The organism is Rhodoferax sp. (genome assembly GCF_011391645.1).
In the GTDB taxonomy this organism is placed as follows: Bacteria; Pseudomonadota; Gammaproteobacteria; order Burkholderiales; family Burkholderiaceae_C; genus Rhodoferax.
In genome coordinates this window covers 1-45,291 of sequence record NZ_JAABQC010000007.1, presented here as the reverse complement: position 1 = coordinate 45,291, position 45,291 = coordinate 1, and the positions used below count along the sequence as shown (strand labels likewise).

Annotated in this window: 44 protein-coding genes and 1 pseudogene; 27 read left to right on the top strand and 18 right to left on the bottom strand. The window is 60.9% G+C overall.

Annotated elements, in window-relative coordinates:
• The 8 genes and pseudogenes from GPS82_RS02060 to GPS82_RS02025 all read left to right on the top strand — a co-directional run.
• Window positions 1–180, top strand: a pseudogene (locus tag GPS82_RS02060) (cytochrome c5 family protein); the annotation flags it as partial.
• 144 nt (window positions 181–324) lie between these two features.
• The gene (locus tag GPS82_RS02055; protein ID WP_296490529.1) at window positions 325–987 is read left to right on the top strand and encodes a c-type cytochrome; all 663 of its coding nucleotides are present in this window, start codon (window positions 325–327) and stop codon (window positions 985–987) included.
• A 145-nt stretch (window positions 988–1,132) separates the two neighbouring features.
• Window positions 1,133–2,326, top strand: a complete 1,194-nt coding sequence (coxB, locus tag GPS82_RS02050) for a cytochrome c oxidase subunit II (protein WP_296490528.1) — start codon at window positions 1,133–1,135, stop codon at window positions 2,324–2,326.
• 41 nt (window positions 2,327–2,367) lie between these two features.
• A complete protein-coding gene (gene ctaD, locus GPS82_RS02045; RefSeq protein WP_296490526.1) occupies window positions 2,368–3,999 on the top strand; it encodes a cytochrome c oxidase subunit I in 1,632 nt (543 codons plus the stop codon).
• Window positions 4,000–4,014: 15 nt separating this feature from the next.
• Window positions 4,015–4,140 carry a cytochrome oxidase small assembly protein gene (locus GPS82_RS02040; RefSeq protein WP_363716858.1) on the top strand — a complete coding sequence of 42 codons (126 nt, stop codon included), beginning with the start codon at window positions 4,015–4,017 and terminating at the stop codon, window positions 4,138–4,140.
• Between the two features lie 3 nt (window positions 4,141–4,143).
• Entirely contained in the window at window positions 4,144–4,743 is a 600-nt protein-coding gene (locus GPS82_RS02035) for a cytochrome c oxidase assembly protein (RefSeq protein ID WP_296490525.1), read from the top strand.
• A complete protein-coding gene (locus GPS82_RS02030) occupies window positions 4,743–4,964 on the top strand; it encodes a DUF2970 domain-containing protein (protein WP_296490523.1) in 222 nt (73 codons plus the stop codon). The genes GPS82_RS02035 and GPS82_RS02030 overlap by 1 nt, the downstream gene beginning before the upstream one ends.
• Window positions 4,965–5,017: 53 nt before the next feature.
• Window positions 5,018–5,899: a cytochrome c oxidase subunit 3 gene (locus GPS82_RS02025; RefSeq protein WP_296490522.1), complete on the top strand. Its 882-nt coding sequence runs from the start codon at window positions 5,018–5,020 to the stop codon at window positions 5,897–5,899.
• 68 nt (window positions 5,900–5,967) lie between these two features.
• On the opposite strand, the gene GPS82_RS02020 is transcribed toward GPS82_RS02025, so the two are convergent.
• Window positions 5,968–6,180 carry a twin transmembrane helix small protein gene (locus tag GPS82_RS02020; protein WP_296490521.1) on the bottom strand — a complete coding sequence of 71 codons (213 nt, stop codon included), beginning with the start codon at window positions 6,178–6,180 and terminating at the stop codon, window positions 5,968–5,970.
• 15 nt (window positions 6,181–6,195) lie between these two features.
• Between GPS82_RS02020 and GPS82_RS02015 the strand changes: the two genes are divergently transcribed.
• The 7 genes from GPS82_RS02015 to GPS82_RS01985 all read left to right on the top strand — a co-directional run bounded on the left by GPS82_RS02015 (window position 6,196) and on the right by GPS82_RS01985 (window position 12,294).
• The gene (locus GPS82_RS02015) at window positions 6,196–6,915 is read left to right on the top strand and encodes an SURF1 family protein (RefSeq protein WP_296490519.1); all 720 of its coding nucleotides are present in this window, start codon (window positions 6,196–6,198) and stop codon (window positions 6,913–6,915) included.
• Window positions 6,884–7,600: a hypothetical protein gene (locus GPS82_RS02010; RefSeq protein WP_296490517.1), complete on the top strand. Its 717-nt coding sequence runs from the start codon at window positions 6,884–6,886 to the stop codon at window positions 7,598–7,600. The genes GPS82_RS02015 and GPS82_RS02010 overlap by 32 nt, the downstream gene beginning before the upstream one ends.
• Before the next feature lie 43 nt (window positions 7,601–7,643).
• A complete protein-coding gene (locus GPS82_RS02005; protein WP_296490531.1) occupies window positions 7,644–8,765 on the top strand; it encodes a COX15/CtaA family protein in 1,122 nt (373 codons plus the stop codon).
• The gene (gene cyoE / locus GPS82_RS02000; protein ID WP_296490514.1) at window positions 8,762–9,655 is read left to right on the top strand and encodes a heme o synthase; all 894 of its coding nucleotides are present in this window, start codon (window positions 8,762–8,764) and stop codon (window positions 9,653–9,655) included. Before GPS82_RS02005 ends, cyoE begins: the two co-directional genes overlap by 4 nt.
• Window positions 9,656–9,695: 40 nt before the next feature.
• On the top strand, window positions 9,696–10,307 hold the full coding sequence (locus GPS82_RS01995; RefSeq protein ID WP_296490511.1) for an SCO family protein: 612 nt from the start codon (window positions 9,696–9,698) through the stop codon (window positions 10,305–10,307).
• A 32-nt stretch (window positions 10,308–10,339) separates the two neighbouring features.
• Window positions 10,340–11,800 (top strand): phospholipase D-like domain-containing protein, encoded by a 1,461-nt coding sequence (locus GPS82_RS01990; RefSeq protein WP_296490509.1) that lies wholly within the window; start codon window positions 10,340–10,342, stop codon window positions 11,798–11,800.
• Between the two features lie 143 nt (window positions 11,801–11,943).
• Window positions 11,944–12,294 carry an HPF/RaiA family ribosome-associated protein gene (locus GPS82_RS01985; protein WP_296490507.1) on the top strand — a complete coding sequence of 117 codons (351 nt, stop codon included), beginning with the start codon at window positions 11,944–11,946 and terminating at the stop codon, window positions 12,292–12,294.
• Between the two features lie 53 nt (window positions 12,295–12,347).
• Here GPS82_RS01985 and rpoH read toward each other — a convergent pair whose 3' ends face one another.
• On the bottom strand, window positions 12,348–13,280 hold the full coding sequence (gene rpoH / locus GPS82_RS01980) for an RNA polymerase sigma factor RpoH (protein WP_296490506.1): 933 nt from the start codon (window positions 13,278–13,280) through the stop codon (window positions 12,348–12,350).
• A 286-nt stretch (window positions 13,281–13,566) separates the two neighbouring features.
• On the opposite strand from rpoH, the gene GPS82_RS01975 reads away from it, so the two are divergent.
• The 3 genes from GPS82_RS01975 (at window position 13,567) to GPS82_RS01965 (ending at window position 16,349) form a co-directional block, all read left to right on the top strand.
• The gene (locus tag GPS82_RS01975; RefSeq protein ID WP_296490504.1) at window positions 13,567–14,379 is read left to right on the top strand and encodes a class II glutamine amidotransferase; all 813 of its coding nucleotides are present in this window, start codon (window positions 13,567–13,569) and stop codon (window positions 14,377–14,379) included.
• A gap of 66 nt (window positions 14,380–14,445) precedes the next feature.
• Entirely contained in the window at window positions 14,446–15,411 is a 966-nt protein-coding gene (locus GPS82_RS01970) for an AEC family transporter (RefSeq protein WP_296490502.1), read from the top strand.
• Window positions 15,412–15,551: 140 nt separating this feature from the next.
• Window positions 15,552–16,349, top strand: a complete 798-nt coding sequence (locus GPS82_RS01965) for a class I SAM-dependent methyltransferase (protein ID WP_296490499.1) — start codon at window positions 15,552–15,554, stop codon at window positions 16,347–16,349.
• A 24-nt stretch (window positions 16,350–16,373) separates the two neighbouring features.
• On the opposite strand, the gene priA is transcribed toward GPS82_RS01965, so the two are convergent.
• From priA to GPS82_RS01945, 4 genes are all read right to left on the bottom strand, one after another.
• Complete coding sequence (gene priA, locus GPS82_RS01960; RefSeq protein WP_296490497.1) at window positions 16,374–18,524, bottom strand: primosomal protein N'; 2,151 nt, start codon at window positions 18,522–18,524, stop codon at window positions 16,374–16,376.
• A gap of 355 nt (window positions 18,525–18,879) precedes the next feature.
• Window positions 18,880–19,995, bottom strand: coding sequence for a uroporphyrinogen decarboxylase (gene hemE, locus GPS82_RS01955; RefSeq protein WP_296490496.1), 1,116 nt, complete (start codon window positions 19,993–19,995; stop codon window positions 18,880–18,882).
• Between the two features lie 57 nt (window positions 19,996–20,052).
• A complete protein-coding gene (locus GPS82_RS01950; RefSeq protein ID WP_296490494.1) occupies window positions 20,053–22,182 on the bottom strand; it encodes a thioredoxin family protein in 2,130 nt (709 codons plus the stop codon).
• A 77-nt stretch (window positions 22,183–22,259) separates the two neighbouring features.
• Window positions 22,260–22,619, bottom strand: a complete 360-nt coding sequence (locus GPS82_RS01945) for a DUF167 family protein (RefSeq protein WP_296490493.1) — start codon at window positions 22,617–22,619, stop codon at window positions 22,260–22,262.
• 50 nt (window positions 22,620–22,669) lie between these two features.
• Between GPS82_RS01945 and GPS82_RS01940 the strand changes: the two genes are divergently transcribed.
• The 5 genes from GPS82_RS01940 (at window position 22,670) to GPS82_RS01920 (ending at window position 28,642) form a co-directional block, all read left to right on the top strand.
• Complete coding sequence (locus GPS82_RS01940; RefSeq protein ID WP_296490492.1) at window positions 22,670–23,017, top strand: zinc ribbon domain-containing protein YjdM; 348 nt, start codon at window positions 22,670–22,672, stop codon at window positions 23,015–23,017.
• Window positions 23,018–23,024: 7 nt separating this feature from the next.
• A complete protein-coding gene (locus GPS82_RS01935; RefSeq protein WP_296490490.1) occupies window positions 23,025–23,870 on the top strand; it encodes a creatininase family protein in 846 nt (281 codons plus the stop codon).
• Window positions 23,870–24,763, top strand: a complete 894-nt coding sequence (locus tag GPS82_RS01930) for a DMT family transporter (protein WP_296490489.1) — start codon at window positions 23,870–23,872, stop codon at window positions 24,761–24,763. The genes GPS82_RS01935 and GPS82_RS01930 overlap by 1 nt, the downstream gene beginning before the upstream one ends.
• A gap of 173 nt (window positions 24,764–24,936) precedes the next feature.
• Complete coding sequence (phaP, locus tag GPS82_RS01925) at window positions 24,937–25,482, top strand: TIGR01841 family phasin (protein WP_296490488.1); 546 nt, start codon at window positions 24,937–24,939, stop codon at window positions 25,480–25,482.
• A 103-nt stretch (window positions 25,483–25,585) separates the two neighbouring features.
• Window positions 25,586–28,642: an EAL domain-containing protein gene (locus GPS82_RS01920; protein WP_296490485.1), complete on the top strand. Its 3,057-nt coding sequence runs from the start codon at window positions 25,586–25,588 to the stop codon at window positions 28,640–28,642.
• A gap of 7 nt (window positions 28,643–28,649) precedes the next feature.
• Here the strand turns inward: GPS82_RS01920 and GPS82_RS01915 are convergent, their stop codons facing one another.
• From GPS82_RS01915 to GPS82_RS01865, 11 genes are all read right to left on the bottom strand, one after another.
• Window positions 28,650–29,318, bottom strand: a complete 669-nt coding sequence (locus GPS82_RS01915) for a histidine phosphatase family protein (RefSeq protein ID WP_296490483.1) — start codon at window positions 29,316–29,318, stop codon at window positions 28,650–28,652.
• A gap of 72 nt (window positions 29,319–29,390) precedes the next feature.
• Window positions 29,391–30,596, bottom strand: a complete 1,206-nt coding sequence (locus GPS82_RS01910) for a PLP-dependent aminotransferase family protein (RefSeq protein WP_296490482.1) — start codon at window positions 30,594–30,596, stop codon at window positions 29,391–29,393.
• Window positions 30,593–31,528 (bottom strand): DMT family transporter, encoded by a 936-nt coding sequence (locus tag GPS82_RS01905; protein ID WP_296490481.1) that lies wholly within the window; start codon window positions 31,526–31,528, stop codon window positions 30,593–30,595. The genes GPS82_RS01910 and GPS82_RS01905 overlap by 4 nt, the downstream gene beginning before the upstream one ends.
• Window positions 31,525–32,241 carry an aspartate/glutamate racemase family protein gene (locus GPS82_RS01900; RefSeq protein WP_296490480.1) on the bottom strand — a complete coding sequence of 239 codons (717 nt, stop codon included), beginning with the start codon at window positions 32,239–32,241 and terminating at the stop codon, window positions 31,525–31,527. Before GPS82_RS01900 ends, GPS82_RS01905 begins: the two co-directional genes overlap by 4 nt.
• A gap of 30 nt (window positions 32,242–32,271) precedes the next feature.
• Window positions 32,272–32,883 (bottom strand): LysE family translocator, encoded by a 612-nt coding sequence (locus GPS82_RS01895; protein WP_296490479.1) that lies wholly within the window; start codon window positions 32,881–32,883, stop codon window positions 32,272–32,274.
• Between the two features lie 92 nt (window positions 32,884–32,975).
• Window positions 32,976–33,284: a DUF3567 domain-containing protein gene (locus tag GPS82_RS01890; RefSeq protein WP_296490477.1), complete on the bottom strand. Its 309-nt coding sequence runs from the start codon at window positions 33,282–33,284 to the stop codon at window positions 32,976–32,978.
• 57 nt (window positions 33,285–33,341) lie between these two features.
• The gene (locus tag GPS82_RS01885) at window positions 33,342–34,445 is read right to left on the bottom strand and encodes a DUF3108 domain-containing protein (RefSeq protein ID WP_296490476.1); all 1,104 of its coding nucleotides are present in this window, start codon (window positions 34,443–34,445) and stop codon (window positions 33,342–33,344) included.
• Window positions 34,446–34,480: 35 nt separating this feature from the next.
• Window positions 34,481–35,077, bottom strand: coding sequence for a MarC family protein (locus GPS82_RS01880; RefSeq protein ID WP_296490475.1), 597 nt, complete (start codon window positions 35,075–35,077; stop codon window positions 34,481–34,483).
• 128 nt (window positions 35,078–35,205) lie between these two features.
• A complete protein-coding gene (locus GPS82_RS01875; protein ID WP_296490474.1) occupies window positions 35,206–35,664 on the bottom strand; it encodes a universal stress protein in 459 nt (152 codons plus the stop codon).
• Between the two features lie 27 nt (window positions 35,665–35,691).
• Window positions 35,692–37,401 (bottom strand): L-lactate permease, encoded by a 1,710-nt coding sequence (locus GPS82_RS01870; protein WP_296490473.1) that lies wholly within the window; start codon window positions 37,399–37,401, stop codon window positions 35,692–35,694.
• 112 nt (window positions 37,402–37,513) lie between these two features.
• A complete protein-coding gene (locus GPS82_RS01865) occupies window positions 37,514–40,297 on the bottom strand; it encodes an FAD-binding and (Fe-S)-binding domain-containing protein (RefSeq protein WP_296490472.1) in 2,784 nt (927 codons plus the stop codon).
• Window positions 40,298–40,458: 161 nt separating this feature from the next.
• Here GPS82_RS01865 and GPS82_RS01860 point away from each other — a divergent pair, with 161 nt between their 5' ends.
• A complete protein-coding gene (locus tag GPS82_RS01860) occupies window positions 40,459–41,226 on the top strand; it encodes an FCD domain-containing protein (RefSeq protein ID WP_296490471.1) in 768 nt (255 codons plus the stop codon).
• On the opposite strand, the gene GPS82_RS01855 is transcribed toward GPS82_RS01860, so the two are convergent.
• Window positions 41,227–41,640 (bottom strand): VOC family protein, encoded by a 414-nt coding sequence (locus GPS82_RS01855; RefSeq protein ID WP_296490470.1) that lies wholly within the window; start codon window positions 41,638–41,640, stop codon window positions 41,227–41,229.
• Between the two features lie 54 nt (window positions 41,641–41,694).
• Between GPS82_RS01855 and GPS82_RS01850 the strand changes: the two genes are divergently transcribed.
• From GPS82_RS01850 to GPS82_RS01840, 3 genes are all read left to right on the top strand, one after another.
• Window positions 41,695–42,066 carry a DUF2946 family protein gene (locus GPS82_RS01850; RefSeq protein WP_296490468.1) on the top strand — a complete coding sequence of 124 codons (372 nt, stop codon included), beginning with the start codon at window positions 41,695–41,697 and terminating at the stop codon, window positions 42,064–42,066.
• A 240-nt stretch (window positions 42,067–42,306) separates the two neighbouring features.
• A complete protein-coding gene (locus tag GPS82_RS01845; protein ID WP_296490466.1) occupies window positions 42,307–42,828 on the top strand; it encodes a copper chaperone PCu(A)C in 522 nt (173 codons plus the stop codon).
• A 177-nt stretch (window positions 42,829–43,005) separates the two neighbouring features.
• A partial coding sequence (locus GPS82_RS01840; RefSeq protein WP_296490464.1) for a TonB-dependent receptor occupies window positions 43,006–45,291 on the top strand: 2,286 nt, incomplete at its 3' end.

Sequence of the window (45,291 nt, the reverse complement as noted above, 5' to 3'; positions counted from 1 at the left end):
AATGCTGCCCTGAAAGGCAAGAATGCCATGCCGGCTCAGGGTGGCGCAGATTACAGCGATGTTGAAGTGGGTCGTGCCCTGGTTTACATGGCTAACGCTTCGGGCGCCAGTTTTGCTGAACCCGAGGCTGGGTCTGCGGACGCAGCGACCGCACCGGTCGCCAACAATGCCAAGCCCTGAAGTGATGTTGAGCGCCATCGGGTTCAAGCGCGCGCCGGCGGGTGAATGCCTGGCCGGTGCGCGCGTGGTTCAACTGCTTTGCATGGGTGGGCGCGGTCCATCAGAAGAATCAGGTCTTTATTTAAATTTTTTGGCAGACTACAGATGAAAAAACTGGTTCTTGCTCAATCCGCTTTGCTCATTGCTTTTGCGTTGGCGCAGCCTTCGATGGCACAGACCGTGCAAGGCAATGCGGCCGATGGCCGCCAGAAAGTGACCCAGTGCATCGGTTGCCACGGTCTTGGCGGCTATCACGCCAGTTTCCCTGAGGTCTATCGTGTGCCCAAGATTGCCGGTCAAAGCGACAAGTACATTGCTTCGGCATTGATCGCCTACCAAAAGGGCGAGCGCCGGCATCCGACCATGCGCGGTGCCACCAGCAACTTGAGCGAACAAGACATCGCCGATATGGCTGCTCATTACGCCACTTTGGGCTCGACTTCAATGAAGCTTGGCAGCGGGGCCGGCAAGGCCAGCGCTGGCGCTTTGGCCCTGATCGAAAAGGGCGGCTGCAAATCCTGCCATGGCGACAACTTGAGCAAACCAATCGACCCAAGCTATCCCAAAATCGCTGGTCAGCACGCTGACTACCTTTTTGTAGCGCTCAAATCCTACAAAACAGACCCGAATGCTGTGGTGGGCCGCAGTAACGCGGTGATGGGGAGCATCGCCAAGCAATTCAGTTTTGCAGAACTCAAAACGATGGCTGACTATGTGGGTTCGCTGCCAAGCGAGCTCACGGTGGTGCAGGAGTCCAAGTTTCGTTGAAAGGCGCGGGTCATTTTTGCGCGTTGGTTAGATCCGGGTGAGGGCTTGCGCAGACGCAGTGCACGCTTTCAACCAAGTGTCATTGGTTGGTTTTGTTGTGTGGCATTTGGCCTGAATGTGTCAATTAAGAATGGAATGAGTGTTCATGATCAGAATATTTAGCAAATCTCTCCAGTGGCGCCCGGCTGCGCTGCTCGCCTTGGGGCTGTCCGGCGTGGCCAATGTTGCGCATGCTGCCACCGACTTGGCCGGCGGTCCGTCGGTCAATCAGTTGAATCTGCACCCGCCCGCGTCCGGCATTGCGGCAGCCCAATCGGAATTGCACTGGATGATGTTGGTGATTTGCGCCGTCATTTTTGTTGCCGTTTTTTCCGTGATGTTTTATTCGATCTGGAAACATCGCAAGTCAGTGGGACACAAGCCAGCCGACTTTCATGAGTCACTCACCGTGGAGGTGATTTGGACGGTCGTCCCCTTTTTGATCGTGATCGGCATGGCGCTTCCGGCCACCAAAGTGGTGATCGCCATGAAAGACACAACCAATGCCGACCTGACGGTCAAGATCACAGGCATGCAGTGGCGCTGGGGATATGACTACCTGCGTGGCGAGGGCGAGGGCATTGGCTTCATCTCGGCGCTCGACCGCAGTCAGCGCATCTTGTCGGATGAAGGCGGACCAAAGGCGGGTTATGCCGTCAATGATTACCTGTTGAAAGTGGACCATCCCATGGTGGTTCCCGTGGGGAAAAAAGTGCGTCTGATCTTGACTGCCAACGACGTGATTCACTCTTGGGCTGTGCCGTCTTTTGGGGTGCACCAGGACGCGATTCCGGGTTTTGTGCGTGACACCTGGTTCCGTGCTGACGCGGTGGGTGACTACTATGGTCAGTGTGCCAAGATTTGTGGCAAGGAGCATGCTTACATGCCGATTCATGTGAAGGTGCTTTCCGCCGCCGATTACACGCAATGGGTTGCGGCTGAGCAGAAAAAAATAGCTGCTCTGGCTGAAGACCCAAGCAAAGTATGGGATGTGGCTGAGCTGACCAAGCGTGGTGAAGCGGTCTACGCGGCCAATTGTGTCGCCTGCCATCAAGCCAATGGCAAGAGCCTGGGCCCGATCAAAGCCTTGGATGGCTCTGCGGTGGTGCTCGATGCCGACAAGACGAGCCAGATCATGGTGCTTTTGAATGGCCGCACGGGTGGCGCTGCCGCCATGCCGTCGTGGAAGCAACTTAGCGACACCGATATAGCCGCCGTCATCACCTATACCAAAAACAGTTGGTCCAACAAGTCAGGTCAGCTGGTTCAGCCCGCTGAGGTTGCACTGGCTCGCAACTGAGCCGTGGTGAACAAGTCAGACAAATCGCCAAGGAGAATTCAATGAGCGCCGTTTTAGATCATCCAGCCCACGGGCACGTTGGGCACGCAGATCACCACGACCACCACGCCCCGTCGGGCTGGCGTCGCTGGGTGTATGCCACCAACCACAAAGACATCGGCACGATGTACATGTTGTTCAGCTTGACCATGCTGCTGATTGGCGGGGTCATGGCGCTGTTGATCCGTGCCGAGTTGTTTCAGCCGGGACTACAGTTCGTCAACCCGGAGTTCTTCAACCAGCTGACCACCATGCACGGCATCATCATGGTGTTCGGGGCCATCATGCCGGGTTTTGTGGGTTTTGCCAACTGGATGATCCCATTGCAGATTGGTGCCAGCGACATGGCATTTGCACGCATGAACAACTTCAGCTTCTGGCTGCTGATTCCTGCGGCGCTGCTTTTGGTGTCCGGATTTTTCCTGCCTGGTGGTGCGCCCTCTGGCGGCTGGACGCTGTATGCGCCCCTGACCCTGCAAATGGGACCGGCCATGGACACCGCTATTTTTGCGCTGCACATTCTGGGCGCAAGTTCGATCATGGGTGCGATCAACATCATCGTGACCATCCTGAACATGCGCGCGCCCGACATGCCGCTGATGAAGATGCCATTGTTCCCCTGGACCTGGTTGATCACGGCGTTTCTCTTGATCGCTGTGATGCCGGTACTGGCCGGTGCGATCACCATGACCTTGACGGACCGCCATTTCGGCACCAACTTCTTCAATGCCGCCGGTGGTGGTGATCCGGTGCTGTTTCAGCATATCTTCTGGTTCTTTGGCCACCCTGAGGTCTACATCATGATCTTGCCGGCCTTCGGCATCATCAGCCAGATCGTGCCGGCGTTTTCGCGCAAGAAGCTGTTTGGCTACACCTCCATGGTGTACGCAACTTCCAGCATCGCCATTCTGTCGTTCATCGTCTGGGGCCACCACATGTTCTCGACCGGCTTCCCGGTCGCAGCCCAGTTGTTCTTCATGTACGCGACCATGCTGATTGCGGTGCCCACGGCGGTGAAGATATTCAACTGGATTGCCACCATGTGGCGCGGTTCCATGACCTTTGAGACCCCGATGCTGTTTGCGGTCGGCTTCATCTTCGTGTTCACCATGGGGGGCTTCACCGGTCTGATTTTGGCCATGGCCCCGATCGACATCCAGGTGCAGGACACCTATTACGTGGTGGCGCACTTCCATTACGTGTTGGTGGCGGGCTCGCTGTTTGCCATGTTTGCGGGCTACTATTACTGGTCGCCCCGTTGGACTGGTGTGGTGTACAGCGAAACCCGCGGAAAGATCCATTTCTGGTGGTCACTGATTTCATTCAACGTGACTTTCTTCCCGATGCATTTCTTGGGTCTGGCTGGCATGCCCCGCCGTTACGCCGACTACCCGATGCAGTTTACTGATTTCAATGCCATCGCTTCGGTGGGTTCCTTCTTCTTTGGGTTTGCCCAGGTGTATTTCCTGCTGTTCATTGTGCTGCCAGCCATGCGCGGCCAGGGTCAGCCGGCACCCCAGCGTCCCTGGGATGGCGCTGAGGGCCTCGAGTGGGAATTGCCCGCACCGCTGCCCTTCCATACCTTTGAAAACCCGCCCAAGCTCGACGCCACGGCGACCAAGGTCATTGGTTGATCCAGGATAAACGCCATGGAACAAAACAAAGTCGACCCAGGGAGAGCGATGAGCAACCGCAAATTGGGCCTGACGCTGGCCTTGATCGCCGTCGTTTTTTTTCTTGGCGTCATGCTGCGCATGAGTCTGTTTGCTCGTTGAGCCATGAAGTTCTGGTCTGAAAACAACTCGTTGAAGTTCAAACTGGCTCTGGTGGCGCTGGCGATGTTCGGCTTCGGCTATGCCATCGTGCCCTTGTACAGGGTGTTCTGTGAGGTGACCGGCATCAATGTGCTGGCGCTGGGTGATCGATTCATCGAAAGCGCAGGCAGCGCCAAACCCCTGAACACGCAGGTCGACTACGCCCGTACCGTGACGGTGGAGTTTGATGCCAATGTGCGCGGACTGTGGCGTTTCAAGCCTGAGAAGAACAGCCTGCGTGTTCACCCGGGGGAGATCGCCACGATCATGTATGAGTTCCAAAACATGCAGGGCCGCAGCATTACCGCACAGGCGATTCCCAGCTACGCGCCGGAACAGGCTGGCCCCAACTTTCACAAGATCGAGTGTTTCTGCTTCAAGGAACACACCTTGGCGCCGGGCGAGAAGAAGTCATGGCCTGTGGTTTTTGTGGTCGATAGCGCCCTGCCCAACGATGTGAAGAACATCACGCTTTCTTACACCTTCTTTGAAGTTGGCGGCAAGACGCCGTCAGCGCCAGTTGCGAGTCACCAGGCCAATACCCTGACAGTGAATGGTTCCTGATGGCAGAGCCGTTGCCTGAGGACAAAAACTCTGGCAAGGTGTCATTTTGGCGCGCTGTCCGGATCGTGGCCTGGGCCTTTGTGGGCTTGCGTGATCGCAGCGGCCACCAGCAGGACATGGCGCAGGTCAAGCCGGTGCATGTGATCGTCGTTGGCGTGCTGGCAGCATTGTTATTGGTGTTGTCTTTGGTTTGGTTGGTCAATACCGTGCTGTCAGCGTAAACCGGCTGGCGAACCGGATTGGTGAAAATTTAAGTGTTAAAGGTGAAAACAGAATGAGTACTACTGCACACGAGAAAACGCCCTACTACTATGTGCCGGCGCCTTCCAGGCATCCTGCCCTGGGCGCCGTGGGGCTTTTCTTTATGCTTTTGGGGGCCGGCAACTGGATGAACGGCATCACCTGGGGCAAGTACTCTTTTGTGTTTGGTTTGCTGTGGTTCCTCGTGGTTTTGTTCCAGTGGTTCAAGGAGGCCATTGGTGAAAGCGAAAGTGGCAAGTACGGCCGGCGCATCGACATCTCCTTCCGTTGGAGCATGGGCTGGTTTATCTTCTCTGAAGTGATGTTCTTCGGCGGTTTCTTCGCGGCACTTTGGTGGCTGCGCGTGCACTCGGTGCCCAGTTTGGCCAATGCAGAAAACGCTTTGCTGTGGCCCGAATTCAAGGCGCTGTGGCCCAGCGTTGTGGCCGGTGTGACGGCTGCTCCCGCCGGCATCATTGAGCCGTTCAAGGCCATGACACCGTTCTGGCTGCCCACTATCAACACGGCCTTGCTGCTGACGTCCGGGGTGACATTGACTGTGGCTCACCATGCGCTGCTTGCGGGCAACCGCAGCAAGACCATCAACTTCATGTGGCTGACGGTGATTCTGGGTTTGGTCTTCCTGTGCGTGCAAGGCTACGAATACTTCCACGCCTACAGCGATCTGAACCTGACGCTGGCTTCAGGGGTCTATGGTTCCACCTTCTACTTGCTGACCGGTTTTCATGGTTTTCACGTCTTCATTGGCATGTTGATGCTGCTGTTCATCACCCTGCGCCTGCGCAAAGGCCATTTCACGCCCGAGCACCATTTTGGCTTTGAAGGTGCCGCGTGGTACTGGCACTTTGTGGACGTGGTGTGGCTGGGTCTTTACATCGTGGTCTATTGGCTTTGACCTTGGCGGCCCTATCGGGCACCGCATGCCGCGGTGCTTGCCAAAAACGCCCGATAGGCGTTGGTTCTTCAGGGCGTTCCGGTGGGTGAAATCAGCCCCAGCCACCAAGCCATCAAAATGCTTGCGAACAGCAAAATGGAGAGGCTGACCCTGATCGCCAGTGACCTGGCCATGTGTCTGGCGCGGTCCTTGTCGCTGCCGTCTTTTTTCATCATAAAGACGAGCGCAGCCGCCAAGCTGCCCAAAATACCAACGAAGGCCACAATGACGATGTATTTCATGAACGGGATTATCACTTGAGTGCGCGCGGGCGTTTCTGGATCGCGAGTTGTTTCTCGCTGCTGTTGTTTGTGCTGGGTCTGGCGCTGGGGCAATGGCAACTGGGCCGCGCTGCTCAAAAACTTGCGCTGCGTGACGCGATCGCTGCAAACCAGGTAAAACCGCAACTGGGCAACGAGGAGTTTCTGGCCATGCTCAGCGCTGGCGAACTGCTTTACCGGCGCGTGAGATTGACTGGCCGCTGGTTGCCCGACGCCACGGTGTTTCTGGACAACAGGAGCATGAGTGGACGCGTGGGTCTTGTGGTGGTGACGCCTTTGAAACTCGAACCTGCAGGGCCGGTGATTCTGGTGCAAAGGGGTTGGGTGGCACGCAATTTTGTGGATCGCCAGGCGTTGCCCAATGTTGCAACCCCGTCAACGCTGGTTCAGATTGAGGGAATGGTATCCCCACCACCGTCCCGTCATTTTGATTTGGGCGGCAAAGATGACGCACGCATCAGGCAAAATCTCGACCCGAAGACCTATGGCGACGCTTTGGGTTTGAGTCTGGCGCCCGTGTCCATGCAGGAGACCGGCAACGAGCGCGACGGGTTGTCCAGAAATTGGCCGCAGCCGAATACCGGTGTTGACACCCATTACGGTTATGCATTTCAGTGGTTCACGCTGAGCGGGTTGGTCGCTCTCTATTACTTGTGGTTTCAAATTGTTAAACGTTCCCGACGCACCCAAGCCTGATAACTGGAACTCGCCGTTGACCATGGTGGTCAACACCGTGCCAAGTGCGCAGGAGGCTCTGCGCGATCCGCCGGGGCGCACGCGCCGGGGGCGAACCTGGCTGCTGCTGATCTGGCTGGTGTGTGCTGCGCCGGTTATCGCGTCGTACCTGACGTTTTACTTTTTGAGGCCGGATCGGATCAAGAGTTTTGGCGAACTGATTGAGCCGCAGAAGGAGATGCCGGTTTTGTTGACCAGCGGCCTTGATGGCAGGCAAAACCAGCTTGCCTCGCTCAGGGGCCAATGGCTGCTGATCAGCGTTGCGGGCGGCGCCTGTAACACCCAGTGTCAACAGCACTTGTATTTGCAGCGCCAACTGCGAGAGACCATGGGCCGCGACAAAGACCGGATCGATTGGGTCTGGCTGGTGGATGACCAGGCCGAGGTGCCGCAAGCTCTTTTGCCGGCCCTGAGCAGCGCGCTGGTGTTGCGGGTGGATGCCGCGGCCCTGGCGCAATGGTTGCAGCCTGGCAAGGGCATGAAGCTGTCGGATCATCTCTATGTGGTTGACCCTTTGGGCAAATGGATGATGCGCTTCCCGGCCGATCTGGACGTCGAGAACGCGGCCCAGGCCAAACGCGATCTGAGGCGCTTGCTGACCGCTTCGGTGTCCTGGGACAAGCCCGGGCGAGACGACAAGCCCTGAACTCGCCGTGAACTCCTTGTACGATCTATCACCTTTGGCGCAGATGCTGCTGATCGTGGCCGGCGTGGCGGTGCTGCCGGTTGCCTGGATCTGGCGCCGCCATCCCACGTTGCCGGCAAGACGCCATGCTTTGGCGATATTGGTCTTGTTTTTGACCTTTGACCTGGTGGTCTTTGGTGCCTTCACGCGGTTGAGCGACTCGGGTCTGGGTTGCCCGGATTGGCCAGGTTGCTACGGCCATGGTTCGCCGCTGGGGGCGCGACACGTCATTGCCGCCGAGCAAGCTGCCATGCCCACCGGGCCGGTGACGCAGGCCAAAGCCTGGATCGAGATGCTGCACCGTTACCTGGCCACGGCGGTTGGCGCCCTGATTGTGGCCATGACGGTCATCAGTTGGCTGAGCTGGCGCGCCGGGTTGGCGCCGCGTGTGCCCGAATTATCGCCCTGGTGGGCCACTTTTACCCTGTTCTGGGTGTGCCTGCAGGGCGCTTTTGGGGCGCTGACGGTCACCATGAAGCTGTTCCCCGCCATTGTCACACTGCATCTGGCTGGCGGCCTGGTGCTGTTGGCGCTGCTGGCGCTGCAGGTGGTGCGCGGCGGCGCGGCAACGCAGCGGCTGGCCATGCCGGCCGGACTGCGCCGCTGGGTTGCGCTGGGCTTTGCTTTGTTGGCGTTGCAAATTCTTCTGGGTGGCTGGGTCAGCACCAACTACGCGGTACTGGCCTGTACCGACTTTCCCCAGTGCCAGAACCGCTGGTGGCCCGAGATGAATTTCAGCCAGGGTTTTGAGTTGTGGCGCCACCTCGGCGTGACCGGAGCGGGTGAACCCATCGATTTTTCTGCCTTGACCGCCATCCACTACATGCACCGGCTGATGGCTTATGTGGTGCTGATCCTGCTGGCGCTGCTGGCCTGGCAACTCAATCGCCATGCAGTGTGGCGACCCCATAGCCGGGCGCTGGCCGCCCTCGTCGGGTTGCAACTGGCCACTGGTTTGAGCAATGTGCTGATGGAATGGCCGCTCTTGTCGGCGTTACTTCACACCGGCGGGGCCGCCGCGCTGGTGCTGGTGCTGACCTGGATTACTGCCAGCGCAGCACCCCAATCGTCCACCAGGAGGCCGGTCGGGCAGGGCGCCTTCGCTCAAGCCGGGAGCCTGCCATGAGCGCCATGGCCCAGCCTGCCACGAGGTCGGTTTTTGCCCAGTACTACGCGCTCACCAAGCCGCGCGTGATCCAACTGATTGTTTTTTGTGCCCTGATTGGCATGGTGCTGGCAGTGCCCGGCGTGCCATCCTGGCGCGAGGCGGGCGTGGCGGCCATAGCCTGTGTCGGGATATGGCTGGTTGCGGGTGCTGCGGCCGCCTTCAATTGCATCATCGAAAAAAACATTGATGCCAAGATGAAGCGCACGGCCTGGCGTCCAACGGCCAAGGGTGAACTGGGTGACACGCAAACGCTGCTGTTTTCAGCCACCTTGTGCGCGGCGGGATCTGCGCTGCTGTACTTTGCCGTGAACCCGCTCACCATGTGGCTGACGTTTGCCACCTTTATCGGCTACGCCGTGATTTACACCGTGATTCTGAAGCCCCTGACACCGCAAAACATTGTGATCGGTGGCGCCTCCGGGGCCATGCCGCCGGTGTTGGGCTGGACCGCCATGGCGGACAACGTGGGACCGGAGGCGCTGATCTTGTTTTTGATTATTTTCCTCTGGACGCCCCCCCACTTTTGGGCGCTGGCGCTGTACCGCGTGGAAGACTACCGCAAGTCCGGCCTGCCGATGCTGCCTGTGACCCACGGCCATGAATTCACCCGGTTGATGGTGTTGCTCTACACCTTCATCCTGTTGGCGGCGTGTTTGCTGCCCTTCATTTACGGCATGAGTTCCTGGCTGTATCTGGCGGTTGCGGTGGTGCTGAACGCCGGGTTCATACTGCATGCCTGGTGGTTGTGGCGCGACTATTCCGACCTGCTGGCGCGAAAAACCTTCCGCTTTTCACTGATCCACCTGAGCCTGCTGTTTGCCGCGCTGCTGGTCGATCACTATATTTGACTGCCGTGGGCGCAGGCGGTGCCGGTTTATGATCGATGGCATGAACAAACGAAACGCGCTTAAATCAATCGCAGCTTGCGTGCTGCTGGTGGGGGGCGCCGGCAGCATCACCGCCTGCTCGCCCAATGCCCCGAAATTCACGGCCATCGACATCACCGGCGCAGATTACGCCAAAGACTTTGCCCTGACCGACCACAACGGACAGAGCCGAACGCTCAAAGACTTCCACGGCAAGATTGTCATGATGTTCTTTGGGTTCACCCAGTGTCCCGACGTCTGCCCGACCTCCATGGTCGAGATGGCCCAGATCAAGCAATTGCTTGGCAAGGATGGTGATCGCCTGCAGGGGCTGTTTGTCACCATCGACCCCGAGCGCGACACGCCCGAGATGCTCAAGGAATACATGTCTGCGTTCGACCCGACGTTTCTGGCGCTGGTGCCCACGCAAGAGCAACTGGTTGTGCTGGCCAAAGACTTCAAGGTGTATTACAAAAAGGTGGATGGCCCAACCCCCACCAGCTACACCATGGACCACACGGCGGGCAGCTATGTGTATGACACCAACGGCCGTTTGCGCCTGTTCACACGCTATGGCACCAAGCCCGAGTTGACGGCGGCCGACCTCAGACAGTTACTTCTGCCCGCCGCCTAGCAGCCAGGGTTTGCCACGGCCGACATGCAGACATGATCTCCATCTCACCGGACTTCATGCTGTCACTGGCGCAACACCTTTGGCCACTGCTGGTGTCACTGTTTCACCTGACATGCGCCAGCGCTGTCACGGTGCATGCCTTGCTCAACAAGCGGGACGTGCACACGGCCATCGGCTGGATCGCCCTGGCCTGGCTAACGCCTCTTTTGGGCACCTTGCTGTACCTGATGCTCGGCGTGAACCGCATCCAACGCGCCGGTGTGGCGCTGGGGCTGAGTAATACCTGGCGCGGTGAACGGCGCAGCGCAAACGCTGCCAGAGAAGTTGATGCGCCTTGCCTGCCCGAGTTGGCAGGTATCAACCAACTCTCGCGTGAGGTCACGGAGCGCGCCCTGCTGGCCGACAACGCGGTGACGCCGCTGGTTCATGGCGATGAAGCCTTTCCCGCCATGCTCGCCACCATCGACGGCGCGCGCCAATCGGTGACACTTTTGAGTTACATCTTCAACGACGATGCGGCCGGGCGCCCGTTTCTGGACGCGCTGGTGCGGGCGATGGGGCGCGGGGTGCAGGTGCGGGTGCTCATCGATGCGGTGGGCGCGCGCTACAGCCGCGTCAACATGGTCAGGCGCCTGCGCCAGGCGGGTGTTCCGGTGGCGGCATTTCTGCCGCCGCGCCTGACCCGCTTGCTGGCCCAGGCCAATTTGCGCAACCATCGCAAAATCATGGTGGTCGATGGCGCGCATGGCTTTACCGGCGGCATGAACATCAGCGCCAGCCATTGGCTGTCCAAGCAGCCGCCAAAGGCCTTTCAGTGCCTCCATTTTGCCGTGCGCGGCCCGGTGGTGGCCGACCTGCAGCGCACCTTTGCCATCGACTGGGGTTTTACCACCGGTGAGACGCTGCAGGGAAGTCCGTGGTTTGCCGACAACCCGCCGTGCGGACCGGTGCTGGCGCGCGGTGTCTCGGATGGCCCGGATGCCGACATCGACCACATGCGGCTGGTCATTCTGGGGGCGCTTGCCACGGCGCGCCAGCGCGTGCGCATTGTCACGCCGTACTTTTTACCAGACAGCGTGCTGCTGACCACGCTGCAGGTGACGGCTTTGCGCGGTGTCGTGGTGGACATTGTGCTGCCCGGGCGCAGCAACTTGCCGCTGTTTGACTGGGCCATGCGGCCGCAGTTTGCCGATCTGGTTGCCAGCGGCTGCCGGGTGCACTTGACCGGCCCCGCGTTCGACCACACCAAACTCTTTCTGGTGGATGACGCTTGGTCGCTGATTGGCTCCGCCAACTGGGACGCGCGCAGCCTGCGCCTGAACTTCGAGTACAACCTTGAGTGCCACGATGCCCTGCTGGTGCGGCAACTCGACGTGCTCGTCGATGCGCGCGTGCAGCGTGCGCACCGGCTCACGGGGGCTGAACTGGCCGGTCAGTCCATGACCGGGCGATTGCGCGACCGCCTGGTGTGGCTGCTATCGCCTTACCTCTGAATCCCCGCGAAATGGACGCAGTCCCCGGGCATCTTGGGTGAACAGACCAGTCCGTCAAGCCAGCATGGCCTGAGGTGATGTAAAGTGACGGTATTCGATTGCCTGTTCCAGCTTGGACGCTGGACATAACTTAGGAGAAAAACATGCAAATTCAAGTCAACACCGACGATCACATCCAGGGCGGCGAGTCCCTTGCCCAGTGGGTGCAGGACGAAGCCGGCAGCCGGCTCAACCGTTTGAAGGAACACGTCACCCGCCTTGAGGTCTTCCTGACCGATGTGGATGGCGCCAAATCGGGCCATAAAGACAAACGCTGTCGCCTGGAAGCTCGCGTAACCGGCCGCAAGCCGGTCACAGTGACGGCCGAGGCCGAAAAAATGGGAGCTGCTTTGATTGATGCCGTTGAAAAACTGGCCCGCGCTCTGGACACCGATCTGGGTCGTGTCAAAGACCGCAACGGCCGCGACACGATTCGCGCTGCAGCACAAGAGTAGGGAGCGGGCGCCCCGGGTTACCCAGGGGCTGTTGCCACTGCTTGGCCAGCCCTTCAGGCAAATTCAACCAACGCCTTTTTCATCTTTTTCATGGCAGCGACCTCGATCTGGCGAATACGCTCGGCGCTGACACCGTAAACCGCTGCCAAGTCGTGCAGCGTCATGCCACCCGAGTTGTCGTCGTTCACTTTCAGCCAGCGTTCTTCCACAATGTGGCGGCTGCGCTCGTCGAGCGTGTTGAGCGCCAGCGCAATGCCGTCGCTGGCCAGCACGTCGCGGTGGTGCGCTTCCAGCATCGCGGTGGGTTCGTGCGCGACATCGGTCAGATAGGCAATCGGGCCAAAGGCGTCCTCGCCGTCGTCTGAGGGGCTGGGGTCCAGCAGCACGTCGCCGCCGGCCAGACGCGCTTCCATTTCGATCACTTCTTCGCGTTTGACGTGCAACTCGGCGGCCATGGCATCGATCTGACTCTGGCTCAGCGAATTGCGATGCGTGTCCAGATCAGCGGCGGCATCATCGCCCTGGTAGCGTTGCTTCATGGAACGCAGGTTGAAAAACAGCTTGCGCTGGGCTTTGGTGGTGGCCACTTTGACCATGCGCCAGTTTTTCAGGATGTACTCGTGAATCTCGGCCTTGATCCAGTGCATGGCATAACTGACCAGCCGCACGCCCTGGTCCGGGTCAAAGCGCTTGACCGCTTTCATCAGGCCCACATTGCCTTCCTGGATCAGGTCGCCGTGCGGCAAGCCGTAGCCCAGGTATTGGCGCGCAATCGACACCACCAAGCGCAGGTGCGACAGCACCAGCCGGCCAGCGGCTTCCACATCATTGTCCTGGCGCAGTTTGCGGGCGTAGGATTGCTCTTCGTCCAGGGTCAGCATGGGCATGCGGTTGACCGCCGAGATATAGGCGTCCAGATGGCCCAACGCGGGCACCACCGACCAAGGGTTGGTCAGCGCCAGGGTGTTGCCGTTAGTGACAGTCATGGCTTCTCTCCTTGTTGCTTGAGGTTGTAATATTAGCACTCCCTATGAGTGAGTGCCAATTGAAAAGTTCAATTCCCGGATGGCGTCAGGAGCGGATCAAAATTTCTTTTCATTGCCGAGAATCGATTTTGCGTCCGTCATAATGGATTGCGTCAGTTTTCATCAGCCAAACCGGCCCTGATTGGCAGGGTGATCCAGGTCGCGCATGATGCCGGTTCCCGATTGAAATAATGGCGCTTTGGGCGTGATTGCCGTGCATGCCTCAACTTTGAACAAGCTGGGTTTTATGTGTCAACTTCTGGGAATGAACAGTCACTTGCCGGCCAGCCTGACGCTGAGCTTTACCGGATTCTCAAGGCGAGGCGGCGGTACCGATCACCACAGTGACGGCTGGGGCATTGCTTTTTTTGAGAGCGACTGTGCCACGCCCGGCAAGGGGATCCGCCATTTTGTGGACAAATCCAGTGCTGCCACCTCGCCCATTGCCCAGATGCTCAAGAGTTTCCCCATCAAGAGCCATAACGTGGTGGCGCATGTGCGCAAGGCCACAGTGGGGCAGGTGGCGCTGGAAAACTGCCATCCGTTCGTGCGTGAACTGTGGGGCCGGAACTGGGTCTTTGCCCACAACGGCGACCTCAAAAATTACGCCCCCAGGTTGCATGGCAGCTTTCACCCGGTCGGCAACACCGACAGTGAGCTCGCTTTTTGCTGGCTCATGCAGGAGCTCGCCAAATCGCACGCCGGCGTGCCTTCGGTGGTCGAGTTGACCCGCACCCTGCGTGAACTGGTTCCGGTGATTGCCAGACACGGCACCTTCAATTTCTTGCTCAGCAACGGCCAGGCCCTGTGGGCGCACGCCACCACCAAGCTGCACTATGTCATGCGCGGGCACCCATTTCGCCTGGTCCACCTCAAGGACGAGGACCTCTGCGTGAATCTGGCAGATCTCAATGGCCCGGAGGACCGGCTGGTGATTGTGGTGACCGAGCCCCTGACCACCGACGAGGACTGGGTGACCATGGCCCCCGGCGAACTGCTGGTGTTTGTGGACGGTGGGCTTTCTGACGACGGCGCGACTGCCCAAGCGCAGGCGGCATAACCGGTTTTGAACGCGCCTTTCAGCCCGATTCCCAAGCGCAGAAACTGGCTCTGACACAATGCCGCTGTGCTGAAAATCTTTGTTGTCACCTTCCCCTTTTTCGCGCTGGTGCTGTGCGGTTATCTGGCCGCGCGCCGGCGCATGTTGCCGCTGGAAGCCATTCCGGGGCTGAACGGGTTCGTGTTGTTTTTTGCCCTGCCGTGTATGTTGTACCGATTCGGCGCCAGTACACCCATCGGCCAATTGCTGGATGTGGGTGTTTTCGTCACCTGGCTTTTTTGTGCACTGGTGACCGTCGGATTCACGGTGGCGGTCAGCCTGAATGGGCGTATCGGCTGGAACGATGCCTCTTTTGGCGCGCTGGTGGCGGCGTTCCCCAATTCCGGTTTTATGGGTGTGCCGCTGTTGGTGGCTTTGCTGGGGGCGTCAGCGGCGGGCCCGGTGATCCTGACCATGGTGATTGACATGATTGTCACCACCTCGCTGTGCATCGCGCTGTCCCGGCTGGATGGTGCCGATAAACATGGTGCCGGCAAGGCGTTCAAAAATGCCCTCAAGGGCGTCTTGGCCAACCCCATGCCATGGGCGATATTGGCGGGAGCGCTGGTGTCGGTGCTGGGCTGGGAGCCACCCAAGCCGGTCGCGCAAACCATTGGTCTGCTCGCCGATGCGGCCTCTCCGGTGGCCCTTTTCACCATTGGCGCGGTGTTGGCGCGTGCCCAAATGCTTTCCAAAACCGGTCACGCCACTGCGCCCCTGCTGCGCGACTATTTGCCGGTGGCACTGTTCAAGCTGTTTTTGCATCCGCTGCTGGTGTTGCTGGTGGGTGCCGGGTTGATCGGTCTTGGGATGCCACTGTCGCGTTTTGCCCTGACGGTGATGGTGCTCACCGCGGCATTGCCGAGCGCCAGCAATGTGTCGCTGCTGGCGGAGCGCTTTGGTGCTGACAACGGACGCATTGCCCGCATCATTCTGGTGTCCACCGCAGCGGCCTTTCTGACCTTCTCAATGGTTGTGGCACTGATGGTCTGAGCCCGCCGGACATGGGTTCAGTGCCGAAGGCGCGCGGATTTTGATCTGCATCAATACAGGGTTTCCCCTGACGGGTGTAATCGCCACTTGAAGTTTTTTTGACTTCCTGGGTTATTCACAGCCGTTATAGAAAGCACACAATGCCTGCCTGGTTTTCGTATACCTTCCTTTCTGTGGTCGTGGTGCTTGCCAGCACCGCCTTGTTTTTCTTTACCTTGACGCGCGGCGCCTTGCTCGTGCGCGGCATCACCGGGCGGCTCACGCACGACGCGGCGCATGTGTATCCAATCTATTCCAACATGCGCCTGATTCGCCTGATCGACTGGCAGCCCATCATTTCCGCGATTTTGCTGTTCCAGTACAGCAACCTGGTGTCCATCATCGTGCGCGGCCTGAGCCGCGACAATTTAAAGGGCAAGCAGGTGTTGATTACCTCCTGCGCCTTTGGCAACGTGATGCCGCGTGTGGCGCAGGCTGCAGTCGATGCCGGCGCCAGCAAGGTGCTGGTGGCTGACATCATTCAAAACGAACTGGACCATGCCGAGCGCAAGCTGGCCGTGCACGCCGGCAAAACCGTTTACACGCAGGACAATGCGGTGGCCATGCAGCAGGCTGATGCCTCGGTGCGGGCCAATGTGATGTTCTTCCTGTTGCATGAGTTGCCGCACCATCTCAAGGTGGAGGCCCTCAACGAGGCCATGCGGGTGCTTGAGCCAGGTGGCAAGCTGTACCTGGGGGAATTCCACAAGCCCCGTCCGTGGGTGCTGCGCGCCTTGAGCTGGACCTATTTCAAGGTCTTTGAGCCCTATGGTCTGGCGCTGTGGAACACCCATGACCCGGTGCTGCAACTGCAAGCCATGCCCGGCGTCACCTGTGAGCGTCACACCGTGTTCTTTGACAATTTTCAGGTGATTGTGGCAACCAAAGCGGCTGCCTGAAACTTGCCGCGCCCGGATTGCCGCTCAAATGTTGAGCGGGTCCACATCAATGGCCCAGCGCAGCACGCCTTTGCATTCTGGCAATGTCCGGGTGTGGTGCAGGTCGGCCTGCCAGGCACTCAAGAAGCGCTGCAGCACGGCGCGTGACGGGCTCTCCACCAGCATCTGGGCACGCTCCACATCGGCGATGCGGGCCATGGCCATGGGCACGGCGGGGTACAGGGTGAGCTGAGCGAGCAGCCCGGCCGTGTCGCTGTGCCGCTCGGCCGCCGCACTGGCCAATTTCAAAAACCCCTGAGCAGCCTCCTGGGAGCGGGCTTCAGCGCGCACCAGCGCCTGAAAGCTGAACGGCGGCATGGCGGCTTGCTGGCGCTCTTTGAGTTGCGACGCGGCAAAGGCCGGGTAGTCGTGTTTTTTCAGCGCCTCGTAAAGGGGGTGTGTGGGGTGAAAGGTCTGCAGCCACATTTCACTCTGATGCGTCACGGCCTCGTCACGGCCGGCCCGGCCCGCGGCCTGCATCAGCAGGCTGAACAAACGCTCGGGCGCGCGAAAGTCGCTGGAAAACAGGGCGTTGTCTGGGTTCACCGCCGCCACCAGCGTGATGCGGCGAAAGTCGTGCCCCTTGGCAATCATCTGGGTTCCCACCAGCACGTCCACGTCACCGCCATGCACCTGGGCGAGTTGTGATTCCAGCGCGCCCTTGTGCCGCGTGGTGTCGGCATCAATGCGCACAATACGCACCGGTTGGCCATCCGGACGGCGGATGTCTGCCAGCAATTCGGCCAGATGCTCTTCCAGCCGCTCGGTGCCGCGCCCCAGCGGCGCGATGTCGTGGTTACCGCAGGCCGGACAAGTGCGTGGCACGCGCTCGGTCAGGCCGCAGTGGTGACAGCGCAGGGTGCGGTCAATTTTGTGGAACACCCGGTAGGCGCTGCAGTGCGGGCATTCGCTTTTCCAGTCGCAGTCGGTGCATTGCAGCACCGGGGCGTAGCCACGCCGGTTCAGAAACACCATGCTTTGCTCGCCCCTGGCGACACGCTGCGCGATGGCGGCCAGCAGCGGCGGCGAGACGATGCACGACTTGGGCTGGTGGTTCATGTCCACCCGGCGCACCCGGGGCAACTGGCCGTTGCCAATACGACTGGGCATCTCCAGCCGCAGATACCGTCCACCTTCTGCGGCCGGTCGGCTGTGGTGCCAGCTCTCCAGCGACGGTGTGGCTGACCCCAGCAGCACTTTGGCGCCTTCCTGGCGGCCGCGGTAAATGGCCAGGTCGCGCGCCGAGTAGCGTGCGCCTTCGCCACTTTTGTAGCTCGGGTCATGCTCTTCATCAACCACGATCAGCCGGAGCTGTGGCATCGAGGCAAAGACCGCCATGCGTGTGCCCAGCACAATGCGAGCCGCGCCACTGTGGGCGGCCAGCCAACTGTTCAGGCGCTGTGCCGGCGTCATGCCGCTGTGCATCGACACCACGGCATCGTTGCCATACATCTGGCAAAAGCGGGCCTTGAAGCGGTCTTCCAACTGCGGCGTCAGGTTGATCTCGGGCACCATCACCAGGGCCTGTGCCCTGGATGAGTTGGCCAGCAGTTCCGCAGTGCACTGCATGAACACCTCGGTTTTGCCGCTGCCGGTGGCGCCAAACAGCAAGAATGGCCCCTGATTTTGCTGAAACTGGCCGATCACTCTGGCCTGCTCGGCGCTGAGTGCGACCGGGTCGGCTGTGTTGCCGGCTTTCCCTTGCGGCGCGGGGCAGGTGTTTTGTGAAACGGCCGATGTGTCTGCCGCAGCGGTTTTTGCCAGTTTCTTCAGTTTGCGGGCCAGCTGCAAGCTGCTCATGTCGCGCAGCTGTGGCGGCAGGGCGGCCAGCGCCACCTCACCGGCCGCTCGCTGGTAGTAGCCGGCGGCAAAGCTGATCAGGGCGCGCCAGTTGGCATTCAGGGCTGGCAAGGTATCGAGCACGGCTGTCACGGGGCGCAGTCTGGCCGGGTCCAGCGCACGGTCGGGCGGTTGATCCGGCGCCTGATCCCATGTTACGCCCAGCAGTTCGCGTTGACCCAGCGGCACGCGGACCAGGGTCCCGGGCGGCAGCACGTTATCGCTCAAATAGGTGAATGCGCCGGCTATCTGGCTGTAAACCGGTGTGTGCAGCAGCACCTGGACCAAGTGGCTCATGGGAACCGGGTTTGCAGTCTTTTGTTCAAGTGAACTTGCGGAAATCACGTTAAGTGTTTGATTTTGAGAGCTTTTACAGGTCATCCAAGTTATCTGTGGATAACTTTGTTGATAACGGGTCGGTAAAGCCTGCGAGGCCTTGAAAATCAAGGCCTCGCTTAGCCTGCACAGAAAAATGGCAATTTAAAAAACTGTTATTTATCAGATACTTGCACTCGCTATGGCTTTTGTAGCGAGTGGATTGCCGGCGCCATAATTTGCTGCGGTGCGACATCAATTTTGTGCATAAGTAGCAAAATATTTTGCGCCGGACACTGGCAAAGAGGCTAAAAAAATGCTAGTCATGCGTTTGCAGTCAGCAAGCGCCACGCATCTGGCGCGAATGGTTGTGCACGGCCTGAACCAGGGCTGCCACATGCTCAGGCGGTGTGTGCTGGCTGATGCCATGGCCTAAATTGAAGATGTGTGTGGGGCCGCTGCCCGAGCCGCTGTGCGGGGTGCCAAAGGCATTTAGCACCTTGACCACTTCGGCCTCAATTTGCGTCGGTGAGGCGAACAGCACGTTGGGGTCCAGGTTGCCTTGCAAGGCCTTGCTGCCGCCGGCGATGACCCGGGCTTTGGCCAGGTTCACGGTCCAGTCCAGGCCCAGCACGTTGCAATCGAGCTGTTCCATCTCCTCCAGCCACAGCCCGCCGCCCTTGGTGAACACAATGCTGGGAATGCGGGCGCCGTTGTATTCCTTGTGCAACCGCGACAGCACCTGGCGGGTGTAGGCCAGGCTGAATTCCTGGAACGCGCCATCAGCCAGCACGCCGCCCCAACTGTCAAAAATCATCACGGCCTGGGCACCGGCTTCAATCTGGGTGTTGAGGTAAAGCGCCACCGCCTCGGCATTGATTTGCAGCATTTTGTGCATCAGGTCAGGGCGGCTGTACATCATGGTTTTGACCAGCCGGTAGTCGTCCGAGCCAGCACCCTCGACCATGTAGCAGGCCAGCGTCCAGGGGCTGCCGCTGAAGCCGATCAGTGGCACTTTGCCGTTGAGCGCCTTGCGGATCGAGGTGACGGCGTCGAACACATAGCGCAGCTTGGCCATGTCAGGCACTTCCAGCTTGGCCACAGCCGCCTCGTCGCGCACCGGCGAGGCAAACTTGGGGCCCTCGCCCAGCGCAAACGACAGCCCCAGGCCCATGGCATCAGGCACGGTCAGGATGTCGCTGAACAAAATCGCGGCATCAATCGGGAAGCGTTCCAGCGGCTGCAACGTGACTTCGGTGGCAAAGGCGGTGTTGGTGGCCAGCCCCATGAAGCTGCCGGCCTTGGCGCGGGTGGCGCGGTACTCCGGCAAAAAACGCCCGGCCTGGCGCATCATCCAGACCGGTGTGTAGTCGGTGGCCTGGCGCAGGCAGGCGCGCAGGAAAGTGTCGTTCTTCAGGGGGGCAAAGGAGGCGGTGGTGGTCATGGAATTCATGGCCTGATTGTCGCATTGCGCCGCAGCCCAGCGGCGCCAGAGTGGCAAATCCAGCCGCTAGAGCTCTGCCAGCGCGCTGCGCACCTCATTGACTGACAAGATTTCTGACAGCACAACAGGTGCGCGGCCGGCTTGGTACAGCACGTAGACCGGCACACCGTTGCGCCCCAACTGCGCCAGAGCCGCAGTGATGGCAGGGTCACGACGCGTCCAGTCGGCGCGCAACAAGGTGACCTTTCGGGCCGCAAAGTCGGCCAGCAGGTCGGCATTGGCCAGTGTGGTTTTCTTGTTGTATTGGCAAGTCACGCACCAGGCCGCCGTGAAATCCACAAACACCGGGGCGCCCGCAGCCAGCGCCTGATCCACTTTGCCCGGGGCCCAGGGCTGCCACAGCGCTGAGTTGGCCGCTGGGTTGGCGTTTTCCAGGGGTTTGATGATGTTCTGGCCAATTGAAGCCATTAAGAAAGCCAAGGTCGCGACGGACAGCGTGGTCATCACCAAGCGGCTGCGACCCTGCAAACCCAGGGCCCAGATCACCAGCGCCAGGCTCAATAACAACGCCAGCAGGGCAGCGGCACCATCAATGCCGCTTTGCTGGCCCAGCACCCAAAGCAACCAGACCACGGTGGCAAACATGGGGAATGCCATGGCGTGGCGGAAAGTGGCCATCCAGGCCCCGGGTCGTGGCAATTTGCGGGCCAGCGCCGGCGACCAGCTGGCCGCCAGATACGGCAGGGCCATGCCCAGCCCCAAGCTTGCAAAGATGGCCAGCGCCTGCCAGGCAGGCAAGGCCAGCGCCAGGCCCAGCGAAGCTCCCATGAATGGCGCGGTGCAGGGCGAGGCGATCACCGCCGCCAGAATGCCAGACAAAAAGGCATCCACAGACGGATTCTTGGCTTCCAGCAGGGCCACCCGGCTGGGCACAAACTGGCCAAATTCAAACAAGCCAGCCAAATTGAGACCGATCACGGTGAACAGCGCGGCCAGCGCGGCCACCACCGCCGGTGACTGCAATTGAAAGCCCCAGCCCAGTTGTTCGCCGGCACTCCGGAGCAGCAGCATCAAGGCGCCCAGCGCGACAAAAGACAGCACCACACCGGCGCTGTAGGCCAGGCCGCCCACACGCTGGCGGTGCTGGTTGCTGCCGTGGCGGGCAAAACCGACCACCTTGATGGCCAGCACCGGGAACACGCAGGGCATCAGGTTCAGGATCATGCCGCCCAGCAGGGCGCCGAGCAGGGCCAGCCAGAGCGAGGAGGGCAGGTTCGCCGGCGCGCTGCTGCCGGGCGGGTACTGCGCTGCTGCGGCTTCACCCAGTGGCGCCAAGGCAATGGGGGCAGGCCAGCTGCCGCTGATCCTGGCCTGGCTGACAAAGCCCAGGCGCGCGCTGCCCACTTGCCCGGTCAGCACCAGCGGCATCACCTCGGGGCTGGCGCTGCGGTGGGACGAGAGCGGTACCGCAGCCGTCCATAAAGCGCCTTGCCAGCTTTGCTGCCATTGGGCAGCGGTTTCGATGATTTCCGGGGTTTCCGGAAAGAAGTCGAGGGTTTTGCCGCGCAGGCTGGCAGGCAGGCCGGATACGGAAACCTTAAGCACATTGTTCTCGACCGTCATGCTGGCGGGTTCGTTGAGCGCCTGCGGCTGGGCCTTGAAGGCGGCATCGAAAATGGCACCGTTGATCGCGGTGGAGCCCTTGACCGGCAGGCGCAGCACAAACTCGCCGTCTTGCGGCACGCATTCGAGCTTGCATACCAGCCAACTGGCTTGCAGTTTGACTTCAAGTTCCGGGTTCAGCAGCGAGGGTTTGAAGTCCGGGGTGATCGTGAGCGGCACCGGCAACAGCACGCTTCCCTCATAGCCGTAGTTGGCCAAGTTGCCGATCGGGATTTTGACCGGGAGCGGCCAGGCGATGTCGCCGGCCAGCACCCCAGCGGGCAGCGTCCAAGTGAGGCTGGTGGCCAGACCGGAGTCGCCGGAATTTTTCCAGTAGGTGTGCCACAGAGGCTGGTGCACCAGTTGCAGGCCGACCCAAACCGTTTTGCCAGGGTCCACACCATCGGGCGCGTGCGCCATCAGTTCGGCACGCACCTGCTCGGTGGTGACCGTGTTCTTTACGGCATCCTGCCCTCTGGCGCCCGTCGACAGTGTGCAAAAAGCGATTAAAAACAAGGCGGCGAGAGGCTGCATCAGGGGTTTCAGGAAGGTCATAGGGTTTTAGGAGGCTGGGCAGGTCGGGAAGTTCCGCAGGCTGAGGGTGGACGCGCTCATGGACTCGGCGCGTCAGGCGGGAACAGCGGCGCCTGATCTGCCTGAGGGGTGAATACCGGTGGCAGTTTGGCGGGGGCCTTGATGCGCAGCTGCTTGTTGACATTTTCCTGGCCAAACACCACCTGAATGGCCGACACACTGACGCCAAACAGCGGCGCCAGAAAGCGCACCATGTGGTCGGTGGCCTTGCCGTTCAGGGGCTTGGCCGTGACGCTGACCTTGAGCTGCTTGCCAAAAGGCTTGCCAATCGCGTCCTTGCTGGCGCTGGGTTTGCCCAGGATATTGACCACCAGCACATCGCCATCCCAGGCAAAGAAGGAGTCACCAGTAAGGTTGCGCGCGCGTTTTGGAGGCATGGGGCAATGATAGCGGGCTCTACAATCTGTCCTTTTTACGTGGTTCCACCATGTCCAACTTGCCCGCCTGCCCACAATGCGCCCTAGAGAATACTTACCCGGACGGTGACAACTATGTTTGCCCGGATTGCGGTTTCGAGTGGCACCAGACAGCGGTTTCAGAAGCCGGTGAAGAGACCGGTGGCCCCGTGAAAGATGCCAACGGCAACGCGCTGGCCGATGGCGACACGGTGATTCTGATCAAGGACCTGAAGGTCAGGAGCTCGTCCATCGTGTTGAAAAAGGGCACCAAGATCAAGGGCATCCGCCTACCCGAGGGCGCGGGCGACCACGAGGTCGACTGCAAGACTGACCAGGGCGCGTTCATGCTCAAGGCCGAGTTCATGAAAAAGGCCTGATCGCACCATGACCACTTCTTCACGCTTTTGGGCCGACTGGACCACGCTTGACTTTGAACGCCTGCGCAGCGCTGGCGTGGCGGCGCGCAGCATTGCGGTATTACCGGTGGCGGCAACCGAGCAGCATGGCCCGCACCTGCCGCTGAGCGTGGACACCGTGCTGGTCGATGGCATTGTGGACGCTGCGCTGGGCCATCTGCCGGCTGAATTGCCCGTTCTTTTTTTGCCGACGCAAAGTGTCGGCCTGAGCCCGGAGCACGCGCGCTTTGCGGGCACGCTGACCCTGAAAAACGAGACCATCCTGAGGCTCTGGACCGACATTGCCGAGTCGGTGGCGGCAACCGGCATCACCAAACTGGTGCTGTTCAACAGCCATGGCGGCAATATCAGTGTGATGGACCTGTTGGCGCGCGACCTGCGCGCGCGCCTGGACATGCTGGTGTACAGCGTGAGCTGGTTCAATTTGCCCTTGATCGACGCGCTGGGACAGGACGTCAATGCGCTGTTTGGCCCGGAAGAGCACCGTTTTGGCATCCATGGCGGTGACATCGAGACCTCGATGATGCTGGCGCTGGATCCGGCCCATGTGGACTGGGCGCAGGCGCGCAACTTTGAGTCAAAGGCGCAGGCGCGTGCCGGCCAGTTTGACATCCTGGGCAACGGAAAAATCGCCAAACTGGGTTGGCAAACGCAAGACTACAACCTGGCCGGAGCCGTGGGTGACGCGGCCAACGCCACGGCGGAAAAAGGTCGGGCCATGGTCGACGCCGCCGGGCTGGCGCTGGCCAGGCTACTGACCGAGATTGACCGCTTGCCGGCCGACACCCTGATGCAGCGACCCGCGCCGGGGTGATGGCGCCCTACGACCTGATGGCACTGGGTGCCGCGGCCTGCTGGGCGGTGGGCAGTGTGATGTCGGTGACGCCCGCGCGCCATCTGGGCGCCTTTGCCTTCACGCGCTGGCGCATGGCCATGGTGGCCGTGATGTTGTGGGCGGTGGTGGCGGTGCAGGGCAGTTGGCACAGTTTTGATGGTCACGCCTGGGGCATCATGGCAATCAGCGGGCTGATCGGCGTCTTTATCGGTGACACCGCCTTGTTCGCGGCCATGAACCGGCTCGGTCCGCGCCGTGCGGGTGTGCTTTTCGCCACCCACGCCGCCTTCAGCGCGGCGCTGGGCTTCGCGCTGCTGGACGAGCGCATGAGTTTGCAGGCCCTGTTGGGCGGAATGTTGACGCTGGCGGGTGTGATGCTGGCTATTTTGCTGGGTCGGCACAAAGGCGAAACCCATGAATGGGAGGCTGACCGCGGGCATGTGGGTTTGGGTGTGGCGCTGGCCTTGCTGGCAGCGCTGTGCCAGGCCGTGGGCTCCCTGATTGCCAAGCCGGTGATGGCACAACAGGTGGACCCGATCATGGCCTCGGCGGTGCGGGTGACGGTGGCCACAGCCGCGCATGCGGTGTTGTTGCTGGCCGGGTTTCGGGCGGCGCGCGCCAGCCGGGCCCCCACCTTGCGGGTGCTGGCGCAAACCGGCCTCAACGGCTTTATTGCCATGGGGATCGGCATGACGCTGGTGCTGCTGGCGCTTGAAAAAGGCGATGTCGGCATGGTCGCCATTTTGTCGTCGGTGTCGCCCATTCTGGTGTTGCCGCTGTTGTGGTTGCAGCTCAAGCGTGCGCCTGCTCCCGGGGCGTGGCTGGGCGCGGTGCTGACAGTGATTGGAACGGCGCTGATTTTGTGGCGTTAGGCGCCGGGCTGGGTGGACACCGTTAGAGGTGAGCCTCTAACTTTTTTGTTGCACTGCAACAAAAAAGACTTGCGTGGGCGCGGGTTTTCCCTATAATTCAATCCATGCTGCACTGCAACATAAACCGCTTATCCGGACGTTTCACCGCAATTAACCCACCTCAAAGGACCATCATGTTTATTACCGCTGACCAAATCACTGCCAACAACCAAGCCAATTTCGCCACCGCCAAAGCGCTCGCCACCAAATCTTTCGCTGGCTTTGAAAAGCTGGTTGAGCTGAACATGGCTGCTGCCAAGGCTTTGATGAATGAGTCTTTCAGCCACGCCCAAGCCGCACTGGCTGCCAAAGACCTGCAGCAAGCCCTGGCCCTGCAAACCGAGTCGGTAGCCCCCATGGCCGAAAAGTCGGTGGCCTACAGCCGCCACGTGTATGGCATCGCTGTTGAAACTGGCGCTGAATTCACCAAGGCGCTTGAAGGCAAGGCTGCCGAAGCTCAAAAAGCGTTCAACCAGGCGGTTGAAAACGTGGTCAAAAACGCACCGGCCGGTACCGAGTCGGCAGTGGCTGCTTTCAAGAGCGCTCTGGCTTCCAGCCAAAACGTCATTGACTCGGCTCAAAGCTCGGCCAAAAAGGCCTTGGCTGTGACCGAAAGCAACGTTGCTGCCGTGACCGAACAGGCGTTGAGCGCAGCCGCCGCTGTGTCCAAAAAGGCTTGATCAGCCACTGCCTGCGGGCGTTCTGAAAGGCACCTTAGGGTGCCTTTTTTTGCTTCTGCGTCATAGAATGCGACTCGATTCTAAAATTTGAGAAGACCAAACTTTGCTGTCTGCCGCCCTTGAGCTCACCTACAGCATGGCCATTCTGGTGGCCATGGTGCTGACCTCGGGTTTGATCCGGCGCAGCCAGGAATCCGTCTCGCGGCAAGCAATTTTGCAGGGCCTGTTGTTTGGCACAGCCACCATGATCAATATGGCGGTTCCGATGCATTTGGGGCCCGGGCTGATTTTTGACCCGCGCACCGTCACGCTTAGCCTGTGCGGCTTGTTTTTTGGCCCATTGGCGGCGGGTGTGGCCGCCGGTCTGGCGCTGGTCTATCGCGTGGCTTTGGGCGGTGTCGGCCTCACCATGGGTGTTTTGGTCATCATTTCTGCTTCGGCATGGGGATGGTATTTTTACCGGCGCTGGAGCCAAACCGGGCAAAGCATCCGCTTGCCGCAGTTGCTTCTGATGGGCGGGCTGGTGCATGTGACCGAGCTGTCGCTGATGGTGACCTTGCCGGCCCCGCTGGGGTGGCAGACCTTTCAAAGCCTGGGTTTGCCGATCATGCTGGCTTTTCCGCTGTTGACCTTGCTGCTGGGCAAGATGTTGGCCAGTCAGGATGCCGAAGTCCAGTCGGTGACAGCACTGCGCAAAAGCGAGGAGCAGCATCGCGCCATTCTGCATACGGCGATCAACGGCTTTTGGCTGACTGACTTGCAGGGGCGGCTACTTGAGGTCAACCAAGCCTATGCGCGCATGAGTGGTTACACCGTTGCCGAGTTATTGAACATGCGCATCAGCCAGCTTGAGGCTGAGGAGTCTGCTGGGCAGAGTCTTGCGCACCTCCAGAAGGTTGCGGCCGTTGGCTCGGACCGTTTTGAAACCCGGCACCGCACCAAGGACGGCAAGGTGTTTGACGTTGAAGTCAATGTCAGCTACCTGGAAGCCGACGGTGGGCGCATGGTTGCCTTTTTGGATGACATCAGCGAGCGCAAGCGGGCTGAGCAAGCCCTCATGGAGGCCAAGACGCTGAACGAGGCCATCGTGGAAAACGCGCCGCTGATGATTTTCCTCAAAGATGCCAGCAGCTTGCGTTTTGCGGTGCTGAACCGTGCCGGCGAAGAGTTGTTGGGGTATGACCGCAACGCGTTGATTGGCAAGAGCGATCTCGACTTTTTTCCACCGGGGCAGGCCGAAGGCTTCATACGCAGAGACCGGGAGGTTCTGGATGGCCAAATGGGTGCGCAAGACACGCCGCTGGAACCGGTCCAGACCGCCCACAAAGGGTTGCGCTTTCTGCACACACGCAAGGTGGGCATCCGCGGTGGTGACGGCCGGATGAAATACCTGCTGGGCATCTCGGAGGATATTACCGAGAGCAGAAAGGCCCAGGAAAGGCTGCAACTGACGGCCAATGTCTTTACCCACGCGCGCGAAGGCATCATGATCACCGACGCTGCCGGAATCATCGTGGACGTCAATGCATCATTCAGCCGTATCACCGGTTATTCGCGCGAGCAGGCGCTTGGGCAAACACCCCAAGTTCTGAGTTCAGGTCACCAGACGCCGGAGTTTTACCAAACCATGTGGTCTGACTTGGACCGTGACGGTCAGTGGTACGGTGAAATCTGGAACCGGCGCCGAAACGGCGAGGTGTATGCCGAAATGCTCAATATTTCGGCGGTTACCGATGCGCAGGGGCAGGTGCAAAACTATGTGGCGCTGTTTTCTGACATCACCGCCATCAAAGAGCATGAAAAAGCGCTGCAGCATATGGCCCACTACGACGTGCTGACCGGGTTGCCAAATCGGGTGTTGTTGGCAGATCGGTTGAACCAGGCGATGACCCAAAGCATCCGGCGCAGCCAGCAACTGGCGGTGGTTTACCTTGATCTGGATGGTTTCAAGAGCGTCAACGACGGCCATGGACACGAGCTCGGCGACCGCCTGATCACCCACGTCGCCAGCCGCATGAAGCACGCGTTGCGCGAAGGGGACACCCTGGCGCGCATCGGTGGTGACGAATTTGTGGCGGTGCTGATCGACCTCATCGATAGCCAGGCGTCGTTGCCGATGCTCAACCGTTTGCTGTCTGCTGCTGCCGAGCCGGTTAAATTGGGCGACGTGATGCTGCAGACATCGGCCAGTCTGGGCGTTACCTTTTACCCGCAAACCGACTCGCTGGAAGCCGACCAATTGCTACGCCAGGCCGACCAGGCCATGTACCAGGCCAAACTTTCCGGAAAAAATCGTTTTCATTTCTTCGATGCCGAGCAGGACCGCAACACGCGGGGCCATTTTGAGAGCGTGGAGCGCATCCGCAAAGCCCTGGTCGCCCGGGAGTTGGTGCTTTATTACCAGCCAAAAGTCAATATGCGCACCGGAGCCGTGATTGGGGTTGAGGCCTTGATTCGCTGGCAGCACCCCGACCGCGGCTTGCTGTCACCCGCCTTGTTTTTGCCGGTCATTGAAGAGGATGCGCTGGCTGTGACGGTGGGCGAGTGGGTCATCGACACGGCCCTGGGCCAGCTCGAGCACTGGCAGAACGACGGCCTGGCCCTGCCGGAAGGCTTCAATGTCAGCGTCAACGTGGGTGCCCGGCAACTCCAGCACGGTAATTTTGTCGCGTGTCTGCGGGAACTGCTGGCGGCACACCCGCGGGTGCGTCCGGCGCAACTGGAGGTTGAGATCCTCGAAACCAGCGCCCTCAATGACATGGCGGGTGTTTCGCAATTGATTGAAGACTGTCACCAGATCGGTGTTCAGTTTGCGCTGGACGACTTTGGCACGGGCTACTCATCGCTGAGCTACCTCAAGCATTTGCGCGTGGGTCTGCTCAAGATGGACCAAAGCTTTGTGCGCGACATGCTCGATGACCCGGACGACCTGGCCATTTTGCAGGGGGTGATCGGTCTGGCTGCAGCGTTCAAGCGCAAGGTCATCGCCGAAGGGGTTGAGACCGTGGCGCACGGCAACTTGCTGCTGCAAATGGGCTGTGATCTGGGTCAGGGTTATGCCATTGCCCGGCCCATGCCGGCGCAGGATCTGCAAAACTGGATGCAGCACTGGCAGCTGAACCCGGTATGGGGCCCGGCGCAGGCCAGAGCCGAAGCCTGATGCGGGCTCAGGCGTGGCTCACCCATTTTGCGTAATCGAGGTGCTCCAGGTGGGGCAGGGTGTTGTAGGTCAGCAGTGAGTGGCGTTTGGGGCTGAAGGCAAATTCGGTCACGGCCGTGTTGCGCAGGCGCATGTTGAGCTCCACCGTGGCCTCGGGCGGCGTGCCCAGCACATGGCCGATGGCGCTGGCAATCGGGCCACCGCTTGACACCAGCAACACCCGTTCAGCGTCGCTTTGGCGCACATGGTCAAGCACCTCGATCACCTGTTGCCCAAAAGCATGCCAACCGGGCATGTCTTGCGGCTGGGTGTTGCCAAGCATCCATTGCAGCAAGCCGGTGCGCAGCAGCCGGAAGTGCTTGCGGTATTTGTCCGGCGCGGGGGTGCGATCCAGCGGCTCGGGGTGAATGGCGGCAATCACAGCGTCGCTGTTGTACTCGTTCAAACCGGTCCATTGCGTGGCAGCCAATGGCTGGCCCAGCCCTTCACCCATGCCGGTCAGGGTTTGCGTGTGCCGGCGCAGGGTGCCGCTCAGAACCATATCAAAGTTGATTCCCTTGCTGGCAAAGTAGCGACCCAATTGCACGCTTTGGCGCAGGCCCAAGTCGCTCAGTTGATCGTAATCCTCAGCGCCAAACGAAGCCTGTCCGTGGCGGACCAGATAAAGAGTACCCATGGCTTTTATTTAACCGTTATGGGTCTGCGTGCCTGTCAGCCGGGTGATCTGTGCAGTGACCATGGCGGCGTTTCAGCCCGGCAGGCTGGCGGCATAAGTTTTGACTGCCCGCGCCAAAGCCGCCACGCCGCGGTGAATCTCGTCAACACTGGGCGTGACGAACGACAGGCGCAGGGTGCGCTCGTCGCCATGGTCGGCGTAAAAAGGCGCGCCGGGTACAAAGGCCACCCCTTGTTCCACGGCAAAGGGCAGCAAATCCACCGCGCTCATGCCTTTGGGCAGACGCGCCCACAGGAACATGCCGCCGGCGGGGGTGTTCCAGGTCAGCGTGTGGTCGGTGTCGCCGGACGGCATTTCGTGTTGCAGAGCCTCCAGCATGGCGTCGCGCTGAGATTTGTACAGCGCGCGAATGGTCGGCACATGGCGCTCCAGAAACCCGTCTTTCATGACTTCGGCCACCATGCGCTGGTTGAAACCGGGGCTGTGCAGGTCGGCGGCCTGCTTGGCCTGCAGCAGCTTGGGGTACACCGCCTTGGGCGCCACCACAAAGCCCAGTCGCAGGCCCGGCGCCAGCACCTTGGAGAATGAGCCCAGATAAATGCAGCCATCGGGGTTGCGGGCGGTCAGCGGCGCGGGCGGTGGCACATCGAACCACAGGTCGCCGTAGGGGTTGTCTTCAATCAGGGGCAGGCCGCGCTCGGTGGCCAGTGCGCTCAGGGCGGCCCGGCGACTCTCGGACATGGTGTTGCCGGTTGGGTTCTGAAAATTGGGCAGCACATACAGAAAACGGGCATCGTCCGCTTTTTGGGCCAGGTCGTCAATGTCCACGCCGTGCGCGTCGCTGGCCACACTCACCACCCTGGGTTCCATCGGAATGAAGGCCATGACCGCGCCCAGATAGGTGGGCGACTCGACCAGAATCTTGCTGTCGGCGTCAATCAGCACCTTGGCCACCAAATCGAGTCCCTGCTGAGAGCCAGTGGTGATCAGCACCTGTGTCGGGTCAACGCGCCATGGCAGCATGTCGGCCACCATCTCGCGCAGCGGCCCGTAGCCTTCGCTGGCGGCGTACTGCAGGGCCCCGGCCGGGTCGTCACGCAGCACTTTGGCGCAGGCGGCGTCAAACTCGGCCACCGGAAAGGTTTTGCTGGACGGCAGGCCGCCGGCAAAACTGATGATGCCCGGCTTTTCGGTGACCTTCAGGATTTCGCGGATGATCGAGGGGTTCATGCGTGCGGCGCGGCGCGCCAGATGCCAAGGGGAGTGGGAGTCGGTCATGAAGATTGCTTTGGTGAGCTGGAAAAAACCGGCGCTGGTGCAGAAAATCGCCTGCCTAAAAACACGGTGGTCATCACCGCCAGCGCAAAGGCCAATGTTACCCACTCCAGAGGCTCGCCCAAAATCGGAACGGCGGCCAGGATGCTCAGGAAGGGCTGCAGCAGTTGCGTCTGACTCACTTTCAGGGCGCCGCCCATGGCCATGCCACGGTACCAGGCAAAAAATCCCGCCCACATGGAAAACACGCCCACGTAGACCAGGCCCAGCCAGGCCGATGGGGCAACGCTGTGCGCCGGCCAGGTGAGCAGCGCGCCGGGCAAGGTGATGGGCAGCGCCATCACGCAGACCCAGCAAATGACGCGCTCTGCGCCCAGGGCGTGGGTGACCTGCGCGCCGTACACGTAGCCGGTGGAGGCGGCCAGCACGGCGCCCACCAGCAGCAAATCAGCCCACTCAAAACCAAAGCCATGCCCCAGCTGGTGGGCGCGCAGCAGTGAAAACACCACCACCAGCGCGCTGCCCAGCCCGGCACAGACCCAAAAACCAAGCCGCGCGCGCTGGTGCAGCACCCAGGCGGCAATCGCCGCCGTGGCCAGCGGCAGCAGCGCGGTGATCACGGCCGCGTGGCCAGACGTGACCTGGCGCAGCGCAAAACCCAGCAGCAGCGGGTAGCCGATGGCGTTGCCCAGCAGGGCCATGCCCAGTGACCTGCGTTGCGTGGCGGTGGGCAGCTTGGAGCGGGTCACCCCCAGGAACACCAGCGACAGCGCACCGGCCAACACGGCCCGCCCGAACGTGACAAACCAGGGTGACAGTTGGGGCGCCTCAGTTGTGCCGGTGGCCAGCCGCGTCATCGGCAGGGTCACCGCAAAGATGGCAACCCCCAGCACGCCCAGCCACATGCCAAGGGTTTCATGCTTTGTGGCGCTCATGGGCAGGGCACCGACATGGCCCAATGGGCGGCACTGCAGGCGTGCAAGGCGGTGGTGTCAAACAGGGGCAAGGCGCAGTCTGTGGCCTGAACCAGCAAGCCGATTTCGGTGCAGCCCAGAATGATGGCCTGCGCGCCTCGTGCGCCAAGTTCGGCAATCACGCGCTGGTAGTCCTGGCGCGAGCCAGCGTTGATCTGGCCCAGGCACAACTCCTGGTAAATGACCTGGTGCACCCGGTCGCGGTCGGCCTGGCCGGGTGTCAGAACAGTCAAGCCCTGTTGCTCGAGTCGCTGGCGATAGAAGTCCTGCTCCATGGTGAAGCGGGTGCCCAGCAGACCCACGGTGGTGTAACCGGCCTGCCGGATGGCCAAAGCGGTCGGGTCGGCAATGTGCAGCAGCGGGATGCCCACCGACGATGTGATCGCATCGGCCACCTTGTGCATGGTGTTGGTGCACAGCACCAGCGCGTCAGCACCGGCGCCTTCGAGTCTTTGCGCAACATCGGCGAGCAGGGCACCGGCCGCCTGCCACTGGCCGCTGGCTTGCAAATGCTCTACTTCTGCAAAGTCCACGCTGTACAAAACGATTTTGGCGGAATGCAGGCCGCCCAACCGGGCCTTGACGGTTTCATTGATCAGCCGGTAATACGGCACGGTCGATTCCCAACTCATGCCGCCGATCAGACCGAGGGTTTTCAGAGGGTAAGTTGTCATGGGCGAGTTCCCTTGTCTTTTGAGGTCGGTTCAGACCGTGGCCATCCACAGCGCCGTGGCCACCAGCACGCCGGCCATGCAGCGGTTGAACCAGCGCAGGCGCCGACCGCCATGGGCAGGGTCGGCCAGCCATTGGCGCAACAACGTGCCCACCAGCGCGTAGCAGAGGTTGCTGGCCAGGGCAAAGGCCAGCAGCAGCGGCAGCACCACCGCAAAGCGTTGCCACAGGTCGTCGCGCCCTGCCAGCCAGCCGGCCACCACGATGAGCGCCAGCATCCAGGCCTTGATGTTGAGAAACTGCAGCATCACGCCCTGCCAAAAGCTCACATTGAGCTGGCCGGCATTGGCCTGCGCCAGCTTGTGCGATTGCCAGAGCTTCCAGGCCAGCCAGAGCAGGTAGGCCACACCCGCGCCCTTGACGCCCAGGCGCAGCGGCGGCAGGCTTACCACCAGCGCGCCCACGCCGCCGGCGCACAGGACCAGCAGCAAGCCCCAGCCGACCGGCACCGCCAGCACAAAACGCATTGCCCGGCGCAGGCCATAGTTGGCGGCCAGCGCGGTGGACAGTGTGGTGTTGGGGCCAGGTGTGAAGCTCACTGCCGTGCACAGCATCAACAATGCGGTGATCTCGGCGCCGCTCATGGAATGGTCACCTCAGGCCCGTGGTGCGCAAGTGGACGCGGGGCGGGCGTCAGGCGCGGGTGGTGGAAAGCAAAACCGGGCGCCCTGGCGCGTCAGTGCACCACGACCGGGTTTTGCGCCAGTTCGGCGTATTGTTCCAGCGTGTGTTCCACTTCTTCCTGGGTTGGTGTGTTGTTTTGCCAAGCGGAAATTTGCTGTTGAAACAACTCAGCCCAGGAGCCGTCAAGGTACACCTCCTTGTTGGCGCGCTTGTCCACAATCTCGAAGCCGTGGCGCACCAGCTGCGGCACGATCAGCAACTGCTCGCCAGCCTTCATGTCGTCAGGCTGAACTTCAGCCGTGACGGCGTTGGCCAGCATGTGGGTGACCGAATAAGTGTCAGAGTCGTAGAGCGTGTGCATGCGTCAAATTATCCATGAATCCATATGGCCTTGAACTTGGTTACAAATTGGTCAATTTCAAGGGCTTGCAACGGCTTCTGAAGATTCCCATTTTTGGTCCGCATAGTCGCCATTGGATTCGGTGATGCGTGTGCGCACAGGCAGATAACCCAGCGCGGGAGCCAGCCAGACCTCCACCATCTGGCCGTAGAGCTCGCGTGGCTGGCGCACCAGTTTCAAGCCCAACTGCGGGCCGCCGGGCAAGTCCAGCGCCTCTGTCTCGCCAAAGGTAAACAGCCACGTCTCGCCATTGCGCGGACCAATGGTTTGCACGCTCAAGCTGGTGCCCGCGGGAAAGCTCTGCGGTGCGCTGGCAACCAGGGCGCCCAGCTGCAACAGCACGCTCAGGCGGTCCTGGGCGCCGGGCTGCAGCGCCAGTTCGGGGGTATTGGCGCTGAAGGTCACCACGCCCCGCTCGCGGTTGAAGTGGGCGGCCACCTCGCTGCGTGACTTGTCAGAAAACCGTTCCGGGGCGAGGCCATTTTGAACAATCTGGCCGCGGCTGGTCTGCACCCGCGACAGGCCAAAGGCACTGAAAGTCAGGCGCGCCTCGTAACTGAGTTCATGCTGCTGCCACAACAACTCGCTTTGCAGCATGTAGGGAAATTTGTTCGACTCCACCCGGTATTTCAGCTTGATGGAGGCCGGCAAGCTGGTGGGGTTGAAGACTGCCTCATTGGTTTTGGGCGGGGTTGCGGGCTCGGCGGCTGGCGCTGCATCGCCTGTGTCACCAGCCTGCCCGGCCGCAGCGGCAGGTGCGCTGGCCGGGTCAGCCGCAGGCTCGGGGCGACGGGCTTCAGTGGCCGCTGCCGATGGCAGGCTTGCCAGAGAGGCACCGCTGTCTGCCGGCACCTGCCCGTCTGGCATTGGCTGCGGAGCCACAGGAGTGGCTTTGGGCAGGGTGTCTGCGGATTTGGATTTGGATTTGGGTTTGCCCGTGATGGTGAGCGCCGCCTGTGGGGGTGCCGTGGCAGGTTCAGCAGGCAGAAACACCGTGCGGGTTTCAAAGGTGGAGGTGACTTGGTCGGGTGATGTGCGCAGGTTGACAGGCAGCCTTTGCAACAAGGCCAGGTGCACCAGCAGCACGGCCAGGGTCAGGGTCAGCCAGGCTTTCAGGGTCATGGCAGCGCCTCAGGCTTGTCTTGCGGCTCCAGCATTCACGACAATTGCACGACGAAGGTTTTGATGCCGCGCAGCAGCATCTCGATCGACACCGCCACCAGCACCAAGCCCATCAGGCGCTCCAGCGCCACCACAAAACGGTCACCGGCGACGCGCTGGATGCGCTCGGCCAGCACCAGCACCACGGCACTGACGCTCATGGTCACGCACAGCGCGGCGATCCATTCCAGCCGTTTCTCGGGCGCTTGCGAGACCAGCAACAGCACGGTGGCCAGCGCCGACGGACCGGCAATCGCGGGGATGGCCAGCGGCACGATCATCGGCTCGCCCAAAGGCTCCTCCGACTCCACCTTGGGGGGCGGGAAGATCATGCGCAGCGCGATCAAGAACAGAATCACGCCACCGCCAATCTGCAAGGAGAGCTCGCTGAGGTTCATCACCCGCAGAAAGCTCTCGCCGATGAACATGAAAGTCAGCAGCAGCAAAAAAGCGATCAGCACTTCGCGCAGGATCACGCGCGCGCGCCGCTCGGGCGCCACATGCTTGAGGGCGTTGGCAAAAATCGGGATGTTGCCGATCGGATCAGTGATCAGGATCAGCAAAATGGTGGCAGAGGCAAAGGTGTAGTTCATGCGCGCTGGAATGTCTGTCGGAGGTGACAGGATAGCAGGCTTGACTCCCGGCAGTTGTCTTGGCTGCGGGCGGGATCCCCCGGCGGCACCTTGCGATGGCTGCCGCGCGAGGAAACACACAGGTGGCGTCAACCGATTTTTCTGCGCACCAGGAAAAGCGACATGGTGGCAATGCGCACCAGGTTTTCTGCCACGCTGCCCATCATCATGCGTTCAAAGCCGCGTCGGCCATGGGTGCCAATCACGATCAGGTCGGCATCCCATTGTTGGGCTGCCCCCAAAATCATTTCTGCGACGCGTTTGTTTTCCGACTCAATCAGGATGTGATAAGGATCCAGATTCGCCTCCTTGGCCTTGGCCATGGCGTCTTCAAGCAGCGCCTCGGCCGCTCGGCGCATTCCGGCTTTCACCTCGTCGACATTGATCAAGGCGCCCATGCCCATGCTGTTCTGGCCCAGCGGGCCGGCGTCCAGAACAGTGCCGATGCACAGGCTCATGCCTGGCAGGCGGGCGAACTGAATGGCCTCGACCAGCGCGGACTGCGCCGTGGCACTGCCGTCGATGGCGACAAAAATACGTTTACACATGAATTAACTCCTGAAAAATGGAACGGGTCAAAGCTTGGCGGCCAGCATCATCGGGTCGGTGATGCCGAGGCCATAAATGGCGATCATGGTCAGCACACCCGCCATGACAAGGTAGTACAGCGTCGGGATGATGGTCATGCGCAGAATCGCGCCCTCGCGCCCAAGCAATCCCACCGTGGCCGAGGCCGCCACCACATTGTGAATGGCGATCATGTTGCCCGCGGCAGCCCCCACGGCCTGCACGGCCACCAGCATGGCACCGGAGACGCCGATAAGCTGGGCGGTGTCAAACTGGAACTGCGCCATCATCAGGTTGGAGACCGTGTTTGAGCCGGCGATGAAGGCGCCCAGCGCTCCCACCGATGGTGCAAAGAACGGATAGATGCTGCCCACGCTGCTGGCCACGAGTTCGGCCATGGCGCGCGGCATGGAGGGCAGGTCGGCCATGTTGACGCCCGAGTTGATCAGAATACGCACCATCGGGATGGTGAACATCAGCACAAAGCCGGCACCAAGCAAGGTGCGTGACGACTCACTCACCGCGGCCTTGAGCTCCGAGAACTTCATGCGTTGCAGCAAATAAGTGGCCAGCACCACCATGATCATGATGCCGCCCGGCAGGTACAGAAACTCGATGCTGCCCGACAAACCGGTTTCGCCCAGGATATTTTTCCAGCTCAGAACCAGATTTTTCGTAAAGAAGGCTTTCACATCGGTGTTGACGCGCGACAGCACCAGCAAGCCAGCCAGCAACAGGTAGGGCAGCCAGGCCAGGCCGACCGACATGGGGGCCTTGGCGGTGAGTTGGTCGAGCTTGATCTCGATGCTGCCCATCCACAGGTGGGACCACTCTTTGGGGTCAGCAAAGTCCCACGACTTTTTGGGCACCAAAAAGCCCATCTTGGCAGCGGGCACCACAATCGCCAGGCCCACCAGAGCGCCGATGATTGACGGAAATTCCGGGCCCAAAAAGACACCAGCCGCCGCATAAGGCAGCACAAAGGCCAGACCCCCAAAGATGGCAAACGGGGCAATCGCCAGGCCTTCGCGCCATGACTTGTTGCGGCCAAAAAAGCGCGTCAGCATGGCGCACATCAGCAACGGAATCATGAAACCGATCAGCGCATGGGTGATGGCGACTTCCGAGGTGATCAGCCGGTAAAAAACCTCCCAATCGGAACCCTTGGTCAGCAGCTGGGCCGAGATGCCGGCCTTGTCCAGACCGCCGGTCACGCCCACCACAATGGGCGTGCCCACCGCGCCAAAGGACACCGGGGTGGACTGCACCATCATGCCCAGCATGACTGCGCCCATGGCCGGAAAGCCCAGCGCCACCAGCAACGGCGCTGCCACCGCAGCCGGTGTGCCAAAGCCGGAGGCGCCTTCAATGAAGCAGCCAAACAGCCAGGCCACGATGATGACCTGCACCCGGCGATCCGGGCTGATGTTGGCAAAGCCACCGCGAATCGCCTTGATGGCACCCGAATGCTTCAAGGTGTTGAGCAGCAAAATGGCACCAAATATGATCCACAGCACCGCGCCGGTCAGGATCAGGCCCTGCAAGATGGACGCGATCACGCGGTTGGCCGACATGCCCCAGGCGCCCAGGGCAATCGCCACGCTGAGGATCAGCACCGCCGGCATGGCGCGTTTGGCCGGCCAGTTAAAACCCACCAACAGCACCGCTGCCAGCACCAGTGGTGCAAAGGCCAGCAAAGAAAGCAAAGTTTGATTCATGAGGGCCTCCTGCAAGTTGCAGTTTGTGGATGGAAGTGAATGGCGCGCCAGTGGTGCATGATGAAAGTCTCCTTGTTGTAAAAAATGGAAAGGCGGTGGCTTGAAAAAGGGATTAACAGCTCGTCGTTGCGTCAACCCGGCTGCATTCTTCAAGCAGATAGGCGATCGAGTGGTAGGGGCGGCCGGTCTCGGCGGTCAGACCGATTTCGCAGGTGCGGTTGGTGGACACACCTTCGCAGCAGTTGCTTGGCAAGGCGTCGTGCACTTTGCGCAGCGCATGCACATTGAGTTCTGGCACGGCAAAGCCGCGGTCGCCGCCAAAGCCGCAGCAGGTGATGCCGGCGGGCTCGATGACCTGCTCCACGCAGGCCGCCAGCACGCGGCGCAATTTGGCGTCCGATCCGGTGCGACGCACGCTGCAATTGATGTGCAGCGCAATCGGCCCCGGTTTTTTGGCGAGGTACAGGCGCGGCAACAAGGCATCGTGGGCGAACTCGTGAAAGTCGAGCAGTGCCAGCCCGCTGCCGGCGAGTTTCTTCTGCATGCGCACCGAGCAGGTGCTGGCATCCATGATGACCGGGTAGAAGCCGCCCTGGCCGTCGTCAGCGGCTTTTAACAGTGCCTGTGTCACCGCATCGCTCATGGCGTCGGCTTCTTCAGCCATGCCCTTGCTTTCGAGCATCTGGCCACAGCACAGTTTGTCAAAACCCTCGGGCAGGATCGGTGCGTAACCGGCGCGCACCAGCAGTTCCATGATGACTTCGGGCAGGGTGGGCTCAGCGGCGCTGTTGGCGCCAAAGATGCGTCCGCCGCAGGCCGGGAAGTACACCACCGGGTCACCCTCGCCAGCGTAGGGCGCGGGCGCTTTGCCAGCCTGGGGCATGCCGCGTTTCCACTTGCCGCCCGACAGTTTGGCCAGCCAGTTGTCGCCCACCACGCTGGCGGCCACTTGCCCCAGGCCAATGCCCAGGCGTGAGGCGGTGGCCACCTTGCCAAAGTTGTCAACCGTCCATTCCCCCACCTTGCGTGAGCCCGAACCCATGCCGCGCCCGCGCAGCAGCCGGGTCAGCGCGCCGGTGTCAATGCCCACCGGGCATGCGGTGGAGCACAGTCCACACCCGGCGCAGGTGTCCAGGCCAAAGTAGGCAAAGTCGGCTTCCAGGTCGGCCACGCTCTCGCCTGCCGCTGTGCGGCGCGACAGCTCGCGCCAGCTCACAATGCGCTGGCGCGGTGACAGCGTGAGCCGGTGCGACGGGCACAGCGGCTCGCAAAAACCACACTCGATGCAGCGGTCAACCATCTCCTCGGCGGCTGGCATGGGCTTCAGGTGTTTCAGGTGCGCTAGCGGGTCGTCGTTCAGGATGACGCCGGGGTTGAGCAAATTTTGCGGGTCAAAGAGTTGCTTGATACGGCGCATCAAATCGGTGGCCTGGGTGCCCCATTCCTTCTCGACAAACGGCGCCATGTTGCGCCCGGTGCCATGCTCGGCCTTGAGCGAGCCGTCGTATTTGTCCACCACCAGCTCTGCCACGTCGTCCATGAAGCTTGCATAGCGGTCAATTTCAAGTTGCGTGGAGAAGTCCTGTGTGAAGACAAAGTGCACATTGCCTTCCAGCGCATGGCCAAAGATGATGCCCTCGGTGTAGCCGTGCTTGCGCATCAGCGCCTGAATATCCAGCACCGCATTGGCCAGCGATTCAAGCGGAAATGCCACGTCTTCAATGATCACCGTGGTGCCGGTGCGGCGCATCGCCCCCACCGACGGGTAAGTGCCCTTGCGCACTTTCCAGTACATGTCGCAGGTGGCGGGGTCAATGGAAAACGTGGGTGGCTCAATGGTTGCGATGCCTTCCAAAGCGGCCATGGCGGCGTCCATGCGCAGTTGCAGCGCCACCGCCGTTTCAGCGCGCACCTCGATCAGCAGGGCGGCAGCCTCGTCGCCCAGGCTGCGCATGATGGGTGGCAAACCAGGTTTGTCCTGCACCGAGCGCAGGGCGGCGCGGTCGAGCAGTTCGACCGCCGCGACTTGTTTGGTTTTGAGGCCAATGACCGCCTGGCAGGCGATCTGGATGCCTGGAAAAAACACCAGCGCGCTGGCCTTGAACGGGTCTTCGGCCACCGTCTGGTAGGTGATGCGCGAGATAAACCCCAGCGTGCCCTCGGAGCCAATCATCAGGTGCGCCAGGATGTCGATCGGGTCACAGTAGTCCACCAGCGCATTCAGGCTGTAGCCGGTGGTGTTTTTGATTTTGTATTTATGGCGAATGCGCGCGGCCAAGGCCTCGTTGGCGCGGGTGCTGGCCCCCAGGTATTGCAGTTCGTCCACCAGGGTGGCGTGGCTTTGCCGAAAACTTGCCACGCTGAACGGGTCTTCGGTGTCAAGCAGCGTGCCGTCGCCCAGCACCACGCGCATGCCAGCCAGCGTGCGGTAGCTGTTTTGAGCCGTGCCGCAGCACATGCCGGAGGCGTTGTTGGCGGCAATGCCGCCGATCTTGCTGGCGTTGATGGAGGCCGGGTCGGGTCCAATCTTGCGCCCGTGGGGGCTGAGGCGAAAGTTCACCTCGCCGCCAATCATGCCCGGGCCGGCGCGCACCGTGGCGGCATCCGGACCAATCTCGCAGGTGGCAAAACCCTCGCCAATCAGCGCCAGCACACTGTCTGTGACGGCTTGGCCTGACAGGCTGGTGCCCGCTGCGCGAAAGGTCACCGGGCGGCCCAGCCTGCCGAGTGTTTGCAGCAGCGCCTGCACCTCTTGCTCGGACTCGACCACTGCCACCACCTCAGGCGTGAGACGGTAAAAACTGGCATCGGTGCCGTAGGCGAGCCGCCGCAGCGGGTCGCTGATCACCTGCTTGGACGGCAAGATGCGCGCCAGCACATCTGTCAATTGGCTCATGGTTTGTCTCCTGAATTCTTATGTTGGTAAAGTGGTATTACCAAACAACGACTGTAACCCCTTGCATTTTTGAAAAAACTAGGGTTTACCCTGGCCATTTGTGTGCAATTTTCAAGCATCAGTTGAAATATCATGCAAGTGGTCTTACCATTTATTGCCTTATGACTCCTCTGCGCCCTGTTGTTGTTCGCCTGGCCGACTCCGTGGCCAGTGAACTCGAAAAAAGAATTCTCGAAGGCTCGCTCAAGCCGGGCAACCGCTTGCCGTCTGAGCGAACGCTGGCGCTCGACCTGGGTGTGTCGCGCCCGTCGCTGCGCGAGGCAATGCAAAAACTGGTGTCCAAGGGCTTGCTGACCACGCGCCATGGGGGCGGCACTTTTGTCACTGACCGGCTGCAGGCGCACTTTGTCGACCCCTGGCAAGACATGCTCAAGGACAATCCCCTGCTGCACCGCGACCTGCTGGAATTTCGTCAAATGCTGGAGAGCCAGGCGGCATCACTCGCCGCCGACCGGGCCACTGATGCCGACATCAGCCGCCTGGACGCAGCCTTTGCGGCGCTGGAGGACAGTTACACCCGCGATGATTTGGCAAACTGTATTGACGCCGACGTGACTTTTCACCAAGCGGTGGCCGAGGCTTCGCACAACGTGCTGATCGGCCACCTGACGGCCAGCCTGATGCGGGTGATCCATGGCCATGTGTCCAATAATCTGGAGCATCTGCATGCGCGACCGCAGCGTTGGAACCAGTTGCGCTCGCAGCACCGGGCCATCTGGCAAGCCATTCGGGAGCACAACCCGCAACAGGCGGCGCTGGCCGCCAGCGAACACATTGACTTTGTGCGCCAGGGCATCGAGGACAAAGCGCTGGACGAGGAGCGGCGCGCCAGTGCGCTCAGACGCAAGGGTGAACCAGCGGCACTTTAGTCAGGTGGCGTACACGGCGTCGAGCGCGGCAAAGCCCTTGATCTCGATCGGGTTGCCAAACGGGTCACAAAAAAACATGGTCCATTGCTCCCCCGGCTGACCGGCAAAGCGTATTTGTGGCTCCAGGATGAAGTCGATCTGCGCGGCTTGCAGCCGTTGCGCCAGTGCCTGCCAGTCGGGCAGTGCCAGCACCAGGCCAAAGTGCGGCATCGGCACCAGGTGCTCACCCACATGGCCGGTGGCGGCTGTCTTGAAGGGCTCGCCCAGATGCATCGAGAGCTGGTGGCCAAAGAAATCAAAATCGACCCAGGTGGCGGTGCTGCGGCCCTCTTGGCAACCCAGCACGCCGCCGTAAAACTGGCGCGTCTGGTCAAGGTTGGTCACGTTGAAGGCGAGGTGAAATAGGCTGTTCATGGGCCACAGGATAGCAGGCCGGCGCCGCCGAAGCCAATGTCATAATCGCGCCCCATGAGCTTTCTGCAAACCCTGCGCAACACACCCTGGCTCGCCAAACTGGCGTTGCTGTGGTTTGCCTTGACGCTGGGGGCAGCCGTGGCCTCGCCCATGGTCAACCCGCAGCAGGAACTGGTGATTTGCACCGGCGCAGGTATGCTCAGGGTGGTGCTGGCCGATGACGGCATGGTGACCACCGCAGCCGCCGACGCGGGGGACGCGCTGTTTTGCCCGCTGTGCATGGTGGGCGGTGCACCGGTGCTGTTTGCGGCGAACACGGTGGCACCACCGCACCCGTTGAGCCATGTGCTCAAAAGTATTCCGGCGGCACACATTGCCGCCCTCACCGCTGCGCCGCCGCCTGCGCGCGGGCCACCCCAAGCCTGAATGCCCTGATTTTCAGGGCGCCTGGCGCACGTTGCGCTTTGGCTGGAGGCAGATTGATTCAATGGTTCAGGTTGCGTGCTTGAGCACCACGCTGTGTTGGCTTGTTGCCGCACTGCCCCGAATTGCGCGGATTATTGCTATTTAAGTAATAGCAATAATCGGTGAATTTGAAAAGGTCTGGAACTCTATTTTGTTTGTCAACCCTGGTCGCTTCGACCCGTTAACCCTAAAGGAATTCCCATGAAATTGACACCATTCGTGACCGCCATTGCCCTGGTGGCTGCAAGCTTGAGCGCTTATGCCGCTGGCGAACCCATTGAGGTGCAAAACGCCTGGGCGCGCGCCACCGTCAAGGGCCAAATGGCCACTGGCGCGTTCATGACGCTTACCGCCAAGGAGGGCGCCAGACTGGTTGGCGCAGCGTCTCCAGTGGCTGGCGTGGCGCAGGTGCATGAAATGAAGATGGACAACGGCATCATGAAAATGGCCGAGGTCAAAGGTGGTCTGGAACTGCCTGCTGGCAAGCCAGTCGAACTCAAGCCCGGTGGTTTTCATGTCATGCTGATGGATCTGAAAGAACCGTTGGTGAAAGACAGCACCGTGCCAGTCACCTTGCTGTTCAAGGACGCCAAGGGTGTCGAGAGCAAGGTTGAGCTGAAAATGCCGGTGGCCATGGCGGCCCCCGGCGGCAGCGGCAAGCCCCCCGTCATGGACCATTCCATGCACGGTATGCCGGCCGCAAAACCAATGGGCAAGCCGTAAGCCAGGCCGCAATTCGTTCCGGTTGAGCCCAGGCCCGCGTTCTCACTTTTCTTGCGCGTCGCCTGAGCTGCATCCGCGCAGCCCAGATCTGAGCGCTGCGCGCCAGCCCATTTTTGGGCCCTATGGTAAAGGCATTTGTGCCATTGCCTGTATTTTCAATGCTTTCAGAAAATCACCATGTCAGCCCTCAAACTCAACGAATTCACCCGTGCCATGGCGCTGGCCATTCCCGCGCTGTGCCTGCACTGCGGCCATGGGCTGGCGCAAGAGGCAGTTGCCGCCACGCTGCCTGCCATGACCGTCACCGCCAGCAAAATCACGCCGCTCCCAGCCAGCGCATCGGTTGACAAGACCAGCCTGGCACCCAAACTGGCGGCCACCAACGACACCGCCAGCTTGCTGTCGGATATCCCGGGCCTGAGCCTGAACGGCGCGGGCGGTGTCTCAAGCCTGCCCGCCATCAACGGTCTGGCCGATGACCGGCTGCGCATCAAGGTTGACGGCATGGACCTGATTGCCTCATGCCCAAACCATATGAACCCGGCGCTGTCCTACCTCGACCCGACCAGCGTGGGCCTGCTCAAGGTGTATGCGGGCATCGCACCGGTCAGCAGCGGGGGTGACAGCATTGGCGGCACCATCATTGCCGAGTCGCTTGCCCCCGAGTTCGCCGAGCCTGGACAAAAAGCGATCACCAAGGGTGAGTTGGGCACCTTCTACCGCAGCAACAACAGCGCCAGCGGTGCCAACCTGTCGGCCACCTATGCCACGCAAGCGTTCAACATCAGTTACAGCGGGGCGACCAGCAAAGCTGGCAATTACAGCGCCGGCGCCGATTTCAAAACCTATGACTTCACCGGCCGCCCGGGCCACAGCTTGGCGCGCGAAGAAGTTGGTTCCACCGCCTATGAAACCCGCAATCACGCGCTCGGGCTGGCGTTCAAAAATGACGACCACCTGTTTGAAGCCAGGCTGGGCATCCAGGACATGCCGTTCCAGCTCTACCCGAACCAGCGGATGGACATGCTCTACAACAAGCAGAGCAGCCTGAACCTGCGCTATCTCGGTCAGTTTGACTGGGGCTCACTGGAGGCGCGCGCCTACCAGGAGAATGTGGACCACTTCATGGACTTTGGTCCGGACAAGCGCTATTGGTACGGCACGGCTTCCGGCGGTGGCACCGCGCTCAACGGCACACCCTGCAGCCTGATCAGCAGCGCCTGCGCTGCGGGCATGCCGATGTACACCGAGGGCAAAACCACCGGCGTGAGCGTCAAAGCCGATGTCGCCCTGACCCCGCAAGATCTGCTCCGTGTGGGTGCTGAACTGCAGCAGTACCGCAACAACGACTGGTGGCCGCCCTCAGGCGCTGGCATGTTTCCGGGTACTTTCTGGAATATCAAAGACGGCGAGCGTGACCGCACGGCGCTCTTTGCCGAATGGGAAGCACGCAAGAGCGCGCAGTGGATGACGCTGCTGGGCGCCCGCGTGGAGCAGGTCAGGATGAATGCCGGCGATGTGCGCGGTTACAGCACAGCGACGACTGCCATGGGATTCCAGGCGCGTGACGCGGCTGCCTTCAACGCACAGGATCACAGCAGCACCGACATCAATGTCGATCTGACGGCCCTTGCCAAGTACACCGCCAATAACAATTACGACATCGAATTCGGGTATGCCCACAAGGTGCGGTCGCCCAATGTCTATGAGCGCTTCCCCTGGACGACCTGGCAGATGGCCGCCCTGATGAACAACTTTGTCGGTGACGGCAATGGTTATGTGGGCAACCTCAGCCTCAGGTCTGAGGCTGCCAACACCCTGAGCGCCACCTTTGACTGGCATGCCACAGACGGCAGATGGGCCTTCAAGGTCACGCCGTTCTACACCCAGGTGGACGACTACATTGACGCTGTGCAGTGGAACGCCACTACCAACGCCCCTGCCACCAACCTGGTCACAGAGAAGTTCAGCGTGCTGAAGTACATGAACCAGTCGGCACGGCTTTATGGCGTGAACCTGTCGGGCCACATGCCGCTGACCAAAACAGCGGCTGGTGACATCGGCCTCAAAGGTTTGCTTAACTACACCCGTGGCAGCAACGAAACCACCGGGGGGAACCTGTACAACATCATGCCTTTGAACGCCAAACTGGCCGTGACGCACTCCACGGGCGGCTGGGCCAACAGCGCCGAGTTGGTCGTGGTCAACGCCAAAGACGATGTGTCTGCCATGCGTAACGAGATCAAGACCCCTGGCTACAGTCTGGTCAACCTGCGCGGCAGCTACGCCTGGACCAAAGTGCGGGTTGATGTTGGCGTGGAAAACCTGTTTGACAAGTTTTACTACCTGACCACGGGGGGTGCGTACACCGGCCAGGGCACCACCATGGCCAACCCGTCGCTGCCCAACTACCCGCAGTGGGGCACCGCCGTGCCGGGCATGGGACGCTCGGTCTATGTTGGC

What these genes read in the sequence shown, in the direction of transcription:
- GPS82_RS01910 (WP_296490482.1), bottom strand. Translation starts at nt 30,596, where the DNA reads ATGACCGACTCCCACTCCCCTTGGCATCTGGCGCGCCGCGCCGCACGC.
- GPS82_RS01935 (WP_296490490.1), top strand. Translation starts at nt 23,025, where the DNA reads ATGACCACTTCTTCACGCTTTTGGGCCGACTGGACCACGCTTGACTTT.
- priA (WP_296490497.1), bottom strand. Translation starts at nt 18,524, where the DNA reads ATGAGCCACTTGGTCCAGGTGCTGCTGCACACACCGGTTTACAGCCAG.
- GPS82_RS02055 (WP_296490529.1), top strand. Translation starts at nt 325, where the DNA reads ATGAAAAAACTGGTTCTTGCTCAATCCGCTTTGCTCATTGCTTTTGCG.
- GPS82_RS01850 (WP_296490468.1), top strand. Translation starts at nt 41,695, where the DNA reads ATGAGCTTTCTGCAAACCCTGCGCAACACACCCTGGCTCGCCAAACTG.
- GPS82_RS01900 (WP_296490480.1), bottom strand. Translation starts at nt 32,241, where the DNA reads ATGACAACTTACCCTCTGAAAACCCTCGGTCTGATCGGCGGCATGAGT.
- GPS82_RS01940 (WP_296490492.1), top strand. Translation starts at nt 22,670, where the DNA reads ATGTCCAACTTGCCCGCCTGCCCACAATGCGCCCTAGAGAATACTTAC.
- cyoE (WP_296490514.1), top strand. Translation starts at nt 8,762, where the DNA reads ATGAGCGCCATGGCCCAGCCTGCCACGAGGTCGGTTTTTGCCCAGTAC.
- GPS82_RS01860 (WP_296490471.1), top strand. Translation starts at nt 40,459, where the DNA reads ATGACTCCTCTGCGCCCTGTTGTTGTTCGCCTGGCCGACTCCGTGGCC.
- GPS82_RS01905 (WP_296490481.1), bottom strand. Translation starts at nt 31,528, where the DNA reads ATGAGCGCCACAAAGCATGAAACCCTTGGCATGTGGCTGGGCGTGCTG.
- GPS82_RS01870 (WP_296490473.1), bottom strand. Translation starts at nt 37,401, where the DNA reads ATGAATCAAACTTTGCTTTCTTTGCTGGCCTTTGCACCACTGGTGCTG.
- GPS82_RS01845 (WP_296490466.1), top strand. Translation starts at nt 42,307, where the DNA reads ATGAAATTGACACCATTCGTGACCGCCATTGCCCTGGTGGCTGCAAGC.
- GPS82_RS02020 (WP_296490521.1), bottom strand. Translation starts at nt 6,180, where the DNA reads ATGAAATACATCGTCATTGTGGCCTTCGTTGGTATTTTGGGCAGCTTG.
- phaP (WP_296490488.1), top strand. Translation starts at nt 24,937, where the DNA reads ATGTTTATTACCGCTGACCAAATCACTGCCAACAACCAAGCCAATTTC.
- GPS82_RS01885 (WP_296490476.1), bottom strand. Translation starts at nt 34,445, where the DNA reads ATGACCCTGAAAGCCTGGCTGACCCTGACCCTGGCCGTGCTGCTGGTG.
- GPS82_RS01950 (WP_296490494.1), bottom strand. Translation starts at nt 22,182, where the DNA reads ATGCAGCCTCTCGCCGCCTTGTTTTTAATCGCTTTTTGCACACTGTCG.
- GPS82_RS01985 (WP_296490507.1), top strand. Translation starts at nt 11,944, where the DNA reads ATGCAAATTCAAGTCAACACCGACGATCACATCCAGGGCGGCGAGTCC.
- GPS82_RS01975 (WP_296490504.1), top strand. Translation starts at nt 13,567, where the DNA reads ATGTGTCAACTTCTGGGAATGAACAGTCACTTGCCGGCCAGCCTGACG.
- GPS82_RS01990 (WP_296490509.1), top strand. Translation starts at nt 10,340, where the DNA reads ATGATCTCCATCTCACCGGACTTCATGCTGTCACTGGCGCAACACCTT.
- GPS82_RS02040 (WP_363716858.1), top strand. Translation starts at nt 4,015, where the DNA reads ATGGAACAAAACAAAGTCGACCCAGGGAGAGCGATGAGCAACCGCAAA.
- GPS82_RS02005 (WP_296490531.1), top strand. Translation starts at nt 7,644, where the DNA reads ATGCTGCTGATCGTGGCCGGCGTGGCGGTGCTGCCGGTTGCCTGGATC.
- GPS82_RS01875 (WP_296490474.1), bottom strand. Translation starts at nt 35,664, where the DNA reads ATGTGTAAACGTATTTTTGTCGCCATCGACGGCAGTGCCACGGCGCAG.
- coxB (WP_296490528.1), top strand. Translation starts at nt 1,133, where the DNA reads ATGATCAGAATATTTAGCAAATCTCTCCAGTGGCGCCCGGCTGCGCTG.
- GPS82_RS01855 (WP_296490470.1), bottom strand. Translation starts at nt 41,640, where the DNA reads ATGAACAGCCTATTTCACCTCGCCTTCAACGTGACCAACCTTGACCAG.
- ctaD (WP_296490526.1), top strand. Translation starts at nt 2,368, where the DNA reads ATGAGCGCCGTTTTAGATCATCCAGCCCACGGGCACGTTGGGCACGCA.
- GPS82_RS01965 (WP_296490499.1), top strand. Translation starts at nt 15,552, where the DNA reads ATGCCTGCCTGGTTTTCGTATACCTTCCTTTCTGTGGTCGTGGTGCTT.
- GPS82_RS01895 (WP_296490479.1), bottom strand. Translation starts at nt 32,883, where the DNA reads ATGAGCGGCGCCGAGATCACCGCATTGTTGATGCTGTGCACGGCAGTG.
- GPS82_RS01865 (WP_296490472.1), bottom strand. Translation starts at nt 40,297, where the DNA reads ATGAGCCAATTGACAGATGTGCTGGCGCGCATCTTGCCGTCCAAGCAG.
- rpoH (WP_296490506.1), bottom strand. Translation starts at nt 13,280, where the DNA reads ATGACTGTCACTAACGGCAACACCCTGGCGCTGACCAACCCTTGGTCG.
- GPS82_RS01890 (WP_296490477.1), bottom strand. Translation starts at nt 33,284, where the DNA reads ATGCACACGCTCTACGACTCTGACACTTATTCGGTCACCCACATGCTG.
- GPS82_RS01930 (WP_296490489.1), top strand. Translation starts at nt 23,870, where the DNA reads ATGGCGCCCTACGACCTGATGGCACTGGGTGCCGCGGCCTGCTGGGCG.
- GPS82_RS01880 (WP_296490475.1), bottom strand. Translation starts at nt 35,077, where the DNA reads ATGAACTACACCTTTGCCTCTGCCACCATTTTGCTGATCCTGATCACT.
- GPS82_RS02035 (WP_296490525.1), top strand. Translation starts at nt 4,144, where the DNA reads ATGAAGTTCTGGTCTGAAAACAACTCGTTGAAGTTCAAACTGGCTCTG.
- GPS82_RS01995 (WP_296490511.1), top strand. Translation starts at nt 9,696, where the DNA reads ATGAACAAACGAAACGCGCTTAAATCAATCGCAGCTTGCGTGCTGCTG.
- GPS82_RS02025 (WP_296490522.1), top strand. Translation starts at nt 5,018, where the DNA reads ATGAGTACTACTGCACACGAGAAAACGCCCTACTACTATGTGCCGGCG.
- GPS82_RS01945 (WP_296490493.1), bottom strand. Translation starts at nt 22,619, where the DNA reads ATGCCTCCAAAACGCGCGCGCAACCTTACTGGTGACTCCTTCTTTGCC.
- GPS82_RS02030 (WP_296490523.1), top strand. Translation starts at nt 4,743, where the DNA reads ATGGCAGAGCCGTTGCCTGAGGACAAAAACTCTGGCAAGGTGTCATTT.
- GPS82_RS01915 (WP_296490483.1), bottom strand. Translation starts at nt 29,318, where the DNA reads ATGGGTACTCTTTATCTGGTCCGCCACGGACAGGCTTCGTTTGGCGCT.
- hemE (WP_296490496.1), bottom strand. Translation starts at nt 19,995, where the DNA reads ATGAATTCCATGACCACCACCGCCTCCTTTGCCCCCCTGAAGAACGAC.